Genomic DNA, 54,180 nt, shown 5'->3' with positions numbered 1-54,180 from the left:
CCGGACTTCTCCCCGGACGGGCGGCGGCTGGCCTTCGTCACCGACCGCACCGGCACCCTGAACATCTGGGTCCGTGACCTGGGCACGGGCACCGACCGGCAGCTGACCCACCTGACCGACTCCGCCGCCCTGTCGGTCCGGTGGTCGCCTGACGGGACGGAGATCGCCTACCTGGACCAGGACGGCGCTCTGTGGGTGCTGGACGTCGCCACCGGCGACCTGCAGAAAGTCTTCGACGCCACCTTCGAACCGGGCAGGCCGACGTGGTCACCCGACGGCAGGACGATCGCGCTGGCGGCGGTCGTGCCGTACTCGCGCCGTTACCGCGAGGGGCTGTCCAAGATCCTGCTCGTCGACCGCGCCACCGGCGCCGGCACGTACGTCGACCCCGCGCCGCACCGGTCCTTGCAGACCCGTGGTGACGACGGGCCTGTCTGGTCGCCGGACGGCACCATGCTCGCCTTCGCCATGGAGTCGCTCCTGTGGGTCCTGCCGGTGGACCGGGCCGGGCGGCCCACCGGGCGCGCCCGTCAGGTCACCAGGGAGGTGTCCGACGCCCCGGCCTGGGCGGGTGACTCCCTGGTCTATCTGAGCGGCGGGCGGCTGCGCAGCGTACGCGTCGGTGGCGGGTCCGCCCGCTCCATCCCGGTCCGGCTGACCTGGCGCAACGACACCGGCCCCGACCAGGTCGTGATCCACGCCGGGCACATGTGGGACGGCGTCTCCGCGACCGTCGCCCGTGACGTCGACATCATCGTACGAGGCCAGCGCATCGCCGCGGTCGAGCCGCACCGGGAAGGACGGCGCGGCACCCTGGTAGACGCCAGAGACAGGTTCGTCATGCCCGGCCTGATCGACATCCACCACCATCGGGAGATGCAGGGCTACGCCTACGGCTCGCGGCAGGGCCCACTGTGGCTCGCCCTCGGCGTCACCACGACCCGCTCGCCCGGCTCGCCCGCGTACCACATGGTCGAGGAACGCGAGTCGGTGCAGTCCGGCGCCCGGCTCGCGCCGCGTTACCTGGGCACCGGCGAGGCCATCGACGGGGCCCGCGTCTACTACAACTTCATGCGGCCGACGTTCTCCCACGACCAGCTGCGGCTGGAGCTCGAGCGGGCCGCCGGCCTCGACTACGACCTGATGAAGTGCTACGTACGGCTGCCGGTCGTCTGGCACAAGGAGGTCATCGACTGGGCCCACCGCCACGGCAAGCCGGTCAGCTCGCACTACCACTACCCGGCGATCGCCATGGGCGGCGACCAGACCGAGCACATCGGCGCCACCAGCCGGTTCGGGTATTCACGCACCGTCACGAACGTCGGCTCCGCCTATTCGGACGTCATCGCCATGTTCAACGCCTCGAAGATGGCCAGAACCCCGACCCTGTTCAACTCCACCGCCCTCTACCGGGACGACGCCTCGCTGGCCGGCGACGAACGGGTCCGCCGGCTCTACCCGAACTGGCGGATGGCGCAGCTGAGGGCAACGGTCGCCTCGGCGCAGAACGCCGACCCGGCGGTGATCAAGGTGACCCTCACGAACCTGGCCAACCAGGTCGCGCAGCTGGCGGCGATGATCCGCGGCGGCGGCGTCGTCACCGTCGGCACCGACGCACCCATCGATCACCTCGGGGTCAGCCTGCACATGAACCTGCGCGCCATGGTCAGGTACGGCCTGACCCCGCTGGAGGCGCTCACCGCCGCCACCAGCACGACCGGCACCCACCTCGGCCAGCCGCTGGGCAGGATCGCCAGGGGCATGTACGCCGACCTGGCCATCGTCGACGGCGATCCGCTGTCCCGCATCGAGGATGCCGCGAACGTCACCGCCGTCGTCGTCGGCGGGAGGCACCACACCGTCGAGCAGCTCCTCGCGCCCTACCCGTCCGCCACCACCACCGACCAGCCCGCCCCCGCCCCTTCCGGCAGGGTCAAGGCCCGTGTCCCCGTCCACCCGAGCACCGCGGGCCATTGGTGGAACAACCCGGACGAGCTGGGGAGAGCCCGTACGTCCTGCTGCCACGACCACTGAGGCGCGCCGCGGCGGGACCGGCGGGAGCCGGGCGACGCGGCGGCCCGGTGGGCCGCCGCGTCGCGGCGCAGGTGCATGCGGCGGGAGCGGCCTTTCCGGTCGTTCCGGTCTGTGCGGCGGGAGCGGCCTTCCCGTCTTTCCCGTCCTTCCGATCTATACTCCCAGTCGGACTCCGCCAGCTCGCCGGTCAGCTCCACCCTCGGCCCCTGCCCCTCCGGATCCGGCAGATCGACCTCCGATCCTAGGCAAACCATCCCCGACCGCCCGAATCGGCCGTCGCCCGGGTGGTCACGCCGACTTCGGGGTCCATCCGGGGTCGCGACCGGCGAGGCCGAGCGCGCGGTCGAACGGTGGTGCGTCCTCGGGCACCTCGACCACCGGTCCGAAGAGCCCTTCCCGCCCGGCCGCCTGCTCCGGTGCGGCGGCCGCCGTGGTGAACTCCAGGACGGCCGCGGTGTCGGCCGGGCTGCACGTGAACGGCTGGCCGGTCGCGCGGGCCAGGTCCCAGCCGTGCAGGACCAGCTCGTCCAGGGCGACCACGGCGATCTGCGCGGCGGGCATCGTCACGCCGCCGGCCTCGGTCATCCCCTCCCAGGCCTTCGGGTCGCGCCAGGACTCCACCAGCTCATCGAGCCGCTTCGGGAGCAGCGTGCGCCAGTCCGGGTCGAGCTGCGCGGCACCCGCCGCGCCCTGCCCCGACCCGGCTTCGGACGGGGTGGTCTTGCGGGCCGCCCACGTGAACGCCAGCGACAGGCCCATGATGTGGTCGAGCAGTGCGGCGACCGGGGTGCCGGCGCACGGCGTCGGATCGCCCAGCCGATCGTCGGTCACGCCGTCCAGCAGGCGCACCACCTCGCGGGCTGCGGACTCCAGATCGATCTTGGACATGGTGGTTCCTCTCCGTAGGGCATCGCTCCACCGTGGAGACTCCTCAGGATCGGAAAAGTAATCGACGGCTCCGACAATTTCCCCCGCGTGACGCCGCCTACGCTGGGTGCTGTGATCGACGATGACGGAAACCGGGCCGCCCGCGTCGAGGACGTGCACGAGCTGGCATCGGCCATGCCGCACGTGACCGTCGAGCACGGGACCGGCGACAATCCGATCTACCAGGTGGGCGGGAAGTCGTTCGTCTTCTTCCGCAACCCACGGCCGGACGCGGCCGACCCGGACACCGGTGAGCGCTATGCGGACGTGATCGTTTTCTGGGTCGAGTCCCAGGCGGACAAGCAGGCGCTGGTGCAGGACGAGACATCCCCGTTCTTCACCACCCCGCACTTCGACGGTCACCCGTCGGTGCTGCTGCGGGCGAGCCGGATCGGCGAGCTCACCCGCGACGAGCTGGCCGAGGTGGTCCAGGACGCGTGGCTGTCCCGCGCGTCGGCGCGCAGGGCGACAGCCTGGCTCCGCGCACATCCGCCGCGGTGACGTGGGCGCTGCCCGCCCCGGGCCGCGCCGTCGTCATGAGGGGCTGGTCACACGGTTCCGCCCTCGCCATGGGAGAGGCTGATCACACGGTTCCGCCCGTCGCCATGGGAGAGGCCGATCACACGGTTCCGCCGTTCGCGTACGCGGCGAGACCGTCGGCCATACGTTGCATGAAACGGGTCAGGTACCACCGCCAGAAGCCACCCGAGAGCGGCAGCTTGGGGTCGAAGGTGGCGGACCAGGAGATGTCGGTGCCCCCTCCGGGTGCCGGCGCGAGATCGATGGTCCCGCGGTAGGAGCGGAAGGGCCCTCCCAGGGTGTCGTAGACGAACCGCCGGTCGGTGACCAGTTCGACGATCCGCTCCCGGGCGACGTTGCGGCCGGTGCGGAAGATCCTGGTGTCGCCGACCTGCTGCCGGTCCCCGGGGTCGCCGTCCTCGACGTCGGCGGAGTCGATCGGCGACCACAACGGCCAGGTGGCCGCATGGGTGAGCGCCGCGAAGACGGCATCGGGAGCAGCCTGCGAGCGCGCGGTCACGTCATAGGAGTACGGCATGTGCCCCAACGTAGGCACCGCCGCCCACCAGGGACATGCGCGCGATTGCCGAGGATCGATCAGTTCTTGCGGTACGCCGAGGGCCGGACGCCGGTCTGCCGCAGGAATGCCGACGACAGCGCTCCCGGACTGCCGAACCCGCACCGCCCGGCGATCTGCTCGATGCTGAGGGAACTGGTGGACAGCAGCCGCCGCGCCCGCTCGATCCGCAACCGGGTGAGGTACCGGTGTGGTGTCTCGCCGGTGGCCTCCCGGAAGACGCGGACGAAGTGGTACACGCTCAGGTGGACCTCGGCGGCGACGGTGGCCAGCGTCAGAGGCTCCGCCAGGCGCTCCCGCATGATGGCGACGGCCGCCCGGACGGCGGCGTGCTCGGGACCGGGCAGGCGCTCGTTCCTGCCGCGGGTCAGCAGGTGCGTGGCGAGGAACGCCGCGGCGGACTCCGCGTACAGGTCGCTGAGGCCGCTGGTGCCCGGCAGCGAGCGCAGAAGCTGTTCGACCACCGGGTCTCCCGCCATCAGGGCGGCGGACAGCGCCTCGAAGTCGGGCTCGGGACCGCCCAGCGCTCCGGCGGCCTGCCGGACGGTCGGCGAGGGGATGTGCACCTGGACGGTGCTCAACCCGGACGCCGCCCGGTAGCTGAGCGCGGCGGCGCGGCCGGGGACCATGAGCTCCAGATGCCCCGGGACCCAGCGACGCCGGACGGGTTTGCCGCCGGCGCGCATCCGTATGTCCGCGTTCCCGGCGACACAGAGCACGAGATGCAGGTCGGACACCGCGGGGAGCGGAAGGTGCTCGGCCTCGGGCGCATGGGTGAAGCTCTGCACGAGCAGTGCTCGCCAATCCGACTCGTCCCAGCTGTTGTACGTGTGCCGCACGTACGCCGGTGTGTCGAACTCGGCATAGGGCGCCAGATCGAAGCCGGGCGAGTCGAACACCCTGCGAGTCTAGCCGGGGACTCTCAGGCGGTGGCGCCGCCGCGGATGTCATCGCCGAAGGCGGCGGCCAGCGCCTTCGCGATCAGGCCGGGCAGGTCGGTCCGCCCGTCGTCCTCGGCCCAGCGCATCAGCGCCGTGTGCAGGGCGGCCAGGCAGGCGCTGGCCGCCACCTGGACGCGGAACGCCGTGCCGGGGTCGGTGGCATCGCCCCCGAGGGCGTCGGCGATCGCCTGCTGAAGGGCGTACTGGTTGTCCAGGTGCCTGGCCCGCAAGGCCGGGGTCGAGATCATCAGCCGCAGGCGGGCGAGCAGGAACTGCTTACCCGCCGGGTCGTCCCCCTGGCCGTCACCGGTCAGCGTCGCGGCCGAGTCGATGAGCGCGCTGCCGATGCGGCGGACCAGGGGCTGCTCGGCGGACGAGGCGACGATCCGCTCGGCGACGAGCCGGGCGTGCTGGTCGACCAGCACCAGGTCCTCCTTCGTGGGGAAGTGCCGGTAGACGGTCATGGGGGACACGCCCGCGGCTTCGGCGACGTCGGTCATGGTCGTGGCGTCGTAACCGCGCTCGGTGAACAGCCGCACGGCGTGCAGCTGGATCGTGCGCTGCGTCTCGGTTCGCCGCTGCGCTCGCAACGTTGAGTGTTGATCGGGCATGTGGTAGACACTACCGCATTGATAGAGATTGCCAATTCGGTAGTGACTAACAGAATGGTGGTGGGCATGAGCGACCTGACCGGCAGGACGGCCCTGGTGACCGGAGCGTCGCGCGGCATCGGGCGGGCGATCGCGGTCCGGCTGGCGGCGAAGGGGGTGACGGTCATCGTGCACTTCGGCACGGACAAGGACGGCGCGACGGCCACGGTCGGCGAGATCGAACGTGCCGGTGGCGCCGCGTTCGCCGTCGGGGCGGAGCTGGGCGTGGACGGCGACGTCGAGACGCTGTTCACGGGAGTCGAGGCCGGCCTGGCCGGGCGGCCGCTCGACATCCTGGTCGACAACGCGGCGGCCCCGCCCGCCGGCCCGCTCGGAGCCACGACGCGGGCGGAGTTCGACCACCTCTTCGCGGTCAACGTACGGGCGCCGTACTTCATCGTCCAGCGAGCGTTGCCGCTGCTCCGCGACGGTGGGCGCATCGTCACGATCTCGTCCGTGGCCACCCGCATGGCCAACCCCGCCCAGACCTCGTTCGCCATGACGAAGGGCGCGGTCGAGACGATGAGCATGACCCTGGCCAACGAGCTCGGGGCCCGCGGAATCACGGTGAACGCGGTCGCTCCCGGCGCCACCCGGACCGCCACCAACGGACCGGCCTTCGAAGCGCCGGGCCTGGCCGAACTCATCGCCGGGTCGACGGCGCTCAACCGCCTGGGGGAGGCCGACGACGTGGCCGACGTCGTCGCGTTCCTCGCCTCCGACTCCGCCCGCTGGATCACCGGCCAGGTCATCGACGCCAGCGGCGGCCTGTTCCTCGGACCACGCGCCTGATCCCTTGACTTGACCTGGTCTTCTCTAGGCGCGTCGAGCACCGTCCTCCGCAGGAGTCGTATCCAACAGGAAGGTCTCGACCGCGTCCACGAATTGGCGTGGTCTGAACATGTGGATCACGTGGTTGGCGTGAATCTTCCTGTACTGGCTGTGCGGCACCAACTGCTTGATCCGGGTCGCGTCGTCGTCGTCCATCGCGCCGATGAGACCGTGCGCGGGCAGGCGGCGCCAGTCGGCGTGGAGCACCAACAGCGGGCAGGAGACGCGGGAGAGGGCGTCGGCGTGGTCGAGCCCGTCGTAGAAGCGGCCGTCGACGAAGGCCCGCGCGAAGTCCGGGTCGAACATGGACAGCGACTTGAACAGGAGGCGTAGGTTCCGGGGAAAGAAGCGGATGTCCACCGGCCGGCCGGGATGGCGGGTCTGGAAGGCCCGGATGCGTCTGGACAGGAACGATACGAACCAGTCCGGGACGCTTCGCTCGCGCGTCTCGGAAACCGGCAGGGTCAGGCCGCGAAGGTAGTCGGCCAGGTCGCGGTCGCGCAGGTTTCCGAGGGTTTCCACGAGGTGTCGCAGTCCCTGGTACACATAGCGATCGCGGTCGCGGAAGCGGGGCATCTCGGCCGAGAAGACCGGGGCATCCTCAAGGATCACGGCGGCGACCCGATCGGGGATGTTGGCCGCGCACCAGAGTGCGACCAGCCCGCCGGAGGAGTTGCCGGAGATGACGGCCGGGGCCCGTACGACCTCGGTCAGGAAGGCGGTCATGTCCGCGCCGAGGTGCCGCCACGAGTAGGCGCCGGGGGTCCAGGTCGACTTGCCGTGGCCACGTACGTCGACCGCGTAGACCCGCCACCGGCGGGACAGCGGCCGCAGGACCCGCTGGTAGCTTTCCCAGGTCCCGGTCTGCGCCGGCACCAGGACCAGCGGGGGACCCGTGTCCGGACCCTCGACGTAGTTGATCCGCAGAGTCCCGGTGTCGAACTGGCGCTCGTGGAAGCCGGCGTCCCGGACGGCTCGGATGCCGATCGTCCCGGACTGGTCCTCGTAGGGGTTGCGGTACTGCTGCGTGTTCATGGTCGCTCCTCGTCGGTACGGCCTGGAGTGGCGGTGGCTGCCGGGCTCTGCGGGGTCCCGGACGACATGAGCTCGATCAGTTCCAGCAGGGCAGTGGTCAGCGCGTCGCGTCCCCGCGGGCTCATCCGGCCCAGGATCGCGGCGAACCTGTCCGTCGACCTCCGGTCCACCGCGCTCAGCATCTGCTCGGCGTCGTCGGTGAGTTCCAACCGGACCCGCCGGCGATCCTCCTGGTCGGGCACGTGCCGCAGCAGCCCGGCGCGGACCAGCCGGTTCGCCAGGGCGGAGGCCGCCGCGAGTCGCTGTCCGAGGCTCTCGGCCAGCTCCGACACCGTGCAACCGGATCGCCGCCGGACGGCGAACAGGGCACGCAGTTGCGGCATCGTGAGGTCGAGTTCCAGCCAGGCGTCCTGCTGCTGCAGGACCAGGCCGCGCAACTGTCCCGCAAGCCGGGCGACATCAAGATCACGACCATCTTTACTCTCCATAGGGAAGATAGTCTACATTGCGTTGAGTATTCTGCTCCATGCCTCCACACCGCCGACAGTCGCGGCTGGACAGCAGGCGGGCAGGCACGCAGGCGGGCGACCGCGGCCCGCGGCCACTGCCAGGCGTGCGTGCCACGGGCGAGGCCGGCCAGGTGACGGGCCGGTCAGATCGGATGCCGGGTGGTCTGCCCGCGGGGAGCGCCGTGGGCGAGCAGCCGGTCGGCGGCCCACCGGCCGTTGAAGGCCGCCGAGTCGGTCCAGGGGAAGCCGAGGTAGTCGCCGGCCAGCAGCACCGCGTCCGCGGGGCTCACCCCGGCGCGGTACGCGGTCACCGCCCGCGTGTGTCCGACCGGCACCGAGGGCATGGCCTGGTCCCACCGGACGACGCGAGCGTCGGTGACCCGGCCGGCCAGCCCCGGCAACAGGGGTGCGAGGGCGTCGACCGCGGCGGCGCGGACCATGGGGTCGGCGGCGGCTCGCAAAGCTCTGGCGGCGGACGGGCGAAGCATCACCGTGAGCACGTCACCGCCGGAGGTGCTGGAGTCCGCCCGGGACGACACCGCGACCGAGGCAAGCGCGCTCGCCTCGCGCGGGTCGGCGAGGATGCCGTAGGCGCCGCCGAGTTCCTCGGGGGAGAGCGGTTCGCGCAGAGCCAGTCCGACCAGCAGCCCAGGGCTGTAGGGCACGGCCAGGACGGACCGTTCTCGTGGGGTTGGGCCGGCGAGGATCGCCGCGGTCGGGCGTGCCGGGGTGGCCAGGACGACGGCGGGGACGCGCAACCGTCCCCGGGAGGTGTCCAGGACGGCGCCGGCGCCGTCGTCGCGCGCCACCCGTTCCACCCGCACGCCGTACTCGACGTCCAGGCCGGACGCCAAGGCCGACGTCAGGCGGCCGAGGCCGCCGCGCACGGTCATGGCCCGGGCGCGGCGCGCGGTGAAGCCCGTCAGCGCAGCGGCGAGGGCGGCGCCGGTTCCGGCCAGGTCGAGGAAGTACAGGCCCAGTACGGTCGGGGCGAGCAGCCGGTCGGTCAGCCCCCTGCCGAAGTGGGCCACGGCCCACGCGTGACCGTCGAGGCCGTCGAGGTCGGCCCAGTGTCCCAGGTCCTCGAGGCGCCGGTCGGCCAGTCGCCGGGTCCGCATCGCACCGCGGACGGCCGGGGGGATGTCCCGGGCTCGCAGCACGCCGCCGCTGAGCAGCGACGCGGGGCGGTCGGTGGCGAAGCCCCGCAGCCGGCCGCCGGTGAGAATCGCCGTGCGCCCGGACACCGGCACCACCTGGCCGGCGAGGCCGGAGGCCGCCAGCAGTTCGGGGATGACGGCGTACCCGGTGGACAGGAACTGCGCGCCACACTCCATCGGCCCCGCGTCCAGGTCCAGCGTGGACATCCGGCCACCCGGCCGGCGTTCGGCTTCGAGCACGGTCACCTCGATCCCGGCGCCGGCGAGCCGGTGGGCGGCCGTCAGCCCGGCGATGCCGGCACCCACCACGACCACCCGTCCGGTATCGCCGGTCATCCGTGTGTGCCCTCGGCCCGTCCCGCTGGTCCGGCCGGCGGCGGGAGCCGGTTCACGAGATCGTCGTCCTCGACGCGCAGGGTGTCGATGGCGGCCCGGCTTCCTGCGGTGAGGTCCACTCCGAGCGCCTGCAGCATCACCACGAGCGCGCCGTCGGCGAGGTTGCGCGCCAGGCCGTCCGTCCCTGCGTCCGTCAGTCGTGCGGCTTCCGCCAGCACGCCGGAGATGACGGCGCGGCAGCGCGCTGCCACCGTCTCGTCCCTGCGGGCGGTGGCGCATGCCTGCAACCACAGGCCGGTGATGACTCCGTCGGTGAGCATCCTCCGGAAGCCGGTGCGCATCGCGGGCAGCGGATCGTCCGGGGAGGTCGCCGCGGCCTGCCGGAAGACCTCCCGTACCTGTCGTTCCAGCTCGTCGAGGCAGGCCAGGAAGAGTGCTTGCTTGCTGCCGAACAACCGGAAGACGTACGGCTGCGACACCCCGATCTCGTCGGCGACCTGTTGGATCGACGAGGTCGTCAGCCCGTGGTCGGCGAAGACCCGCATGCCGGCCGCGATGGCCTCCGCGCGTCGTTGGTTCGCGGTGCTGTGTCGCGCTTTCATAGCCACATCATCACACAGTAACCACTTACTAACAGCAGCGCCACCGGCCTTTCATTGAGGTCTATGTCACTCTGCAGAATGTTGTTAGTAAGTACTTAATAGCTTCATGATGCACCCATGGGAGCCATGCGGGTACACCACCTCAACTGCGGCACGATGCATCCCGCCGGCCGACGCCTGACCAACGGGACGGGCGGCCTGTTCGCGGCGGCGACCCTGGTCTGCCACTGCCTGCTCGTGGAGACCGACCAGGGGCTGGTCCTGATCGACACCGGATTCGGCACGAGCGATCTCCAAGACCCGGTCGGGTCACTGGGCACGCGGTTCCTCCGGTTCACCCGGCCCGCGTTCGACCCCCGCGAGACGGCGGTGCGCCAGGTGACCCGGCTCGGCTACCAACCGGCCGACGTGCGGCACATCGTGCTCACTCACCTCGACCCCGATCACACCGGCGGGATCAGCGACTTCCCGTGGGCCACGGTGCACCTGCACGCCCGCGAGCACGAGGCGGCCATGCTCCGCCCGACCAGCGGTGAGCGGCGCCGCTACCGGCCGAACCAGTGGGCGCACGGGCCGGCCTGGGAGACCTACGACGAGATCGGGGGCGAGGACTGGTTCGGCTTCACGGCGGTACGCCGGCTCACCGGCCTGCCTCCGGAGATCCTGCTGATCCCCCTCGCCGGGCACAGCCGCGGGCACTCCGGCGTCGCGGTCGACACGGGTGAGACCTGGCTGCTGCACGCCGGGGACGCCTACTTCTTCCGCGGCGAGATCGATTTCGTCCGCCCACGTTGCCCCGTGGGGCTGCGCCTGTTCGAAAATCTCGTGCAGGTCGACGGTCCGGCCCGGCGCGCCAACCAGATCCGGCTGCGCGAACTTCACGCCTCGCACCCGCCTCGGCTTGAGGTGTTCTGTGCCCACGACCCGGTCGAGCTGGCGCGCTACGACCAGAACCCCACGGAGGACCTGTCATGCCCATGATCGAGCTCACCACCGGCAAGGGCGCGCTGACCGAAGCGAACGCACGGAGATGAGCAGTTTGATCCGGATACTGACCTGGAACGTGTGGTGGCGATTCGGCCCCTGGCAAGCTCGGCGGCAGGCGATCGCGGCCACCCTGGAGAATGCCGGTTGCGACCTCATCGGCCTGCAAGAAGTCTGGGCGGACGCCGGCGAGAACCTGGCCGAATGGCTCGCCGACCGGCTTGGCATGCACTGGACCTGGGCGGCCTCGGACCGGCCCGGCCGCTGGCGGGAACGGCTCGGCGACGCGACGGCCGACGTCGGCGACGCCATCCTCAGCAGGTGGCCGATCACCGACCGCGCGACGCTTCGGCTGCCCACCGCGGGCGGCCGCGACGATGGCCACCAGGCCTTGTACGCCCTGGTGAACGCTCCCGTCCATCCGGTCGCCTTCTTCACCACCCACCTCAACTCCGCCCCGCACGAATCGGCGGTCCGGTGCGCCCAGGTCACCGCCTTGGCCCGGTTCGTCGCCGCCCAGCAGGGCCGCACGGTCTTTCCCGCCGTGGTCACCGGCGACTACAACGCCCTGCCGGACTCCGACGAGATGCGGCTGCTGGCCGGTTACAGAACCGCCCCCACCGTCCCCGGCCAGGTCCTGCTGGACGTGTGGGAGTACGCCGACCCCGCCGCGCCCGCGGTCACGTGGGACCCCATCAACCCCTACGCCAGGCGCACATGTGAACCGCCCGGGCGCATCGACTACATTCACGTCGGCCCGCCGGGCCCCGGCGGCCTCGGCCACGTCCGCTCCGTACGCCGTGCGGGTGATCTCCCCGTCGACGGCGTGTGGCCCTCCGACCATGCTGCCGTGCTCGCCGACCTGGCCACACGGCCGGGCGAAGGGTGATCTCGCCTACGGTGCTGATCACCGCGCGGATCCCAAGGTCAGTCAGGGTCCGGGGCGAACTCCTGCGGGAGGCGGTCGAACAGCAGGTCGGTGGCGCGGGCGAGGACCTGGGTCCGGGTGCGGTCGCCGTGGTCGGCGGCGAGGAAGTGCTCGCCGATCGCTACGCAGAAGGCGAGCAGGCTGCGGGCCTCGACCTCGTCGGCGTCGGAGCAGAAGGTGCCGATCATCTGGCGCAGCAGTGCCATGCGCCGGTTGTCCACTCGTCGCAGGCGCGCGGCGACCGCCTCGTCGCGCCGGGCCCAGTCCCGGATCGCGAGGTCGATCGGGAGCAGGCGGTCGCTGGAGAAGGTGAGCACGCCCGCGCGCTGGATCTTGGTCCGCGGATCGCCGCCCTCGCGCTCGACGCGGTCGATCACCTCGTCGATGCTCTCCCGCTCCCAGGCGTCCAGCATGGCCTCCAGCAGCGCGTCGCGGTCGGCGAAGGACCCGTAGAACCCGCCTTTCGTGACGCCGAGCCGCTTCGCCAGCACCTCCACGCGGACGGCATCGGGGCCGCCGGCGGCCAGCGCCCGTAGGCCCTCCTCGATCCACCTGTCACGCGGCGTGCGAGTCGCTCCCATGATGTGTCTCACCCCACCTCCCCTATATACGCCACCGTATAAATGGGCTAGCCTGGTTTTATACGGCATCGTATAGGTGAACGGAGGCAGTGGGATGTCCGTCGGCTCTGTCGTCAGTGCGGTGGGGACGCGCAACATCCCCGAACCCGTCCGCGCGCTCACCTCGTTGCCCGGCATCGACTACGCCGACCGATTCACCCTCTCCGCGGACGTGAACGCGACGCCGGAGGAGTGGGCTCGGGCGATGTTCGGCGACGTTCCCAGCGTCGCGGAAGTGCTGATCTGGCGCGGTCTCCTCGGCCTCCGGCTCAGCCGGGGACGGTCGCCGGCCACCGTGGGCGGATGGCGGATCGGCGAACGTGGCGAGGATTGGATCCGGCTCGAGGCCGCTTCCTGGTTCCTGGGCGGCAACTTCCTCGTGCAGACAGCCGATGGCCGGGTGTCGCTGGGGACCTTTCTGCACTACGACGGGCTCCTGGGCCATGGCTGGTGGCCCCCGTTGTCCGTCATCCACCGCCGGCTGATCCCCGGACTGCTCCGCGACGCCGCGGCGAGGATTAGAGCGTCCCGATGACGGTGGCCGCCGAACCGGTCACGGGGGCCGGTCCGGTGGTGGCCGTTTCGGCGGGCGGGGCACAGCCGGACGCGGCGGGCCGGTTGGCGCTGCCTGAGGTCCTGTCCCTCGAAGTCGGAGATGAGTGGTGAAGGTGTTGTCGACGCGGTTCACGAAGTTGTTCGGGGTACGGCATCCGATCGCGCTGGCGCCGATGGGCGGCTCGGCCGGCGGTGCGCTGGCGGCGGCCGTCTCGCGGGGCGGCGGGCTCGGGATGCTGGGTGCCGGGAACGGGGACCGGGCGTGGCTGGACCGGGAGGTGTCGATCGTCGCTTCGAGTACCGATCGACCGTGGGGTGTCGGTTTCCTGACATGGGCGATCGATGTCGATGCGGTGAAGCGCGCGCTGGAGTACGCCCCCCGGGCGGTCATGCTGTCCTTCGGCGACCCGAGCCCGTACGTGGAGCCCATCCGTCACGCGGGCGCCGCCTTGATCATTCAGGTCACCGACGTGGAGGAGGCGCGGCGGGCCGTGGACCTGGGCGCCGATGTCATCGTGGCGCAGGGCACCGAAGCGGGTGGCCATGGCGCCCGGTGCGGGCGGTCCACGTTGCCGTTCGTACCCGTCGTGGTGGATCTCGCGGATCCGGTGCCGGTGCTGGCGGCCGGCGGGATCGCCGATGGTCGCGGTCTGGCCGCGGCCCTGGCCTTGGGCGCGGCCGGAGCCCTGATCGGCAGCCGCTTCCAGGCCACCGTCGAGGCTCTGGTCGACCCCGCGATCGCCGAGGCGATCGTCGAAGGACGGGGAGAGGACACCGAGCGCAGCACCGTGCTGGACATCGCGCGCGGCTCCCGATGGCCGTCGCAGTACCCCGCCCGTACCCTCGGCCACCCCTACCTTGACCGATGGCGCGGCCGCGAGGCGGAGCTCGCCGACGATTCCCAGGCCAGACAGGAGTACCAGAACGACGTGGCGCGAGGCGCCATACCCCCGCTACCGGTCTGGGCCGGCGAGGCCATCGACCTCATCACCGACCTGCCTTCAGCACGGGGCCTCGTCACCGCCTTGGTCACGCAGGCCGAGGACGCCCTGGCCAGGGCCGGAAGGTGCTGACCGGCGATCACCCCGTGCTGCGATCGCTGACAGCGAGGGCAGGCCTGTCGGAGAACGCTTCCCTGGCGGAGGTCGTGGAGGCGGTGCGCTCGATGCCCTACGGGCGTCCCACGGAACGAAGCGCGCAAGGGGCGCTCGCCGAATGGCGAGGGACGTGCTCGACGAAGCATGCGCTGCTGGCAGCCCTCCTGGCGGAGCACTGGCCGCACACGGAACCGCGGCTGGTCCATCGCGTCTACCGGTGCACGCCCGCGGACGCCGCCCGCCGCTTCGGCCCGGCCGCAGCCGCCGCGGTGCCCGAGGAAGGCTTGTGGGACGTGCACCGATACCTGACCATCGACCTGAACGGGAACCGGGTCGTCATCGACGTCACCTTTCCGTCCGGCCCGGGCTGGGACGGAGCCGGCTCGATGCAGGTCGCGTGCGGGCGGGGCACCGACCACGCGGCCGGGTCCGACCCCGACGCGGACAAGCGAGCCTTGGAGGAGGCCCACTGCGATTCCCGCGTCCGCGAACCCTTCATCGCCGCCCTGGGGGGCTCATCCGGGCCAGGGCCGCGGTGACGATGACCATCTGGGGCTCGGCGCCGCAGTCGCGGCAGGGCGATCGGCGCCGCAGTCATGGCAGGGCGATCGGCACCGTGGCGGGTCTGACCCGCATAAACTGCGGCGATGACGGCGTATCGGATCCTGGCCGTGGACGACGATCCGGCCATCCTGCGCTCGCTCCGCCGTGGCCTGCGGCTAGAGGGTTTCGCCGTGGACACCGCGGAATCGGGGCGGCAGGCGCTGGAGCGGGCGGCCGGGCGGCCCGACGCGATCATCCTCGACGTATCCATGCCGGAAATGTCGGGCATCGAGGTGTGCAGCCGATTACGTGAGTCAGGGTCGCAGGTGCCGGTGCTGATGCTGTCGGCCATGGAGGAGGTGGCCGACCGCAGGGCCGGGCTGGCGGCGGGGGCCGACGACTACGTCGTCAAGCCCTTCGACCTGGGCGAACTGGTCCTGCGCCTGCGCGCCCTGTTGCGCCGCGCCGGACGCGCCCCGGGCACGGCGGTACGGGTCGGGCCGCTGGTCGTCGAGCCGGACGCGCGCCGGGTCACGTTGCGAGGCCGCGAGGTGGAGGTGACGAGGCGGGAGTTCGACCTGCTGGAGGTGCTGACCAGGAACGCCGGCGTCGTGCTGTCCCGGCCCGTGCTGCTGGAGCGCGTCTGGGGCTACGACTTCGAGGTGACCGACAACGCGGTGGACACGTTCGTCGGCTACCTGCGGCGCAAGCTGGAGGCGGGCGGCGAGCCGCGCATGCTGCACACAGTGCGCGGCGTGGGGTTCGTGCTGCGAGAGCCATGAAGCTGTCCACGCGTTTCGCGCTCTGCCTGGCGGTCGCCATCCCGCTGCTGGTCGCGCTGGCCGGGCTGGTCGTGCTGGGGCTGGTCGCGCGGGACCTGCGCGACCAGCGTGACGAACAGCTCACGTCGCAGCTCAAGGCGCTCAGCCCGATGGCGGGGTCGTTCGCGTGGCGGGCTCGCGTGCTGCCTGCCGTACCACCCGACTTCCTCCAGCAGCGGCTGGCCGCGGCTGCGGGCGCGGGAGGGGTGTGCATCGCGGTCGACGGGGAGAAACTCCTGGTCATCGGGGATGTGCCGGACAGGCTGCCGTCCGGTGCCGGTCCCGGCGACCACGCCGAAGGGGCGCGGCATTGGCGGTTCGCGGCCGTCGGACTGGGGCGGCAGGGGGACGCGCGACTGATCCTGTTCGAGCCGCACGAGCGCCTCAGCGACCAGATCGCGCTGCTGGCCTACCGGCTGGTGTCCGTCACGCTGGCCGCCGCCGTCGTGGGCGTGGTCGCGGGTCTGGTCCTCGGCAGATTCGCGGTACGGCCGCTGTCGCGGCTGGGCGGTCAGGCTCGGGCGATCGACACACCCGCCCGTACGGAGACACGCCTGGCGACCACGGCCGGCGTCGCCGAGATCGACGAGCTGGCCCGCCTCCTCAACGACCTCCTCGACCGGCGCGACGCGGCCGTGACCCGCACGGGCGAGGCCCTGGAGACCTCGCGCGCCTTCGCGGCCACCGCCGCGCACGAGCTGCGCACGCCGCTCACCAGCATGGGCACCGACCTCACCCTCCTGGACCACCCCGATCTCGGCCCCGCGGACCGCGCCGAGATCGTCGCTGACCTGGTCGCCGAACACGGGCGCATCCAGCGCCTGATCACGATGCTCAGCCGTCTCGCACGAGGCGAGCTGCTCGACGCCACCTCCTTCGCCGAGACCGACCTGGCGGCGATCGTCGAGGAGGCGGTCGAGGACGCCAGGCGCCGCCACCCCCACGCCACGATCAGCGCCCGCACGGCTGAGCGCGCCCGGGTACACGGCTGGGCGGAGGGGCTGCGCCTGATCGTCGACAACCTCCTCGACAACGCCGCGGTCCACGGCGCCGACGCCTCCGGCCGCGCCGCGATCACCGTGATCCTGGATGCGGGGGAGGAGATCACCCTCGCCGTCCAGGACACGGGCTCCGGCATCGCGCCGGAGCACCGCGACGCGATGTTCGCCCGCTTCCGCCGCCGCTCCGGCAGCCCAGGCTCCGGGCTCGGGCTCACGCTGGTCAGGCAGCAGGCGGCTCTCCACGGCGGCATCGCCACGCTGGGCGCCTGCCTCGAAGGGCCGGGGACACGCGCTGAGGTACGCCTGCCCATGACCGGCCGGAAACCCGCGCGACCCGCCGTACGGTCCTGGCTGGAGTAGCCCGCTTGCCAGAGAGATGCCAGAAAAGTGCGTCACCATCCGCCGGAGCGATCCTTCGGAGGAGACGACATGCGCATCATCCATTACGCGGCCGCCCTGGCGCTCATGCTGGCGGCGCCGGGTGCGAACGCGGCCTCGGCCAGGACCGCCGACGTGCTGAGACCGTCGGCACATCCGGTCGAGCTGCGTACCGCCCCCAGAGAAATCTCGGTGACCTACACCTACAAGGGCCAGGAACGAACCTTGGACGACTTCCTCGGCCGGACGAAGACCAACGGCTTCCTCGTGCTCGACGGCCAGGACATCGTCGTCGAACGCTACACCGGTGCCGGCCGGGCCACCCGGTTCCAGTCGTGGTCCGTGGCCAAGTCGTTCACCTCGGCCGCCGTCGGCATCGCGCTCGGCGAGGGGCGCATCCGCTCGATCGACGACCCCGTGGACAGATATCTGCCCGAGCTGGCCGGCTCAGGCTACGCCGGAGTGCCCATCCGCGCGTTGCTGCGCATGTCCTCGGGCATCGACTGGGACGAGGCACGCGACGCGCCGCGCCTCCAGGTCGCCGCCAACAAGGGTTACCCGATCAAGACGATGGCCGCCCGGCAGGAGCGCGGGTGGGACTGGGGCGAGAGGTTCGAGTACACGAGCATGAACTCCTTCGTCCTGGCCCGGCTCGTCACCAAGGCCACGGGGGTTCCGTACCACGACTACGTGGAACGGAAGCTCTGGCAGCCCGCCGGCATGGAGTCCACAGCGACCGTGGGCAACGACTCGCACGGCGACAGTCTCGGCTACTGCTGCTACTACGCCACCGGCCGCGACTTCGCCCGCTTCGGCCTGCTCTACCTGCGCGGCGGCAAGGCCAACGGCCGCCAGGTCGTGCCGGCCTCCTGGGTCAAGGCGTCCACCAGGCCGTCCCCTGCCAACCCCCGGTACGGCCTGCACTGGTGGCTCGGCGAAGGCGGGGACTTCACCGCCGCCGGGTTCGGCGGCCAGTACATCTACGTCTCTCCCCGACATGGCGTGGTCATCGTCAAATCGTCCACCGCCGCAGTTCGCCCCGACCAGGAAGAGGCCCTGACCGCCTTCCGCGCCGTGGCCGCCGAGGTGGCCAGAACCCGCTGACGCCCTGCTCTCCCGCCGTCACGCGGGCAGGGCCACCGCACTACCTTGATCGCCATCTGGATGCTCCACGGACGAGCCCGGCCGGCCGGCTCACCGGCCGGCCGCCCGGGATGATCAGCGTCGCGGTGCTGGCAACTCCTGCAAGCGGCCCCTCCGGATGCCGCCTCCGCTGTCACGCTGAGTGCGTACGGGCAGGCTGCCGCCGACCAACTGCCTGCGGACCTGCACCACGCGCTGCCCGCGCTGCCCGCGCTGCACGGGCACGCGCTGCACGACTCGAAGCCTGCTACGACGAACACCGGCCGCATCGGGCTCCGCACCAGCCGCCTCCACTCCGACCGCTTCCCGACCCCAACGCTGACCCAGCCCGGATGGTCGGCCGGCACCCCGTAGGGCTCAGGTTGTGGTGGAAACGACCACCCGGCGGTTCTTGGCGCGTCCTGCCGGATCGTCCGAGCCGTTCGGCTTGGTATTCGGCGCGACCGGCTTGGCCTCACCGTATCCTCGCGCCTTGAGCCGTGACCGCGCCAAGCCGCCCTCAGCGGCCAGCCACTCGACGACCGCCTGGGCTCGCCGTTCGGACAGCGGCTGATTGTAGGAGTCCTCGCCCTTGGTGTCGGTGTGTCCATCGACGGCGATCGGCGCGCCTGCCGCTGCCTTCTCCTCGATCTCCTGGGCGATGCGCCTGAGCTCGGCGGCGGCCGCCGGCTTGATGGTCGCCTTGTCGAAGTCGAACAGCACGTCGGCCTTGATGCTGAAGGCGATCGAGTCGTCCCCCTGCAGCACCTCGCTCTTGCCGACCTCGTACGACTTCAGTTCCGCGGCCGGAATCTCCACCGCGCCCACCTCCACCGCCGGCACTTCGACCGCGGGCACCTCGACGGCCGGGACGCATTCGTTGCGATCGTTGCAGGCACCCGGGCGGATGAGGAAGGGCCGGATGAGAAACGGTCTGATGATGAACGGGCGGATGATGAACGGCCTGATCACGTACGGCACGGTGCCCCCGGCCTTCGGTTTGACCTGGCACACCTCGGGCGTCGACACGCCTTCGGCGCGCTGCTCCTCGGCCCGTTTGCCGTCGGCCCGTACCGGGTCGAGCTTGATCCCACCCGCGTTGACGCCGGGTATCTCGACCGGCGGAATCTCCACGGCGGGAATCGACACCGGTGGGATCGACGCCGCGCCGAGGCAGCCCCCAGGGGCCGAGGCGATCTCGGTGCACTGGGCGGGAATGTGCAGGGCGGGGATGTCGACGCCGGGGATGGTGACGGCGGGAATGACCGTGCCGCCGACCTTCGCCTCCGGGATGACCACCGGGTCGGCATGCACCGCTGGGCTGTCCACCGCCGGGATGAGCTTCCCGTTCGGGCAGCTCGCCGGCTCGGCTCCGGTCGCCGTGGGCGCCGGCGCGGTCGGGCTCGTCGGCGGATCGGTCGTCGTGGTGGCACTTCGGGAGATCGCGTTCGCCGGCGTCTGACGCTCCTCCCCGCCCCCACCGGTCGTACCAACGCCACACGCGGCCATCACCAGTACCAGCAATGGTGTCAAGAGCCATGTTCTCGTCATGATGGACCTCTCCGATGCTGCCCACATGACCCTCGACGGTAGAACATCCACCTTCAGAATTTGCATAGCGCCTTAGAATCTGGCCTCGGACCAGGGCCGAAGTATTTTGCAGGTGCTGACGACGGTGTGCGGCGCGCCGGCGATGTCAAGAGCCGCCCTGTGATCAGTCGCCCGGAAATGCCCCAGAAGGCGATCTCGCTCGGCAGCGCCGTCGTTGAGGATCGTGCAGCAGTCGTGCCGTGCCAGCGCTTCGGTTCGTCAACGAATACGCCACGTCCCCCACGTCTACGCCAAGCTCGGTGTCGCCAACCGCACCGAACTCGCCGCGCTCGCTACGGCTCCGTCCGGCGGAGTGGCGGCACTCGCCGACGATCGGCCATCGAGAACGACGCACCGGAAAGGGGTCACGGGGCCGGGCGTTGATCGTTAGGGCGAATTGGCTGTCACGCCGGCCACCAGCGGACGGCGCCCGTCCAGGTGCCGACCAGCGGCGGGTTCGCACCGGTCGACGCCGGGAGTTCGGTCAGGGTGCCGGGGGGACGGGGGTCAGGCCGCGCAAGCGGCGCGCACCTTTCCTCTCCATTTTCACTGTATATCAGATTCGCGCGCCTCATGAGGCGCCAGAAAGTGCTTCATACTTGCCCGTTGCGAACCGACCCCAACGAACGATGGAGCAACGCAATTGGGCTACGTGCTGGGTTTCGAGCAGATCGACTCGACGAATGTCGCGGACGTCGGCGGGAAGGGAGCGCATCTGGGCGAGCTCTCCCGAATCGATGGCATCCGCGTGCCGGACGGCTTCTGCGTCACGACGGACGCCTTCCGGCGGGTCCTGGCCGAGGTGCCGTCGATCGACGCTCAGCTTGATCTGCTGTCGCGCGTGGAACCCGACGACCACGCGGCGATCCGCACCCTGAGCGCCGATGTCCGCCGCGCCGTCGAAGGAGTCGCGGTGCCCGACGATCTCGTCGCGGCGATCAGCGAATCGCTCGCCCGGCTCGGGGAGCAGGCCTCCTACGCGGTACGTTCCAGCGCGACGGCCGAGGACCTGCCGACCGCGTCCTTCGCCGGCCAGCAGGATTCATACCTGAACATCGTGGGCCTGGCGGCGATCCTCCGGCACGTCCGGCGGTGCTGGGCCTCGCTGTTCACCGAGCGGGCAGTGACCTACCGGCGCCGTAATGGCTTCGACCACCGGAAGGTACGGATGGCCGTGGTCGTACAGCGGATGGTGTTCCCGGACGCGGCCGGGATCCTGTTCACCGCGGATCCCGTGACCTCGAACCGGAAGATCGCCACCGTGGAAGCCGGTTGGGGGCTCGGTGAGGCGCTGGTCTCCGGTCTGGTCACCGGGGACGTCTACACGGTGCGCGACGATCGGGTCGTCACCGCAGCGGTCGCCACCAAGCAGCGGTTCGTCCAGGCGTCGCCGGGAGGCGGTACCCGGGACGTACCGGTCGAGCCGCAGCGGCAGGCGCGGCCGGCTCTGACGGATGCCCAGGTCGTACGTCTGGTGCGGCTGGGCCGGCGAATCGAGGCGCACTTCGGCCGGCCCCAGGACATCGAATGGTGCCTGGTCGGCGACGACTTCCACATCGTACAGAGCCGGCCGATCACCACCCTGTTCCCCGTCCCCACGACCGATGACCAGGAGAACCACGTCTACATCTCCGTCGGTCACCAGCAGATGATGACCGACGCGATGAAGCCGCTGGGGCTCTCCCTGTGGCAGCTGACGACTCCACGGCCGATGCACGAGGCGGGCGGACGGTTGTTCGTCGACGTGGCCCCCGCCCTGGCGACGCCCGCGGGTCGCGCGAACATCCTCGGGACCCTGGGGAAGTCCGACCCGCTGATCCTGGACGCGCTGCAGACCGTCCTCGACCGCGGCGACTTCATCCGCTCGCTTCCGGACGAAGATTCCGGCGCCGCTCCCGCCGGTGCCGCTCCCGCCGGTGCCGCACCTGCCGGTGCCGCTCCCGCCGGTGACTCACCCGCCCCGATCGAGACCGATCCGGCCGTCGTCACCGACCTGATCCGGCACAACCAGGCGTCCGTCGCCACCCTGCGGCGCGAGATCCAGGGCCTGTCCGGGCCGGCGCTGCTCGACTTCATCCTGGCCGACATCGCGGAGCTGCGGCGCATCCTGTTCGATCGGCGGAGCTTCCAGGCGATCATGGCGGGAATGGAGGCGACCTGGTGGCTCAATGAACACCTCGAGGCGTGGCTGGGCGAGAAGAACGCGGCCGACGCGCTCACGCAGTCCGTCCCGCACAACGTCACGTCGGAGATGGGACTGGCGCTCCTCGACGTCGCGGACACGATCCGACCGCACGCGGACGTCGTGGCATTCCTGCACCGCGTCGTGGACGAAGGCCGGGAGGGCGACGGCTTCCTGGACGAGCTGGCCGGGCTGGCGGGCGGACGGGAGGCACGTGACGCCATCCGGGGCTACCTCGACGAGTACGGCATGCGCTGCGCGGGCGAGATCGACATCACCAGGACGCGCTGGAGCGAGGATCCTGTCACGCTCGTGCCCACCATCCTCGGCAACGTCAAGAACTTCGAGCCGGGTGCCGGCAAGCGACACTTCGAACAAGGACTCCAGGAGTCACGGCGGAAAGAGCAGGAACTGCTGACGCGATTGCGCGCCCTGCCCGACGGGGAGCAGAAGGCCGAGGAGACCAAGCGGATGATCGACCGCGTCCGCACCTTCGCCGGATACCGGGAATACCCCAAGTACGGCATGGTCAGCCGCTATTTCGTCTACAAGCAGGCGTTGCTGGGGGAAGCCGATCGCCTCGTCCGGTCCGGCATCCTGCGCGAGAAGGAGGACATCTTCTTCCTCCGGTTCGAGGAGTTGCAGGAAGTCGTGCGCACCGACGACGTGGACGCCGAACTCGTTCGGGCGCGGCGGGAGGCGTTCCGGTCGTACGAGGCGCTCACACCGCCCCGGGTCCTCACGTCGGACGGCGAGGCCATCACCGGCCAGTATCGGCGCGAGGACGCCCCGCCCGGCGCGCTGGCCGGCCTCCCGGTCTCGGCCGGGACCGTCGAGGGCCGTGCCCGTGTCGTCACGGACATCGCCCGGGCGGACCTCGAGGCAGGCGACATCCTGGTCACCGCCTACACCGACCCCAGCTGGACCCCGCTGTTCGTCACCGTCGCCGGGCTGGTGACGGAGGTAGGCGGGCTCATGACGCACGGGGCGGTGATCGCGCGTGAGTACGGCTTGCCGGCCGTGGTGAGTGTGCCGCACGCCACCCGGCTGATCCGGGACGGGCAGCGGATCCGCGTGCACGGAACCGACGGCTACGTCCAGATCCTCGACTGAACCGTCCCATCGGACCCCGGGATTCCTCTGTCGGCGGCCTGCCGGCAGGACCGGGGGAACGGCGGGGCCGCCGACCGGACCCAGCCTGGCGAGGTGCCCACCGGCGGCGAGCCGGCCGTCTGGCCCGGCACCGCCGTCCCGATGGCATGAGGCAGATTCTCGGCTCCTCGCGAAAGCCCCGCTAGTCAAGCACGCGGGTGAATCGGATCGCCTCCTCCCGATAGCCCACGGCAGCGTAGAACCGTCGAGCGGTCGTGTTGCCTGCCGCCGTCTCCAGCGTCAGATGGCGCAGGCCCTTCTGGCGAGCCCAGTTCTCCGCCGCGCTCAGAAGCCGCCGGCCCACCCCCGTGCGGACGGCGCGCGGGGCGACGGCCAACTCGCCGATGTAGGCCTCGACCGGTCCGGTGAAGTGCTGGTGAGTATTGACGGAGACCATGCCGACGACCTCGCCTTCGGCCATGGCCACGAACACGGCTCCAGGCTGCTCTCGCGTGGGGGCGAAGAAGCCGGCCAGCCACTGCCGAGCCGCCTCCACAACGGCTCCGGGGTCGCGCCATTCCGCCACGCCTTCGGCGAGCTGAGAGGCGAGCTCCAGAACGGCGTGGCGGTCCTCTTCGCGAACGGGTCGAATCTGGACGCATGTGTGCTCGACGCTCATGGGCATCAGCATGTCATCCCGGCCGCGGACGCATCCTTCACGGCAGCGTCGGCATCGCAGCCGGACGTCGACGTAGCACCGAACCCGTCGTCGCGGCGATCGCGACACGCGCCGGGGTGCTGGAACGGGAACAACAGGCCACACTCGTTCGGTGGCGTGGCCGCTGCCGGGGTTCCTCGACCGCTACCCGCTGCCCGTCGTGATGGCAGGGCGTTTCGTGTGCCTTTGCTAATTGGTCGGGATCCGGTCGAGTTCCACCAGGCCGAAGCCGAGCTGGCTGTAAAGCTCGAGCTGGTCGTAGTACTCACGGTGCGAGTCGATCTTGCCGTCGGTGACATGGGCGCTGCAGCTGGCTCTGATGGCGATGCGGCGGCCCGTTCCCGCTATCGTGCGCCCGTCGGGCAGCAGGAGGGGGCCGGTGTGGGTGCCGGTGTAGGTCCATTCGGTGACGGCCGGGTTGTCGCAGTCGCCCAGCTCGAACCACGCCGCCATCTGAAAGTCCGGGAACCCCTGGAAGAGCTGCTGGTACAACCAGCCGATCTCCTCGTGCCCCTGCGCGACGCCCGCCGGCGTGACGAGGACGGCGTCCGGGCTGTAGCAGGCGAGCACGCCCTCCAGGTCGTGCGCGTTGACGGCGTCGCCAAATCGGTGTTTGAGCTCCCAGTAGGTCGACACGGGGCACCTCCAAGCGATTCGAGCGGGTGAGTCGGTCCGTACGCCCGGGCGAGCGTCATGGTCTGGGCGGGACGTACGGGAAGGTCGTGGCCAGGCTCGCCGGCGCCCACACCCCGACCCGGCGGTCCTGTCCGGCGGCCGGGAGCAGGTCGTCGAGTTCCAGCACGAAGGAGTGGACCGTGTGCCCGGCGAAGGCGTTCTTCGCCGCGGCCGGGTCCCAGCCGGTCAAATCGATCGTGGTGCCGTCCTGGACGGCCCCGCCGACCGCGTGCAGCACGTCGGGCTCGATCCAGAACGGGTCGTCCGCCTCACCGGCCCACACGCGGCCGCCGCCGGCGGTCTCGGCGGTCTCGCCGGTGCGGCCCTCGGCGGTCGGGGTCCCGGTCGCGCCCAGGCCGCGCGGGGAGCCCTCGCCGGCGGCGGAGTGGCTGCGGTCGCCGACCAGGACGGTGCCGCGTTCCTTGCGGAAGACGAACAGGTCGGTGATGTCCAGACGCGGGTCCTGGCGGGCGGTCGGAGAGTCGAGGTGATGGGACATGGTCGCGCTCGTTCCTCTGGGCTCGGGTGCGGGAGCCGGCACGCGGGCGTCGAGAGGCGTTCGGCCTCACGGGTGTCACCCGCGCGGCGGCGCGTCCTCGCCGGCGCTTGCGTCGCTCCTCTAAGTCTCGGCGCGAGGGGCTGGACGGCGCTGCCAAGCGCCCGTCAAAATCGCCTTCCCCGACGGCCCGGTACGCAATTGCGAAGTCATCATCCCGTCGGTCTCGTCAAGTTCCGGCATGGTCTGCCGCCATTTCTTTGGGTCGGCGTCGTTACCGACGGCGAACCGTGTTCCAACCGGAAGGGCTCTCCGTTGCCTGTTGTTGTTACGGATGTAACATAGGAGTGTGACGGACGAACCGGAAGCTTCGGGCTGGTTGCTGGTCAGCGTGTCCACCGCCGGGGCCGCTCCGACCCTGCGCGTGCAGGTGTGGCGCAAGCTGCGCTCGCTGGGCGCGCTGTATCTGCAGCAGTCGGTCTGCCTGCTGCCCGAGCGCGAGCAGACCGTGCGGCACATGCGCCGGCTGCTGGACCGGGTGCATCAGCAGGGCGGTTCCGGCCGGATGCTCCACGTGGCGCTCACGGATGTGGGCGAGGAGCGGCAGATCGTCGGCGAGTTCAACGCTGCCCGCGATGCCGAATACGCCGAGGTGCTGGAGCGGTTGCCTGCCTTCCGGCAGGAGCTGGCCGCGGAGCGGGCCCGGGGCCGGGCGACGTATGCCGAGGTCGAGGAGTCCGAGGCGGACCTGGAGCGCTTCCGCTCCTGGATGGCCAAGATCGCGGCCCGGGACTACTTCGCCGCCCCGGCCGGTGCCGTGGCGCGGGCCGCGGTCGAGGACGCGGCGGCCGATCTGGCGGCCTTCGAGCAGGCCGCGCTCACCGCCGAGAACCCCGCCGAGAACCCCGCCGAGAACCCCGCCGAGGACCCCGCCGAGGCGATCGAGAAGACCGGCGAGCAGGAAGGCGGCCGGCGGTGACCGGGGCGTGGGGATGGGATCTGCTGATCGGGATCGGCGTCGCGTTGCTGGTCGCGTGGCTGGCGCTGATCGCGATGCTGGCGATCGTCCGGCCGCGCGGCGGGCTGCTGCGCGAGGCGCTGCGGCTGCTGCCGGACGTGCTGCGCCTGGTGCGGCGCCTGGCCGCCGACCCCGACCTGCCCCGCGGTGTCCGCGTCCGGCTCGTCCTGCTGCTGGCCTATCTGGCCTTCCCGATCGACGTGGTGCCCGACTTCATCCCGGTCCTGGGCTATGCGGACGACGCCATCATCGTGGTCGCCGTGCTGCGCTCGGTGGTGCGCCGCGCCGGGCTGCAGGCCGTACGCCGGCACTGGCCCGGCACCGACGACGGCTTCACCGTCCTGACCCGGCTGGCCGGGCTGGGCAAGCCGACGCCAGATCCACCGGCCCCGTGACCGGCCCATCGGCGCCCGTGTCATGTCCCCGCGCCGTCTCCTGTGCCTGGACCGCACCACCTTCCTGTGGTGCGCGCTGGGCCTCGCCGGGGCGATCGGCCTGGCGGTCGGGGTACGGGCCACCGCGGGCACGGGCCACCGCGGGCACGGGCCGTCCGCTGGTCGGGGTGATGGCGGGGGTGAGCACCTTCTTCACGTACGGCCTCACCGCGGGCGTCACGGTCGCGGCGGCGCAGAGCAGGTACGGCGTCGCGAAACTGGAACGCACCTTGCTCGCCGCGCAGGGCCTGCTCCCGTGGAGGTTCATGCGGTTCCTCGACACGGCGTACGAGCAGGGCGTCCTGAGCCGCAACGGGCCCTCGTACCGCTTCCGCCATCCGCTGCTCGCCCGTCGCCTGGCGTCCCGCGGTTCCGGCCGGCGAGGCACGTGGAGCCCTGTGACCGTACCGGCGATCCTGAACGCACCTCGGGGTGCCGCCGTTCTGGAGTTGCGGCTGACGCGACGTCAGGTCATAGCGTCCCTGCTGTGACCGAACAGTGCTGGAAGATCGGCGAGCTCGCCACCGCGACCGGGCTGACAGTGCGGACCTTGCGCCATTTCCACCAGATCGGGCTGCTGCGCCCGGCCGGCCGCTCGTCGGCCGGCCATCGCCTCTACACCGGCGATGACGTGCGCCGCCTCTACCGGATCCTGGCGCTGCGCGAGCTGAACATGCCGCTGGGTGAGATCGCGAACCATGTGGACGGCGACGGCGCCGATCTGCCGGCGGCCATCGAGCGGCAGCTCGCCCAGGCCGAACGCCAGATCGAGCTGCACCGCAGGCTGCACCGGCAGCTCCAAGGTCTCGCCCGGGCTCTGCGCGCGGCCCGTGAGCCATCGATCGACCAGCTCATCCGAGCCATGGAGGCGATGATGCAGGCCAAGCACCTATCTCCCGAACACTTCGCCGGCCTCAGGCGGCGGCACCTGGAGGTCGGCGAGGCGGGGTTCGCCCGCTGGCGCGATCGCATGGCGGAGCTGGCCGCGCGGGCGGCCGAGCACGCCGAGCGCGGCACGGACCCGGCCGATCCGGAGGTTCAGGACCTGGCGGGGGAGTGGTTCGCGGCGGTCACCGAGATGACCGGGGACGACAGGAGCGTGCTGTCCGCGCTCTACTCCAAGATCGATCGACAGGGAGCCGAGGCCGCGACGAAGGGGCTGCTCACGACAGCGGCCTGGGAATATCTGAAGCGGGCCTTCAGCGTGGGCTTCGGAGGTTCCGGGTGATCACGGTGCGCGACGCCGTCACGTCGTACGCGGGTGACGTGCGAGCGTTGGGCGGAGTCGATCTCATGGCGGGGGCAGGGGAGTTCGTGGCGGTGGTGGGCCGCTCCGGCAGTGGCAGGAGCACGCTGCTCGGAGGGTTCGCGCCCTGCCCGCTCAATTCAGGTCGGACAGGTCGAGTACGAAGCGGTAGCGGACGTCGTTGCGACGGAGGCGGTCGAGGGCCTCGTTCACCTGGGCCGAGGGGAGCAGTTCGATGTCGGCGGTGATGCCCTTGGCGGCGCAGAACTCCAGCATGGCGGCGGTCGCAGGACGGCCCCCGCTGCCTGCGGAGCTGAGTTTCTTGCGGCCCAGGAGCAGGTCCATGGTCTCCACGGAGACAGGCCCGAGATATCCGAGGCTGCTGAGCGTGCCGTCCATGGCGACCAGGCGCAGATACGGGCCGAGGTCGTGCGGGGTGGCGATGGTGTCGATGACGACGTCGAACCCGTCTCGGGCCGCGGCCATCCGTTCCGGATCCGTGGACACGACGAACGAGTGGGCGCCGAGACGGCGGGCGTCGTCGGCCTTGTCGGGCGAACGGCTGATGACCGACGTGGTGGCGCCGAGGGCCACGGCCATCTTGACCGCGAGATGCCCCAGGCCACCCAGCCCCGCCACGGCGACGCGGCTGCCGGGACCCACCCCCAGAGCGTGCAGCGGTTCCCAGACGGTGACACCGGCGCAGAGCAGAGGAGCCGCGGCGGCCGGGTCCAGGCCAGGGGGAAGCGGGTAGGCGAACCGGTCGCGGACGACGTACTCGCGGGAGTACCCGCCCAGAGTGGTCGAGCCGTCCTGCTGGTCGGTGCCGCCGTAGGTCAGGGTCGGGAAGGCGTGGCAGAAGTTCTCCTGGCCGGCCCGGCACATGGAGCAATCGCCGCATGAGTCGACGATGTTGCCGACCGCGACCCGGTCGCCGACGGAGAAGCCGGTGACCGCGGGCCCGGTCTCGGTCACCACGCCCGTGAACTCGTGCCCCGGCACCAAGGGCCCCGCTGCGCCGTCGTGGCCCCGGAGCGCATGCACGTCGGTGTGGCAGACGCCGCAGTAGTCGATCTGGACCGCAAGATCGTCGGGGCGCAGGTCGCGGCGCTCCAGCAGCGTACGCCGCAGTGTCGCTGTCGGGGCGTCCACCTGCCAGCCGGTTGTCGTCCGCATGACATCACTCCTTAAACAGACTGTTCGGTCTATTGGATCGTACGCACACTCCCTCCGCGAAACAAACCAACTGTTCTGTCTGGTAGCGTCATGGGCATGGCGGACCAGCCTCTGACCTCGCGTGGAGCCGCGACCTACCAGCGCATTCTCGATGTGGCCACCCAGGAGTTCGCCCAGCACGGCATCGCCGGAGCGCGCATCGAGCGGATCGTGGCCGCCGCCCGCACCAACAAGGCCCAGCTCTACGCCTACTTCGGCAACAAGGAGAAGCTCTTCGACACGATCTTCTTCGGCTCGCTGGAGCGGATCGTGAACGTCGTCCCCATCGACGCCGCCGACCTCGCGGACTGGGCCGTACGCCTCTACGACGAATACCTCCGCCGCCCCGACCTCATCCGGCTGGCCACCTGGGCGCGCCTGGAGCGCCGGCCGACCGGTCACCTCGTGGCGGACCACGACCGCCTCGAGGATCACAAGCTGCGTGCCATCGCCGAGGCCCAAGCCGCCGGGCGAGTGCGCCAGGGAGACCCGTTCGACGTGATGGCCCTGGTCATCGCCATGTCCATGGCCTGGTCACCGGTCAGCAACGTCTACGCGGCCACTGCCGAGGAGCCCGCCGAGACGCACGAACAGCGCCGCACCCTGCTTCGCGAATGCGTCCGGCGCGCCGTCGCGGCCGACTGACCACCGGCAGCGTACGGCGTCACCCCTCACCGGTTCCGGCGGGCCGGGCCGGAAGCGCCGACGCCGAGATCCGCGGAGCCCATGCCGCCGAGGTCAGCGGTAGCCGGTGGTGTCCGCCGGTCGGCCCGCGTCCTGGACCTCCACCAGGTAGCGCCAGCAGTCCGGTTGTGAGCCGTCCACGTCCGTGAAGCCGTACTCGCGGGCCAGCCGGCCGCTGGACAGCGACTGGCCGGTCCAGCGCATGGCGTCCGGGTCGCCCGCCAGCGCGGCCACGGCGCGGCCGACGTACCGGGGTGACTCGGAGATGGCGAAGTGCGGCTCGCGGGCGGTGGCGTCGCGCCAGTTGTCCTCCCTGACCTGGAAGTGGTCCAGCATGAGCTCCGACCTGAGCCACCCGGGCGTCAGCGTCACGGCCGCGCACCTGTACGGACGCAGCTCGTGCGCCTGCGCGAAGCCGAGCCTGATCACAGCGCTCTTCGCGTGGTCGTAGAAGAACGAGACGCGGTAGTTGTGGTCGTTGTAGTCCTTGGTGCCGTCGGTCATCTCCACCACCAGGCCGCCCGGCCGCTTGATCAGCAGGGGGAGGGCGTAGTGGCTGGTGATGATGTGGGTGTCCACGGCCAGCCGGAGGAGACGGAGGCCGCCGTTCAGGTCGTGCTCCCACAGGGGCGTGTCCCATTGGGCCAGGAGCTCGCCGCCCCAGATGTCGTTCACGAGGACGTCGAGGCGCCCGTGGTCACATTCGATGCGCTCGACGAGGGACTTCACCTGGTCGTGCTCCAGGTGGTCGACCTGGACGGCGATGCCCTCGCCGCCCGCCCGGTTCACCAGGTCCGCGGTCTCCTCGATGGTCTCCGGCCGGTCGTACTCGGATCGGCTCCGGCGGGTGGTGCGGCCGGTCACGTAGACGGTGGCGCCGGCCGCACCCAGCTCGACGGCGATGCCGCGGCCGGCGCCCCGGGTGGCGCCGGCCACGAGGGCGACCTTGCCCCGCAGATCCGGGATGGTGGTGTTCATGGTGCGAAGCTAACGAGAAAACCCGACAACGAGTGTCATGTTCTGAGCGTGGCGGACTCCTGACATCGAGTCATCGACCCAGGCCGGAGCGGCGGCGGCCGTCACCGCTGCCGCGGCCCCTCGGAATTGACGTGTCACAACGGGCGCAGGTGCTCGACGGTGACGTGGTGCCGCTCGGTCAGCCGCTGGGCGATCAACGAGCGATGGCAGGCCTCGGGGTCACGCTCGACACAGAGCAGCGCTGCGATCCCGCCGCTCGGCAGCTCCGGCACGATCGGCGTGAGGTCGGCGCGGTCGAGGATCTCGGTGGTGTAGCGGCGGGTGTACTCGGCGGCGAGTTCGCGGCGCGAGCGCTTGCCGACCCCTTGGCGGTCGTCCTCGGCGTACTGGAGCCGGCGCAACTCGGTGGTCGGGGCGAGCTCGGGGTGGTGCTCGTAGGCGATCCGAGCCTGGGCCAGGGCCGCCTGCAGCCGGAGTGAGTTCGCCCAGGCGTACTCGGGCCCGCGGACACCGCGGCGCCGGCGTACGTCGAGCAGCAGGCGAACGTCCGCGTGCCGCAGCCGTTCCAGGAAGGACTCGCCGCCGAAGCCATAGACGCCGATCGTCACCATTCTGAGCACCGGAGATCACCCACCCGTCTTCCGCTCGTGCCGCCTCCGGCAGCCCTGCCGGAGGCGGCGAGGCCGCATCACGCGACGGCGGTCCCCTCAAGCTCGACCATCAGATCGGGGATCGCCAGCCGTGCCACCCCGAGCATCGTGGTGGACGGTGCCACCCCGGCGGCACCCAACCGCGACGCCAGCAGGCCGTAGTGCTCGAAGAGCCGATCGACGTCGGTGGTGTAGACGTTGAGCCGGACGAGGTTCGCGAGGGACATGCCGGCCTCGCCGAGCACGGCCTCCAGGTTGTCGAGGCTCAGCGCCAGCTGCGCCGCCATGTCACCGGGGTGCCGGGGCCCGCCGTCGCCGCTCATCGCGGTCTGCCCGGCGCAGTAGAGGGTCCGGCTGTGCCCGGAGACGATCTCACCCTGGTTGTACCCCATCCCCACCGACCACGCCCACGGGTTGACCGCCGTTCGCTCCATCGCCACATCAGCTCCATTCGGTTCGTCGACATTGCGTACGCCCATCGGCGCGCCGGCGCTCCTGGTCGTGGTGATGAGCCTCCCAACAAATCACGACATCCTGTGTCGTATATTCCGGTAACGTTCTCGCGTGCGCGCCGACCGGTTGGTCTCGCTGGTGCTGCTGCTGCGGCAGCACGGCCGGCTGTCCGCGGCCGCGCTGGCCCGCGAGCTGGAGGTGTCCACCCGCACCGTGCTGCGCGACATCGAGGCGCTGTCCGCGGCCGGGGTCCCGGTCTACGCCGAACGCGGCCGGCACGGCGGGTTCGCGTTGTTGCCCGGCTTCCGGACCGAGCTCACCGGACTGAATCACGACGAGGCCCTCGCGCTCCTGGTCGCCGGATCGCGGCGCGGCGCGCAGGCCTTCGGCCTCGGCTCGGCGCTGGCCTCGGCGATGCTCAAGGTGGTTGACGCGCTGCCCGAGAGCTATCGGGACACCGCGGCCGGCGCGTCCGAGCGATTGCTCATCGACCCGGAGACCGACCTGCTCTCGCGCCGGCTGGTGGATGAGGAGGTGCCGGACGCCGTCGTGGCCGAGGTCCTGCGCGCCGTGTTCGCCGGGCACAAGCTGCGCATCCACTACGCGGCCGTGGACCAGGCCCCGAAGTGGCGCACGGTGGACCCGATCGGCCTGGTCACCGTGCGCGACCGGGGTTACCTGCTGGCCACGAGGTCGGGCGCGGACCGCACGTACCGGCTGTCCCGGATCCTGGCCGCCGAGGAACTCGCCGAGCCCGCACAGCGGCCGGACCGGGTCGATCTGGACCGGGCCTGGCAGGAACGCAGCACGCGGTTCCGGACCGGCGGCGACCAAGTCACCGTGCTGGTACGGGTGCACCCGGCGCGGCGGGAGGACCTGGTGGGCACCGCGCTGGCCGTCCGCACCGAGGAAGCCGACGCGGACGGCTGGCTGCGGCTGGAGGTGACCTTCCAGGATCCGAGACACGCCGAATGGGCGCTGTGGCAGCTCACCACGAACGCGGAAGCCCTGGCCCCGCAGTGGTTGCGCACCTCCCTGCGCGACCGCGCCGCCGCGATCGCCACCCGCTACGGAGAGTCATCCTGAGGGTGGCCGCCTTCGGCGCGTTTCGGAACCCCGTCAACGCGGCGCGTAGGCCTTCGGCAGCCGCATGCCGCGCTCGGCCATGAGCTCCCGGACGCGGTTCGGGTAGTCGGTGATGATGCCGTCGATCCCCATGTCCATGAGAGCCGCGATGGTGGCGGGGTCGTCGCAGGTCCACGGGATGACCTTCAGGCCACGCGCGTGCGCGCTCGACACCATCGCGGAATCGACGTAGAAGCGGAAGCCCGGGTCGCCGATCTTCCCGTTCTGCGGGAAGCCGTAGACCGGAGAGAGCGCCGTGACACCCGGGACGGCGGCGGCCGCCCTGACGAAGTCGCCGCCGAAGTCGTCGGCGTCGATCCCGCCGAGCCACGGGGAGGCGCCCGGCTTGCCGACCTGGAGGAAGTCGTAGTTGGTCAGCGCGACCAGCGGCCAGCTCGGCGCGAGCCGGTGCATCTCCTGCAGGGCGCCCCAGTCGAAGGACTGGATGGTGACCTGCTTCTCGATGCCCGAGGAACGGATCTCCTCGAACACGCGGCGGACGAACAGCGCGCGCGGCGCGGTCTGCTCCGGCGCCCCCGCTTCGACCTTGGTCTCGATGTTCAGCTTGACCTGCTTGGCCTTGTAGCTCTTGACGAGATCGAACACGTCCTTGAGCTCGACCATCCGGAAGCCGCGGACCACCTCCTGCTCGGGGAAGCCGGGCAGCTGCTGGTATCCGCAGTCCATGGTCTTGAGCTGGGCCAGGGTCAGGTCCTTGATGTACTTGCCGACGTACGGGTACATCGGGTCGCCGGGCGTGACAGGCGCCGTGTCACGACATTTCTGGCTGCTGATCTGCCGATCGTGGTTGACGACGACCTTCTCGTCCTTGGTGACGTGGGTGTCCAGCTCCAGGGTGCTGACCCCGAGACGCAGCGCCTTGGCGAAACCCTCGAGCGACTCCTCGGTCGTCATACCGAGGCCACCACGGTGGGCCTGCAGGTCGAAATGGGTCTTCTGGGGCAGCACACCGGGGTCGGTGGTCGCCGACGCGTGAGCGACTGACGGCACGGCGAGCGCGGGCACGATGGCCAAGCCTGCCAGGACATGGCGGAGGTTCAACGGAAAATCCACTCAGTGAGGTAGAAAACGACCTTCCGGAGCGTAGATTTCCGGCCGACCCGCAACGCGGCGAAGCCGTGATCAAACTGTGAACGTTCAAGGAACGTCAGGTCATGGCGCCGAGTTGCGTGCGTACCTTGGCGAGGAGGTCGTGGGGGAGCGGGGCGTAGCCGTACAGGGCGAGGTAGGACTGGCCGGCGTCGCTCGCGGTGTAGTTCAGGAAGCTGAAGACCAGCGGGTCGGAGTTGTTCGCGCAGACGATCTCGTACGTGACCAGGATGAGCGGGTAGGAACCGGCGGCCTTGCTCAGATGGTCCAGCCGCACGATGAGATCCTCCTTGCTCCCCACGCTCCGGGCGCCTTCCAACGCCTTGCTGGCGCTCTCCTGCGAGAGCGCGACGAACTGTCCGGCGGCGTTGCGGATCTTCGCGACCTTCAGCCGGGCATTGCTCGCGGAGCCGTACTCCACATAGCCGATCGCACCCCGGGTGTGCTGGACCGCCTGCGTGATGCCGCTGGTGCCCACCACGCCCTGCCCGGAGCCGGTCCACGTCATGGACGGCTGGTGCGGCCATCGGCCCGCCGCCTTCAGGAAGGAGAGGAAGTTGTGGGTGGTGCCGGAGTCGTCGGAGCGGTGGAAGACATGGATGCCGGTGCGGGGCAGGCGGCTGCCACGGTTGTCCGCGGCGATCTGCGGCGCGTCCCACCTGGTGATGCGCCCGCTGAAGATGCCGGTCACCGTGGTCGGTGAGAGCTTCAGATCCGGTACGGACGGCAGGTTGTAGGCCAGCGCGATGGGGGCCACGACCATGGGCAGGTGCATGGCGCGGCCGCGGCAGCGCCGGTCGGCCCGCACCTGCTCCTGGGGGCTCATCGGTACGTCGGAGCCGGCGAACGCGCTGCGGCCGGCGATGAAGTCGCGGATGCCGGCCCCCGAGCCGTTGGCCTCGTAGGCCACCCGCAGTCCGGGATGGACGCGCTGGAACTCGGCACGCCAGGCGTCCATCGCGCCCATCTGCGTCGTCGATCCGGAGCCGCGGATCGAGGCGACGACCGGCACGCTGCTCCGCTTCTTGTCGGTGTCGAGCAACAAGGCCACGCTCGCCATGGCGACCGCGCCCGCGATGACGATGGCGGCGGCCACGACGGCCCCGGCGATCCAGGTCGACCTTGCCATTTTTCTTAGGTTAGGGACAGAGCGACGTGCAGCGCGTCTGTCCCGTCTCAAGTTTCGGGTCCGAACGGTTTTATCGTCGTCAAGTGCTGTTCAGCGATCCCCGTCCGATCCGCCGCGTCCACGGCTGCGGCGGATGTACGTCGCGGTCTCGGCGACGTCCGTGTCGGCCAGAGCGAGGACGCGGGCCCGGGGGTGCGCCGCACGCGCCATGCGGGCGAGGACGTGCCCCGGGGGCGCCTGGACGAACAGGGTGGTGCCGAGTTCGCCGAGCAGGGCGATGACGTCGCGCCATCGCAGGGTGCCCGCGATGCTGCGGGCCAGGTCGTCGAGGACGGCGTCGGCGTCGTGGAGGAGCCGGCCGGTGGAGCCGCTGAGGTACGGCACGGCGAGGCGGCGCCGGGGCACGGCCCCGAGGTGGGCGGCCAGGGCGTCGGCGACGCCGGCGAGCAGCGGGCAGTGCGACGGCACGCCAATGTCGAGGCGCTGCACGCGCCGGGCGCCGGCCCGCTCGGACGCGGACGTGAGGCGCTCCAGCGCGCGCAGGCTGCCGGAGACCACGACTTGCTGATCGGTGTCGACGACGGCGACGTAGGCGGGATCGTCCACAGTAGTGATCATTTCGACCACGCGCCTGACCTGCGGGACGCCCAGCCCCAGGACGGCGGCCATGCCGTACCCGGAGGGGTGGGCCTTGAGCATCAGCTCACCGCGCAGCCGCACGGCCTCGAGGGCCTCGCCGAACGTCAGCGCCCCGGCGGCGACCGCCGCGGGGAACGCCCCGACGGAGTGTCCCGCCACGGCGTCAGGAGTGCCGCCCTCGTCGGCGAGCGCCCTGGTCGCGGCGACCCCCGCGATGCAGAGGGCGGTCTGCGTGGTGACCGTCGACCGCAGGGCCCGCGCGCCGTCCTGCCGGGAGGAGCCGGGCAGGAGGTGCTCGGCCTCGGCGAGGGTCGCGGTGACGGCGGGGCGAGCGGGGAGGTCGTGCAGCATCCCGGGGCGCTGGGTGCCCTGGCCCGGGTAGAGGAAGGCGACCTTCAGGCCGGTGTCCACGGATCGTCCACCAGCTCGGGGCCGTGCCAGGTGCGGGCCATGACGGGGCCGCCGGTGCGGGCCCACTCGGCGAGGCTGACCCCGCCGCGCGGCGTCTCCAGCTGGCAGTCGACCGGACGGGGAAGGGTGCCGAACGCGGCCAGGAGCCGGGCGGCCAGGTCGGGCGGCATTCGGTGCGGCGTCCGGATCAGCAGGTCCACATCGCTGTCGCGGTGGGTGACCGGGTGCCCGGTGGCGAGCTCGAAGCCGACGCCGCCGATCGGTCCCCAGGTGACCCCGTCGCCCACCTCCGCGGACAGGCGCAGCTCGACGGCGGACAGCGTGGCGGCGAGAGCGTCGGACAGCCAGGGCCGGCCCCGCCGGTCCAGCTGCTCGGGCGGCACGCGGCGGAGCACCGCCGCGTCGGGGACCAGCGCGGCGTGGCGCTGGCGACGCCGGGGCCCGCGCACGCCGACCGGGATCAGGCCGGGCGGATGCGGCGCCCGCCGTACGACCGCCCAGGGACAGGCGGCGAGCGACGCGGAGGCCCAGCCGGGGAGCGCGGCGTCGGGCACCGCGCCCGCCCTGAGCCGCAGCAGATCATGCGGGCGCGGGGTCAGTCCCATTGGGCGGCCAGCGCTTCGCGGATGCGGCGCGAAGCCGTCCTGGTCTGCTGGGCGCCGGGCGAGGTGAGCCGGTTGCTCAGGTCGCGGGGACCGCCGCGGGCCCGCTGGACCGCCGCGGTGAGGGCGTCCTTCGCCCGCCGGACGTCCCTCTCGGTCGGATCGTCGGCGTCGTCCACCTCCAGCAGGTCGTCGCACAGGCCGAGCTTCGCCCAGTCGGCCACGTCGTACGACAACGGGGGGACCCGCTTGGCCAGCTCGTCCAGCTCCGCCACGGACCGCAGGGTCACCTTGGCCGCGGCCTGCTTGTGCATCGCGTGGATCACCACGCCCGGGTCGTCGAGCGCAAGGATCTGGCTGGCCTGCAGGCCGTGCGCGAGCAGGCCGCCGGAGAGCGCGGTTCCGACGACGAGAGTGATCACGGGGTGGCCGGCGGTGCGGGCGCGGGCGTAGGCGTCCACGGCGGCGGCCAGCGCGTGGTGGAGGCCGGCCAGCTCCTCGACGCGCCCGTACGCCTGGCTGGGCAGGTCGACCACGGCGACGACGGGGCGGCGGCGCTCGTCGGGCAGCCCCGAGTCCTCGGCGACGACCGCGGTCACCGCCTCGGCGAGGGCGAGTCCTTCACGCAGGCCGACCTCGCCCTTTCTGGCGCGGTGGTAGGGGCTGCCGGGGTCGGGGACGACGGTGACCAGGCGGGCGGTGTCGTCACCCAGCCTGCTGTCCGCCGTGATCACGGACGGTACGGCGGCGTCCACGGGCCCGTCGGCCAGCGCGCGCGTCCAGTTCAGGCCGCGGCTCATCGTACGGCTCCCTTCCGCGGCGTGGCCCCGGCCCAGGCGTCCGCGAGATCGGCGGGCTCGGGCGGGCGGGCCGGGTCGAGCGCTTCGAGGCGGGCACGCAGCTCGGCGATCCGCTGCGAGCGGTGCTCGGCGGGGACGCCCTGCCGCACGGCCTCGATCACGGCGGTCCGCAGCGCGGTGACGTCGTCGAGGACGAGCGCGTCCGCCAGGCCGGTCCTGACGCGCTGCCTGCCGCCGTCGATCGACCAGATGAGCGAGTGGTCGGCAGCGTCGAACTCGGCGACGCCGGCCTCCGACTCGATCACTTCGGGGCCGTCGAGCCCGAGCCGCCCCTCCTCGGTCATGATGAGCCTGGTGCACAGCCCGGCGGCGATGCTCATGCCGCCGAAACAGCCCAGCGCTCCGGCGATGACGCCGACGACGGGCTGGAGGGCGCGCAGTTCCAGCACCGCCGAGCACACCTCGGCCACCGTGGCCAGGCCCAGGTTGGCCTCCTGCAGCCGTACGCCTCCGGTCTCCAGCAGCAGCACCGCGGGAGTCGGGGTGCCGTCGCGGCTGTCGCGGGCGGCCAGGGACAGCGCCGCCGCCATCTTCACGCCGGAGACCTCGCCGATGCCGCCGCCCTGGAAGGCCTGTTCGATGGCGATCACGACCGCGGGCCGTCCGTCGAGCCGGCCCTTGACGACGACGACGCCGTCGTCGCACTGCGGGACGACACCCTGGGGCTCCAGCCACGGTGACTCGATACGGTCAAAGGGGCCGCACAGTTCGCGGGCGGTGCCGTCGTCGAGCAGCGCCCTGGCCCGCTCCCTGGCGCCCAGTTCGATGAAGCTCGTACGACCGAGCATCGCCGGCCAGTCGGTCAGCGTCATACGTTGCCCTCCTCGATGGCCTGCCGCAGGCGCAGATGGACGACACCGGGCGTGGCTCCGGAATCGTTGAGCTCGAAGCTCGCGGCGACGGGGTGGCGGGCGAAGAAGCGCTCCAGCACGGTTCGCCACACCGTGTCGAACCCGTCCACGCTGGTGCGCACGCTCACCCGCACGCGGGCACCGTCGGTGGGCGTCATGAGGATCTCCAGGTCTCCCGAGCCCACGACGCCGACGTGCGTCCGCCGGGCGGCCGGGAGATGCGCGGGAAACTCGTACGTCAGCGTCTGCATGCGAGCACCTCCTGCCCGGCGCCGGCCGGGCGGTCCGGCCACCGGATCATGTCGAGAAACAGCGCGGCGGCCAGCAGGTCGCCGCTCCCGCCCGGGGACAGCCGCCGCCTGCGCAGCAGCCCGTCCAGCGTCAAGAGCGCCGCGCGGCCGTGCTCGGTGCCGGCGCCTCCCTCGGCCAGCACCCGCTCGGCCCCCGCCTGGACGAGCCGGAGACCGTCGCGGCCACCACGGTGCAGGACACATGTGTCGTCCAGGAGGCTCATCACTTCCAGCAACGCGTTCAGCCGGGCCACCTCCTCGGGGAACCCACCGGCCCTGGAGCGGCGCAACCGCGGCAGCGCCACGTCGATGACGTGCGGAAATGCTGCCCGTGCCTCGCCCACGGCGCCGGGCGAGCCGTAGCGCCGCCGGACCCGCTCTCCGTGGGAGGGCGCCTGCGCCGGCGCCCGGCGGTCGGGCGTCGCGGCCAGCCGGCCCGCGGCGCGGGCGGCGGCCGGCGCGTCGCGCGCCCCGCCGGCGACGGCGGCGACCAGCAGCCCCAGCGCCCACAGCGCGCCCCGATGGGTGTTGACGCCGCCGGTGGCCCGCGACATCGCCCGCTCCGCCGCGCGGCCGAGCAGGCCCAGCTCCTCCCGGAGGCCCACGCCGGGGGCCGTGCGCCCGGCCACGTAGGCGATCTCCGCGAACGCCGGGCGCAGCGCCTCCGCGGAGGCCAGCAGGAGCGGCAGGTCCATGTCGTCGTGCGCACCGCCTCCGCGGCGGTCGACCAGGCCGGGTTTGGGGCTCAGCCGAGCCTCGGCGCGCAGCGCCCGCACCGCCGTGTCGGCGAGGACGGCGGGCGCGGGCGCGCGCACCTGGAACCGGTCCGCGGTCACCACGCGCTCACCAGGTCCGGAACTGGGCGGGCGGATCGTACAGCCCCCCTGACCAGGCCACGAGATCTTCGATGCTGCGGGCGGCCAGCAAGGAGCGCTTCGCCCTGCGGACGTCGACCTTGAGGTCTTCCGGCAGCGCGACGAGACCGTCCCGGCGCAGCGCTTCGACGCGGTGCTCGTCGATGGAACGCCCGATCGGCGTGGCGCCGGCGATCGCCGCCACCGCCTCGCGCCGCTCGGCAAGGCCCGAGGCCTTGTAGAGGTAGGCGACCCCCTCCTCGGTCACCACGTGGGTGACGTCGTCGCCATAGATCATGATCGGCGGGATGGGCATGCCGGCGTCCTTGCCCACGGGGACCGCGTCCAGGGTCTCCACGAACGCCGGAGCGCCGCCGGAGCGGAAGGTCTGGGTGATCTGCGCGACGAGCTTGCGCCCGCGCAGCGCCGGCGCCTCGCCGGTGAGCAGGCCCAGCCACGCCGGGGAGGCGTGCCTGCGGCCATGGGGGTCGTGCCCCATGTTGGGCGCCCCGCCGAAGCCGCTCAGCCGGCCCTCGGTGACCGTCGAGGAGTTCGCGTCGGCGTCGATCTGCAGCGACGATCCGATGAACAGGTCCACGGCGTACTGGCCCGCGAGCTGGCACAGCACGCGGTTCGACCGGAGCGAGCCGTCCCGGCCGGTGAAGAACACGTCCGGCCGGGCGGCGACGTAGCGCTCCGTGCCGGGTTCGCCGCCGAAGCAGTGCACCGACTCGACCCAGCCGCTCTCGATGGCGGGGATGAGCGTCGGGTGCGGGTTGAGCGCCCAGTGCCGGCAGATCTTCCCGCGCAGGCCGAGCTCCTCGCCGTACGTGGGCAGGAGGAGCTCGATCGCCGCGGTGTCGTAGCCGATTCCGTGATTGAGCGTGGTCACCGTGTGCCGCTCGTAGATCCCGCGCAGGGCCAGCATGGCCATCAGGATCTCCACCTGGCCGATGCGGCGAGGGTCGCGGGTGAACAGAGGCTCCAGGATGAACGGCCGCGGGCTCCGCACGATCAGGTCCACCCAGTCGCCGGGGATGTCCACCCTGGGCAGCTTGTCGACGATCTCGTTCACCTGGACCAGGGTGATGCCGTCGGAGAAGGCCGTGGCCTCGGCGATGGTCGGTGTGTCCTCGGTGTCCGCCCCGGTGTACAGGTTGCCGTCGTGATCGGCCTGCTCCGCGCAGAGCAGCGCGACGTCGGGGATGAGGTCGACGAACATCCTGGCGTACAGCTCGACGTAGGTGTGGATCGCCCCGACCTCCACCTTGCCGTCGGCGAGCAACTGCGCCATGCGGACGCTCTGCGGCCCGGCGTAGGCGAAGTCGAGCCGGCGGGCCACGCCCCGCTCGAACACGTCGAGGTGCTCTCGGAGGCTGATCGAGGAGATCAGCAGGTGCAGGTCGTGCACGGCGGCAGGATCGCACCCGGCCAGCGCTTCGGCCAGGAAGTCGGCCTGTTTCTGGTTGTCGCCCTCCAGCGCCACCCGGTCCCCGGGACGCAGCAGCGCCTGCAGGGCCTCGCGCATGCTCCCGGCTTCGACCACCCGGCCGGAGACGAACGGCCGGACCGCCTCCAGCCGCTCTCGCTTGGCGGACCGCCGCTGGGTCCAGCTCCTGCGGGTCGGGTTTCCGGCGGAAACGTTCGTGACAGCCATCGCAAGCCCCCATTCGTGCGCTGGCTACCGTCATGTGCCTCGAAAGGCGTAGAGCTAACGCAAAGCCACCTAAAAACGGCGAGCGGCACCGCGGATGGTGTGCGCTACGGGGTGGGCCTCAGGTACGCCCGGTAGGGTGCCGATCATGGCTTGTCGAATTTCCGAGCTGGTGATCGATTGCCGGGATCCGCAACGGCTGGCGGCGTTCTGGTGCGAGGTGCTGGGCTTCGTCGTGCTCGACACCGAGGACGACGGCGCGGTGGAGATCGGGCCACGGGAAGGGTTCGGCGGACTGCGGCCGACTCTGGTCTTCAGCCCTACCACCGAGCCCAAGGCGGGCAAGCTGCGGCTGCACTTCGACGTCAACGCCACCGACCGCGATCAGGACGCCGAACTCGAACGCCTCCTGAAGCTCGGGGCGCGCCCGGCCGACGTCGGACAGACCGGCGAGGAGTCCTGGCACGTCCTGGCCGACCCCGAGGGCAACGAATTCTGCCTCCTGCGAACCCGCCTGAGCTGAGCTCCGTCCGAACCGCGCCCTCGGAGCGCGCTCAACGGGGTGCGACCTCCGCTGGGACCGGTCGTCGGAGGATTCCGGCGCCGACCTGTCACGCGCCGGAACGCTGCCTTGTCTTACCTGGCAAAGCGGCCTCATGGAGCGACAGGAGCGAGACCTTGCCACCAGCCAGCATCCGGATCCGGATCCGGATGAGCGCGCGTCCCATCGATGAGCCGAACCGCGCTGCCAGCCAACTGGAGCTGCTGTTCGACCTCACCTTCGTGGTCGCGGTCGCGGCCGTCACCGCCCAGCTGGCCCACGAGATCGCCGCAGGGCATGCTCTGGCCGCCATCATCCCGTTCTTGCAGGTCTTCTTCGCGATCTGGTGGGCGTGGATGAACTTCACCTGGTTCGCGTCGTCCTACGACACCGACGACGTCGTCTACCGGGTGCTGACCATGGTGCAGATGGCCGGTGTGCTGGTCCTGGCCGCCGGTGTGCCGGCTGCGATCGAGCGCGCCGACTACAGCGTCGTCACGCTGGGCTACGTCATCATGCGGATCGGACTCGTCCTCCTGTGGTTGCGGGCCGGTCTGGAGGATCCGGCGCGCCGCCGTACCGCGCTGCGCTACGCCGTCGGCATCTCCGTCATCACGGTGGGCTGGATGTACCACTCGATGGCGGCGCCCGTGACCGCCGAGCTGCCGCTCTTCGTCATCCTGGCGGTCCTCGAGCTGGCCGTGCCCCTGTGGGCGGAGCGGGCCGAACCCACCACCTGGCACCCGCACCACATCGCCGAGCGTTACGGCCTGTTCACGATCATCCTGCTCGGCGAGAGCGTGCTCGCCGCGTCCAGGGGCGTCACGGGAGCGCTCAAGACGAGCGAGATCAGCAGCCCCTTCGTCATGATCGCCGTTTCGGGTCTCGTGGTGCTGTTCGCTCTGTGGTGGTTGTACTTCCTGGTGGAGGCCGGTGAAGGGCTCCGCGACCGCCGGGATCGTTCATATGTGTGGGGGTACGGCCACTACGGCCTCTTCGCGGCCCTGGCCGCCCTCGGTGCCGGCCTCGAAGTCGCGGTCGAGCAGAGTGGGCACGCCATCACGGCCGCACCGCTCACCGTCGGCTACGCCGTCGCGATCCCGGTCGGCGTGTTCCTCGTGCTGCTCTGGCTGGTGCACGCGCGGATCGTGGCGGAGTCCGTGCTTCATGCCGTCCTGCTGTCGGTCTGCGCCGTCGTCGTCCTGGCGCTGCCGCTCGCGACACCCTGGATCGGCGTGCACGGTGTGGTCGCGGCGATCGCGGCGAGCTGCGTCCTGTTGATCACCGTCACGATCGCGGTGAACAAGGCCCGCGTGCCGGCGCCGGATTCCGGGACCCGCCGTGGCCCGGGGCGGCTCAGGGCCGCCGCTCAGGAGACCTCGCAGTGATCCTGCGCCGGCCCGCCCGCCGCGCAGCCGGCAGGCGAGGCGTTCGTGGAGAGCGGCCACGCCAAGGACTACAGGGGCGAGCGGGCCGCCCCCGGTGACGCCTGCTGCCGGCCGCTCCCGCTCAGCACGGCACACACGCCGGGCTCGACGGCGGCGCGGAAGGCGGCGTCGAGCTCGGCGGGCGTGGCCGACGTCTCTCCGTCCAGCCACGCCCGTAGCAACCCCATGAACGCGCCCACCACGCACACCACCAGCAGGTCGAGCGCGGCCGACGGCCGGGCGCCCGCGCCCAGCAACTCGTCCCTGACGACGGCGGCGAGCAACTGCTCCCCACGCGCATACACCGGTCCGCCGCCGCGCCGCCCCAGCAGCGCCCGCACCAGCCGCTCCTGCTCGCGCACATGCTCGAACATCGGCAGGCTGAACGCCAGCAGCCGGGCCGGCCGGCCGTCGGCCGGCGGGCGGTGCAGGGCGGTGAGCGCGTCGAGGTTGCTGAGCAGCACGTCCTGCTTGTCGGTGAAGTGTGAGTAGAACGTGGAGCGCCCCACGTCCGCGCGGTCGATGATGTCGGTGACGGTCACCGCGTCATAGCCCTTGTCCAGGATCAGCGCCACCAGCGCCTCCTGGATCAGCCTCCGCGTACGCCGCACCCGCCGGTCTCCGGACACTTTCCCGCCCCCTGTTCAGTACGGCACAGCGTGGCCGATCTGCTCGTTGACCCCGTCCCAAGTATGAACGCATCATTCGTAACTGAACACCCTGTTCGACAACGGAGGTAGCGTCATGAGCTTGGGAAAACTCCTGCACCGCCACGCCGAGCACGGCGAGGCCGGTGGCACCATCGACCGGCCGCGAGCCTACGAAGTCTTCGGCTCGATCGCCTTTCTGGGCGCCCGCCGTGCCGCCTTCCTGCGCGTGGCCACCGCGGCCCGGCCGCGCGCCGGGGACCGGGTCCTGGACGTCGGCTGCGGCACCGGCTACCTGAGCCGCATCCTGGCCCCGGTGGTCACGTCCAGCGGCCACGTCACCGGCCTCGATCCCGCGCCGGAGATGGTCGACTACGCCACCCGGCGCGCTCCGGACAACTGCACCTACGTCCGGGGCGAGGGGCAGCACCTGCCCTTCCCGGACGGCTCGTTCGACCTGGTGGTCTCCAGCCTCGCGGTGCACCACATGCCCGTCGACGCGCGCCCGGAGGCCCTTCGGCAGATGCTGCGCGTGCTGCGACCGGGCGGACGGCTGCTCATCGCCGAGTTCCGCCCGCCGGCCAACCACCTGGCCAGGCACGTCATCGGCGTACTGTCCGGCCCGGCCATGCGTCATGACCCCCGCGATCTGCTCGGCACCATGATCCCGGACGCCGGTTTCACGGTTGAGGCCGAGGGGGACCTGCCGTACCTGCTGTACTACGTCCGTGCCAGGAGGCCATGACGCCACCCCTCACGGGCTGGGCGGGGTGCTCACCACCGCCAGGGCGGGCGCGACGCCGACCGGGCTGGGGGACGGCCACCCCAGCACCCTTGGTAGAACGTCAGGAGAGCAGGGAGTGGCAGTGGTGCACCAGGAACGCCGCCACGCCCGGCGCCAGGGCCAAGGCGGCGGGACCGGCCAGTAGCCCCGTCACCGCGAGCCGCCCGGCGATGCGCTCTCGGCGCCCGAGCGGGGCCTGCGGGTGCAGCATCCGGCGGACGCGGGTCAGCGCCGTCTCGCCGCCCGCGCCCAGCGCGAAGGCCGGAACCTGGCCCGTCGCCAGGCCGACCAGCGCGGCTGCGATGTGGATGCGCTGGTGGCGGCGTGCCGCCACATCGTCGGCCAGCAGCTCGACCAGGCGGGCGACCTCGACGCGGGCCTGCTCGAACAGGGGAACGCGGGGGAACGCCCGGGCCAGGGCCTCGGCGCCGGCGAGCACCAGGTGGTGACGCCCGCGCAGATGCGCCCGCTCGTGGGCGAGCACGGCGGCCACCTGCTCGGGGGCGAGCGAGCGCAGCGCGCCGGTGGTGATGACCGCGTGCCCGTTCCGGCCGGGCAGGCAGTATGCCAGGCGCTCGTCGTAGTCGACCACGAGCGCGTCGAGGTCGTGGTCGTGCCGGCCCAGGAGGGCGAGGGCCTCGGCGTGCCGGCGGCGTTCGCGGCGGGTGCGCAGCACGACCGCCGACCCCGTGTACGCGACGCGGGCGAGGACGAGTCCGCCGACGACGAGGCCGGCCCAGGTGGTGGCCGAGCTCATGGTGACCACGTCGTGGAACAGAGCGGCGCAGGCCTCGAACAGCTCGGCCAGCCCGTGTCCCACCACGGAGGCCGGCACGGCGACCGCGAACGCCGACAGCAGCGCGGAAATGACCACCGATGCCCCGGCCGCCTGCCACATGGCGATGGCCAGCCGGGGCGCGCGGTCGGCCCATGGCGCTCGCCTGAGCAGGCCCGGCAGCACCAGGGCCGCGAAGACGCCGTACAGAACGAGGAGGATCGCCACGATCACGAGTCGCGTCCCCCTGGCGGGTAGACCTGGAGGGCCGCCTCGAGGGCGCTGGCCTCCTCGGGGGTCAGCCGCTCGAGGAAGTGGACCAGGGTCGCCGCCCGGTTGCCGCTGCCGGCCAGGGACTCGCGCATCATGTCGGCGGTGTAGGCCTCCTTCGACGACACCGCCTCGTAGATGTAGGCCCGGCCGACCGGCTCCCGCTTGAGCAGCCCCTTGGTGTGGAGCTTGTCCATCACGGTCATGACCGTGGTGTAGGCGAGAGTGCGTTCCTTGCGCAGGTGCTCCAGGACATCCCGCACCGAGGCCGGTTGCTTGATGGCCCACATGCGATCCATGATCGTGGACTCGAGCTCTCCAAGGCCACGCGCCATTGACTCCCCCTCCGCCTGCGGTCGGCTCAACGCTACCGGCGATCGTAGCCACGCGGGATTCGGATCCGGGCGACGTGCGCCCGCGTGAAGCGGCATTCGCGAGAGATTCTACGAGCCTTGTTAGTAGACTGCAAAGGCTGTGACGTGCACGGAGGCGAGGAAGGCGGTGCGACCTATGCGGAGGATTCGTGCAGTTCGGGTCGCGCGCGCCGTCCTGCTCGTGGCCCTCGCCCTGGGCGTGTGCGGCATGCACACGCTGGGACATCTCGACGGCCGGCATGGTGGTCCGTTCGCCGGCGCGCACGCCATGGAGGTCTTCACCCCGACGCCCCATCAGGCGGAACTTCCGGCGTTCGGTCCCGATCACGGGATGCCCGGGTTCGACCCGACCGACGTATGCCTGGCCGTCCTGATGTCGATCATCGTCCTGCTGCTGAGCGCTGCCCGGATCAGAGCGGTCCGAGGGGCCGGTGCCGGAGGTGGGGCACTCTCATCCGTCCGGCTGGTCGCCCGGCCGCCACCGAAACTGACGTCCCGGCGCCTGGCGATCCTCTCGATGTTGCGCATATAGGCCGACGGCTCATGCGGGCCGGGCTTCGAGCCCGTCCGCGAACAGGCCGACGGTTCCCACACGATCGAGAGAACAGACAGCAATGCGTATCAACCGCAAGACGTCCATCGCCGTGACCGCAGGAGCCCTCGCTCTGGTCGCCGCATGTGGTGGAAACGGTGACTCCATGGCCACGCACGGGGCCATGGGCAGCAGCGGCGCGCCCACCGCCACCAGCGCCACCGCCCAGCCGTCGAGCGTGGTCAACGACGCGGACGTCATGTTCGCGCAGATGATGATCCCGCACCACGAGCAGGCGGTCGAGATGGCCGACCTCGCGCCGGCCCGCGCGGCGGACCCGGAGATCAAGGAGCTCGCCGCGAAGATCAAGGCGGCGCAGGCCCCGGAGATCCAGACCATGAAGGGCTGGCTGACCGCGTGGGGCAGGCCCGCGCCCGAGGCCGGCATGGGGCACGACATGCCCGGCGTCATGTCCGAGGAGGTCATGGCGAAGCTCAAGGCGGCCAAGGGCGCGGAGTTCGACAAGCTCTTCGCGCAGCAGATGATCGCCCATCACGAAGGCGCGATCGAGATGGCCCGCACCGAACAGGCCGACGGAGCGAACCCGCAGGCCAAGGAGCTCGCCAAGGCCATCGAGACCACCCAGCGGGCCGAGGTGGAGCAGCTGCGGAAGCTCCTCGACCGGCTCTGAGCCGATGACCCGTCCGAGCGCGGCCGGCGCGCTCGGGCGGGTCACCGCTTCGGCCGCGCGATCACACCTCCGGACGAACAGCCCGCCCGGTGCGATGGGCACGGGTGCGTACGCGCTGGCGTGGTGGACCGCGGCGGCGATCACCGCCACCACACCTGCGCGTTCACCGGCGCGCCGCGTCTCAACTATATTCCGTAGTAGATGTGCGGGCGCTTGCCGGGAAGGCGGCCAGAACGGGGCCGTTGCCGATATACGGGTAGGGGGTATACGTTTGGTGTGTCGAAATGACTTATTGGGATAAGGGTGACAATGTCCGATTCGATGCACCACAGCGAACACGACCATGGGTCGCACGCTTCCGGCCCCGACGCGCACGGCGGCCACGCGCAGGCCCACGGCGCGGACCACGGTCACCATGAGCCGATGAAGGCGACGTGGGGCGTGGCGGCATCGGCGACGCTGCACTGCCTCACCGGGTGCGCCATCGGCGAGGTGCTCGGCATGGTGATCGCCACCGCGCTGGGCTGGCACGACCTGCCCAGCATCCTGCTGGCCGTCGTCCTGGCGTTCATCTTCGGCTACGCGCTCACGTTGCGCGGCCTGTTCCGCGCGGGCCTCGACTGGCGTACGGCGCTGCGGCTCGCGCTGGCCGCCGACACCCTGTCGATCCTGGTCATGGAGATCGTGGACAACGGCATCATGCTGATCATCCCGGGGGCCATGGACGCCGGCCTGGCCTCGGTCCTCTTCTGGGGTGCGCTGGCGTTCGCGCTGCTGGTCGCGTTCCTGGTGACCTGGCCGATCAACAAGTGGATCATCGGCCGCGGCAAGGGCCACGCGGTGGTCCACGCCTACCACCACTGACCAGCCGCCCGTCCGATGCGCGCGGCGGGCAGCCGGAGCAGCACGAGCCGGCGTGCGGGAAGGGCCGCCCGTCCGCGGTGCGCGTGCGTGCCGGGGATGTGGGTACGCGTGGGCGAAGGACGAACAGCGATGAAGGGCGGCTTCCGTGACGAGCCGGTTCGCACAGTGGACCCTGGACGTGCACGACACCCGGAAGATGGCGGCGTTCTGGTCGGCGGCACTCGGTTACGAGGTCGAGCACGACGGCGAGGCGCCGCACCTGTGGCCGCCGCCGGACGCGCCGCGCGACTCCCTGACGGTCTGGCTCCAGCCGACCGACGCGCCCAAGCGGGCCAAGAACCGCAACCACCCTGACCTGTACGTTCCCGACGGCGCCGATGTCGAGGCCGAGGTCGAGCGGCTGGTAGGGCTGGGCGCGACCCGCGTGGACGTCGGCCAGCGGGGTGACGAGGGGTTCGTCGTGCTGGCCGACCCCGAGGGCAACGAGTTCTGCCTGCTCCATCACCGGCATCCGCAGGGAGCCTGAACCCCCGGCGATCGTCCGGGTCAGGCGCTCTGGCTCTGGATCGCGGCCAGATGCCGGGTGCGCCGGGCCGAGTGGTGGAGCTGGTCCAGCAGGATGCCCTCGCGCAGCGCCCAGGGGCAGATGCGCACGCGCGGCAGGTCGAGAGCGGCCAGGGTGGCGTCGGCGACGATGGCCCCGGCGAGGATCTGCCGGGCGCGGGGGGCCGAGACGCCGGGAAGCTGCGCGCGTTGCTCGGGCGTCCGGCCGGCGAGGAGTTCGATGGCTTCGCGCAGGTCGTCGCGGCGGAGCTCGCGGGTGGCTTGGGGCCCGGCCTTGGCCTTCGGCGCCCCGCACAGGCGGGCGAGCTGGTAGAACGTCCTGGACGTGGCGACCGCGGTGGCCTGGCCGATGCGGTGCCTGGCGGACATGTCGCCCACGCTCCTGGCGAGCACGGACTCCACGTGCTCGCGCAGCCGCCGGCGGTGCTTCTTCTTCACCCGGTCGGGGTCCGGCAGGCGGTGGCGGGTCAGCCGTCCGGCTCCCAGGGGGAGGGACAGCGCCAGTTCGGGCGTTTCGCCGGTGCCGTAGGCGAGCTCCATGGATCCGCCGCCGATGTCGGCCAGCAGGATCGGGCCGGCGGACCAGCCGTACCAGTGCCGTACGGCCAGGAACGTCAGCCGGGCCTCCTGCACCGCGTCCAGGTAGCCGACGCGGACACCGGTGGCGGCTTGGATCTCCGCCAGGATCGGTTCGCGGTTGGCGGCGTCGCGGACCGCGGAGGTGGCGAACGGCAGCAGCCGGTGCACCCGATGATGCGCCGCGACCGCGACGGCCTCGCCGACGGCCTCGGTCAGCCGGTCGATCGCCGCCCGCCCGATGACGCCCTCCCGGCTGATCTCCTCGGCCAGCCGGATCTGGCGCTTCAGCGTCGCCACCGGCAGTGGCGGGTGGCCCGCCGTGACATCGGTGATGCGCAGATGAGCGGCGTTGGAACCGATGTCGAGCACGCCTAATCGCATGACCAGGTCGCTACCCGTCACGGGCGAGATCAATCTCCGGGATCGTGCCCGTACGGTGGCCGCTGCCGGTTCCCCGCCAGGCCGGCCGCGATCAGCATCTTGGCCGGCGTGGGCGTCACCCGCATCGGTCGTCCGCCCCGCGACCGCCGACGGCGACCGCGGCCCTCGGGGACGTCACGTTGCGCCGTACGTTTCTCGCGGGCTTCCAGCCGAGCGTGAGGGCCACGGCGAGCAGGAGCTCGGCCAGGTCGCCGCCGTAGTACATGATCTCGGCCGCGCCGCGCCGCTGCTCCTCCGGCACGGGCAGGTCCACTCCGATCCCGGCGTACATCAGCTGGGACAGCCCGGCGTGCACGGCGATCGCCACGCCGAGCACCACCAGCCGGGCCGGCACCGGCGGGCGGCGGGGCGCGGGGTCGGGCCCGGCGATCACCCAGGCGAACAGGTAACCGGACAGCAGGAAGTGCGCGTGGACGGCCAGGTGCAGCCAGCCGTTCGCGGTGGTGTGCCGGTAGAGCGGGGTGCCGTACAGGACCACCATGCCGCCTGCGCTCAGCACCAGCGCCGTGACCGGGTTGGCCACGGCGTGCACGGCACGGCGGCGCAGCAGCGCGCCCAGGCGGCGGGCGCGGGCGGCGGGCAGGGCGCGCAGCAGCAGGGTCATCGGCGCGCCGAGCACCAGGCACAGGGGTGCCAGCATGCCGATGAGCAGGTGCTGCAGCATGTGGCCGCGGAAGTCGGTCGCGGCCAGCGCGGCGATCGGCCCCGTCGTGGCGGCGGCCAGCAGCGCCAGGCCGGTCAGGAACGCCGCCGCGCGCCACCGCCCGGGCTTCCCGTACGCCGCCAGCGTCAGGTAGCCGGCCGCCACCACGGCGATCACCAGCAAGGCCGGTGCCGTGCCGCCGTGGTGCGTCATGCGGCCGGCTCCTCGTCCCGGCACAGGTCGAGCCGTCCGCCGGTACGCTGCAACGCCCAGCCGCCGATGACGAGAATCGCGCCGAGGAGCAGGAAACCGAGGTCCCACCACAGCTGGTACGGCCCGGTGCGGACGTGGTGGATGCCCAGCAGGTGGTGGTCGATCACGCCCTCCACCAGGTTGAACAGCCCCCACCCGACGAGGATCCAGCCCCACAACGTCCGGGAGCGCCACACCCGCCCGCGTGAGGTGGTGACGCGGGAGTAGAGCAGCCCGAGCCCGACCAGCACCGCCAGCCAGGTGAAGGTGTGGAACAGCCCGTCCCACAGCGTGTTCATGCGCAGCCCGGGCACGGTGTCGGCCGGGTAGTAGCGCACGCCGATGTTGTCGGTGTCGGTGCTGCTCAGCATGTGGTGCCACTGCAGGAGCTGGTGCAGCAGGATGCCGTCGACGAAGCCGCCCAGCCCGACCCCCAGGATCGTGCCGGGCAGCCCAATTCCGCGGGTGGTCATGGTCAGGGGTTCTTGCCCATGGCCTGGCGGATGGCGTCGCGGACCCGGTCCATCATGGCGATGGGTGTGCCGGCCAGGAGGTTCTTGGTGGCGGTTTCGGTGCCGGGGTGGGGGTGGGTGGGTGCCATGGCTTCGGCGGCTTTGACGCCGGCGGCCATGGTGCGGCGTTCGGCTTGGCTGGTGTGGCCGCGGAGTTGGGTGAATTCGTAGCGTTCTTCGCTGCGGGCGTGTGCTTCTACGGCGGTGCGCAGCATGGCGAGGTTGGCGGCGAAGTCGGGGGCGTCGGGGCCGGCCTGGTCCATTTGGGAGAGGAGTTGCTTGGCCTGGTTCTCTTCGGTGAGCCGGTCGTCGACGACTCCGTCGCCGCCGTCGATGGTGCGGCGGGCGTAGGGGTGGACGATTTCCTCTTCGGCGGTTTCGTGGACGGCCAGGAGGCGGACGAGTCGGGTGAATGCTTCGGCGCGTTGGTCGGTGGGTGCTTGTTCGACTTCGTCGAACAGGTCTCTGATCATGGCGTGCTGGGCCAGGAGCAGGTCGATGACGTCGGTTTCGCCCATGGTCTCCGGGGCTGTTCTGGTCATGGATGCCCTCCTTCGGGTACGGGCGTGGCCTACCCGGCGGGGCGACCGGCACGCGCGCGTGGGTGAAGGGCAGCCGGGATCCTTACGGAATCCGGAATTTCCCGGGGAGAGCGTGCGCGGGTCGAGCCGCCGGGCCGGACTCGACGGCCTCCACCAGGTCACGATCGGAGCGATGCGCACCGCATCTCGGCCGCGACCTGCCCTGTGCCCTCCCTGCTTCAGGAGCAGTCGGCCGCCAGACTGCTGAAGGGTGAGGAATTCAACCGGGCGCCGGCAGAGGCGCGCAAGGACCCGAGGACTACGGCAACGACGACCTTGACGAGATCATCGGGATGGCCTTCAAGAACGTCGATCCGTACGACAGGACAGCTTGGGGGTGAACCTCCTCATCCAGGGCCCTTGCCGGACGTGCGGAAGGCCGGCTGCCCATGCCGGTCTCGCGGATCACTTCAGGGCGGTCGCGACGCGGTCGAGGATCTCCGCGAGGTTGGCCGGGCTGGTGGCGAAGTTGAGCCGGGCGAACGCCGCGGTGTCCACCTCCGTGTGCTGCGAGAACTCGGCTCCTTCGCTGAGTTTGACCCTCGCCAACCGTTCCAGGTGGCCGGCGGGCGACCCGCCCCCGATCGGGCTCCGGCTGAAGTCGAGCCAGCTCAGGTACGTCCCCTGCGGCGAGTGGTAACCCAGGTCCCATGGCAGCGCCGCCGCCCATTCCTCGATCAGGCGCCGGTTGCGCACGAGAGCGTCCGACAGGTCCGCCAGCCAGGCGTCGGACCGGTGCCAGGCGGCCACGGTGGCGACCCGGCTGAGGATGCTCGGCGTACCGAAGAAGTCGAGCGGAGCCTGGTCGAGCGCGTCGTGCAGCCGGTCCGGGCCGATGTGCGCGACGGCGCAGCGGAGCCCGGCCAGGTTGAACGCCTTCGTCGCCGAGGTCGCCGTGACCGTGCGTGCGGCGGCCATGGCGATCGAGGCGAACGGCACGTGCCGGTGCGGGGCGAACACGAGATCGGCGTGGATCTCGTCGGCCAGCACCGGCAGGTCCAGCTCCTCGGCCGCCGTGGCGAGGGGGAGCAGCTCCGCGGGCGTGAGCACGCGGCCGGTCGGGTTGTGCGGGTTGACGACCACGAGCAGGCGGCAGCGCTGAGCTCGCAGGTGCTCAGTGAGCCCGTCGGCCGGGACCTGCCATCCTGTCTCGTCGCGGGTCACGGGCAGCGGTACGATCCGGCGCCCCGCCCGGACGATGCTGGCCAGGAACGGCGGGTACGCGGGGACGTGGACGGCGACACCGTCACCCGGCTCGGTGGCGTACTCGATGACGACCTGGAGGATCTGCAGCAGGTCGCTGAACACCCGGGTCCGCTCGCGCCGCGGACGCCATCCGTGACGGGCGAGCATGCGCTCCTCGAACGCCTCGACCACCGGGTCCTCTCCCCGCCAGTACGGGTAGCCGAAGTCCGCCTGCCGCGTGGTGCGCAGGATGCTCTCCTGCACGGCGGGCGGGATGCCGAAGTCCATGTCGGCGACCCAGGCCCCGATGGTGTCCCGAGGCAGGGAACCCCATTTGACGCCGTGTCCCGAGCGCAGCCGTTCGACGTCGATGGTCTCGAACGGGCCGGCGGGCGGGCGGTTCACGGGCGCTGCCCTGCGGGCCGGCCGGCGAGGATGGCGTCGCGCAGGATCTCCATCTGGCCGTGGTGCTGCGCGAGCTCCTCGTAGACGTGCAGCAGCGCCGATCCCTGGGTCAGCTCGCGGTCGGGTCCGAGGAAGGCCGCGGGCGGCGCATCGCGCAGCCGGGCTCCGGGTACGGCCGCGCGTACGTCGTCGGCCAGCCGGCCCCGTACCGTCGCGACCTCGTCCAGCAGCGGGCCGACCGGGCCGGCGCCGGCGAACTCGGCGTCGCGGTCGCGGGTGACCTCGCGTCCGGCCACGAGCTGCCCAGCCCAGTACGACACCACTCCCAGGCAGTGCGCGAGCAGCGCGTACGGCGAGTTGGCGCCGGGAAAGGGCGGCCTGGCGTTGGCGAGCTGGTCGCCGAGGCCGGCGACGATGCCGGCCATCCCGTTGAGGGCGCGGTCGACGTAGTAGAGGTAGTCGTCTTCGGTGATCACACATGGCTCCCGATGTAACCGGCTGAGCAGGTGTACAGAAGATTGCAGCAGCCGTATGTAACCTGTCAAGATGGTGTCGTGAGTTTCGTCTTCGTCAGCGGCAACCTCGCCCTCGACTTCGCGGGCACGCTCAAGTGGCGGCGCACCCGTCCGGAGGAGCTCCTGGCCACCCCCGCGGACCTCGGCCGATGGGCCGTGGCGGCCGGGGTGACGAGCGCGGAGCCGGCCGTCGGCGCCGCCGACCTGCGGTGGCTGTGCATGCTGCGGGAGGCCGTCTACCGGCTGGTGACGTGCGCCATGGACGGCCGGCCCTGGCCGGAGGGCGATCTGCGCGCCGTCAACGAGGCCGCGGCGGAGGCGCCGCCGCGGGTGCGGCTGACCCCTGGCGGGCTCGTACGCTCCGGAGGCGCGGGCGCGATCGCGTCCAGCGTGGCCCGATCCGCGGCCGAGCTGCTCGGAGAGCTCACCGAGCAGCCCGGCGGGCTGCGCATCCGTGAATGCGCGCTGGAGGAAT

62 protein-coding genes (2 of these 62 cut by a window edge) are annotated in these 54,180 nt (G+C 71.4%); 27 read left to right on the top strand and 35 right to left on the bottom strand.

Going from position 1 to position 54,180, the window contains the following annotated elements; translation table 11 throughout:
• Window positions 1-2,034 carry the 3' portion of an amidohydrolase family protein gene (locus ACBJ59_RS53135; RefSeq protein WP_375117616.1) on the top strand. The gene continues 1,116 nt to the left of window position 1, outside the view, so 2,034 of the gene's 3,150 nt are visible here — the last part of the coding sequence; the start codon falls outside the window, past its left edge; it ends in the stop codon at window positions 2,032-2,034.
• Between the two features lie 288 nt (window positions 2,035-2,322).
• Here ACBJ59_RS53135 and ACBJ59_RS53130 read toward each other — a convergent pair whose 3' ends face one another.
• On the bottom strand, window positions 2,323-2,922 hold the full coding sequence (locus ACBJ59_RS53130) for a TIGR03086 family metal-binding protein (RefSeq protein ID WP_375117615.1): 600 nt from the start codon (window positions 2,920-2,922) through the stop codon (window positions 2,323-2,325).
• A gap of 111 nt (window positions 2,923-3,033) precedes the next feature.
• Here ACBJ59_RS53130 and ACBJ59_RS53125 point away from each other — a divergent pair, with 111 nt between their 5' ends.
• Window positions 3,034-3,462 carry an MmcQ/YjbR family DNA-binding protein gene (locus tag ACBJ59_RS53125; protein WP_375117614.1) on the top strand — a complete coding sequence of 143 codons (429 nt, stop codon included), beginning with the start codon at window positions 3,034-3,036 and terminating at the stop codon, window positions 3,460-3,462.
• 118 nt (window positions 3,463-3,580) lie between these two features.
• Here the strand turns inward: ACBJ59_RS53125 and ACBJ59_RS53120 are convergent, their stop codons facing one another.
• From ACBJ59_RS53120 to ACBJ59_RS53110, 3 genes are read right to left on the bottom strand one after another with little or no spacing between them, the layout of a single operon-like run.
• Window positions 3,581-4,018 (bottom strand): SRPBCC family protein, encoded by a 438-nt coding sequence (locus ACBJ59_RS53120; protein ID WP_375117613.1) that lies wholly within the window; start codon window positions 4,016-4,018, stop codon window positions 3,581-3,583.
• 59 nt (window positions 4,019-4,077) lie between these two features.
• Entirely contained in the window at window positions 4,078-4,956 is an 879-nt protein-coding gene (locus ACBJ59_RS53115) for a helix-turn-helix domain-containing protein (RefSeq protein ID WP_375117612.1), read from the bottom strand.
• A gap of 23 nt (window positions 4,957-4,979) precedes the next feature.
• Window positions 4,980-5,609: a TetR/AcrR family transcriptional regulator gene (locus tag ACBJ59_RS53110; RefSeq protein ID WP_375117611.1), complete on the bottom strand. Its 630-nt coding sequence runs from the start codon at window positions 5,607-5,609 to the stop codon at window positions 4,980-4,982.
• A gap of 66 nt (window positions 5,610-5,675) precedes the next feature.
• Between ACBJ59_RS53110 and ACBJ59_RS53105 the strand changes: the two genes are divergently transcribed.
• Window positions 5,676-6,440 (top strand): SDR family oxidoreductase, encoded by a 765-nt coding sequence (locus ACBJ59_RS53105; protein WP_375117610.1) that lies wholly within the window; start codon window positions 5,676-5,678, stop codon window positions 6,438-6,440.
• Between the two features lie 24 nt (window positions 6,441-6,464).
• Here the strand turns inward: ACBJ59_RS53105 and ACBJ59_RS53100 are convergent, their stop codons facing one another.
• The 4 genes from ACBJ59_RS53100 to ACBJ59_RS53085 form a co-directional block, all read right to left on the bottom strand.
• Window positions 6,465-7,514, bottom strand: a complete 1,050-nt coding sequence (locus ACBJ59_RS53100; protein WP_375117609.1) for an alpha/beta fold hydrolase — start codon at window positions 7,512-7,514, stop codon at window positions 6,465-6,467.
• Entirely contained in the window at window positions 7,511-8,002 is a 492-nt protein-coding gene (locus ACBJ59_RS53095) for a MarR family winged helix-turn-helix transcriptional regulator (protein WP_375117608.1), read from the bottom strand. The genes ACBJ59_RS53100 and ACBJ59_RS53095 overlap by 4 nt, the downstream gene beginning before the upstream one ends.
• A gap of 164 nt (window positions 8,003-8,166) precedes the next feature.
• Complete coding sequence (locus ACBJ59_RS53090; protein ID WP_375117607.1) at window positions 8,167-9,516, bottom strand: protoporphyrinogen/coproporphyrinogen oxidase; 1,350 nt, start codon at window positions 9,514-9,516, stop codon at window positions 8,167-8,169.
• The gene (locus tag ACBJ59_RS53085) at window positions 9,513-10,118 is read right to left on the bottom strand and encodes a TetR/AcrR family transcriptional regulator (protein ID WP_375117606.1); all 606 of its coding nucleotides are present in this window, start codon (window positions 10,116-10,118) and stop codon (window positions 9,513-9,515) included. Before ACBJ59_RS53085 ends, ACBJ59_RS53090 begins: the two co-directional genes overlap by 4 nt.
• Window positions 10,119-10,235: 117 nt before the next feature.
• On the opposite strand from ACBJ59_RS53085, the gene ACBJ59_RS53080 reads away from it, so the two are divergent.
• Both ACBJ59_RS53080 and ACBJ59_RS53075 read left to right on the top strand, forming a co-directional pair.
• Window positions 10,236-11,099 (top strand): MBL fold metallo-hydrolase, encoded by an 864-nt coding sequence (locus tag ACBJ59_RS53080; protein WP_375117605.1) that lies wholly within the window; start codon window positions 10,236-10,238, stop codon window positions 11,097-11,099.
• 49 nt (window positions 11,100-11,148) lie between these two features.
• The gene (locus tag ACBJ59_RS53075; RefSeq protein ID WP_375117604.1) at window positions 11,149-11,991 is read left to right on the top strand and encodes an endonuclease/exonuclease/phosphatase family protein; all 843 of its coding nucleotides are present in this window, start codon (window positions 11,149-11,151) and stop codon (window positions 11,989-11,991) included.
• A gap of 38 nt (window positions 11,992-12,029) precedes the next feature.
• On the opposite strand, the gene ACBJ59_RS53070 is transcribed toward ACBJ59_RS53075, so the two are convergent.
• Window positions 12,030-12,611, bottom strand: a complete 582-nt coding sequence (locus tag ACBJ59_RS53070; protein ID WP_375117603.1) for a TetR/AcrR family transcriptional regulator — start codon at window positions 12,609-12,611, stop codon at window positions 12,030-12,032.
• 94 nt (window positions 12,612-12,705) lie between these two features.
• On the opposite strand from ACBJ59_RS53070, the gene ACBJ59_RS53065 reads away from it, so the two are divergent.
• The 6 genes from ACBJ59_RS53065 (at window position 12,706) to ACBJ59_RS53040 (ending at window position 18,149) form a co-directional block, all read left to right on the top strand.
• Window positions 12,706-13,185, top strand: coding sequence for a hypothetical protein (locus tag ACBJ59_RS53065; RefSeq protein WP_375117602.1), 480 nt, complete (start codon window positions 12,706-12,708; stop codon window positions 13,183-13,185).
• Window positions 13,186-13,312: 127 nt separating this feature from the next.
• A complete protein-coding gene (locus tag ACBJ59_RS53060) occupies window positions 13,313-14,278 on the top strand; it encodes an NAD(P)H-dependent flavin oxidoreductase (RefSeq protein ID WP_375117601.1) in 966 nt (321 codons plus the stop codon).
• 14 nt (window positions 14,279-14,292) lie between these two features.
• Window positions 14,293-14,841: a hypothetical protein gene (locus tag ACBJ59_RS53055; RefSeq protein ID WP_375117600.1), complete on the top strand. Its 549-nt coding sequence runs from the start codon at window positions 14,293-14,295 to the stop codon at window positions 14,839-14,841.
• A 108-nt stretch (window positions 14,842-14,949) separates the two neighbouring features.
• The gene (locus tag ACBJ59_RS53050) at window positions 14,950-15,627 is read left to right on the top strand and encodes a response regulator transcription factor (protein WP_375117599.1); all 678 of its coding nucleotides are present in this window, start codon (window positions 14,950-14,952) and stop codon (window positions 15,625-15,627) included.
• Entirely contained in the window at window positions 15,624-17,027 is a 1,404-nt protein-coding gene (locus tag ACBJ59_RS53045) for a sensor histidine kinase (RefSeq protein WP_375117598.1), read from the top strand. The genes ACBJ59_RS53050 and ACBJ59_RS53045 overlap by 4 nt, the downstream gene beginning before the upstream one ends.
• Before the next feature lie 69 nt (window positions 17,028-17,096).
• Window positions 17,097-18,149 carry a serine hydrolase domain-containing protein gene (locus ACBJ59_RS53040; RefSeq protein WP_375117597.1) on the top strand — a complete coding sequence of 351 codons (1,053 nt, stop codon included), beginning with the start codon at window positions 17,097-17,099 and terminating at the stop codon, window positions 18,147-18,149.
• Window positions 18,150-18,545: 396 nt separating this feature from the next.
• Here the strand turns inward: ACBJ59_RS53040 and ACBJ59_RS53035 are convergent, their stop codons facing one another.
• Window positions 18,546-19,496, bottom strand: coding sequence for an OmpA family protein (locus ACBJ59_RS53035; RefSeq protein WP_375117596.1), 951 nt, complete (start codon window positions 19,494-19,496; stop codon window positions 18,546-18,548).
• A gap of 7 nt (window positions 19,497-19,503) precedes the next feature.
• Here ACBJ59_RS53035 and ACBJ59_RS53030 point away from each other — a divergent pair, with 7 nt between their 5' ends.
• Window positions 19,504-19,629, top strand: coding sequence for a hypothetical protein (locus ACBJ59_RS53030; RefSeq protein ID WP_375117595.1), 126 nt, complete (start codon window positions 19,504-19,506; stop codon window positions 19,627-19,629).
• A gap of 780 nt (window positions 19,630-20,409) precedes the next feature.
• On the top strand, window positions 20,410-23,052 hold the full coding sequence (gene rph, locus ACBJ59_RS53025) for a rifamycin-inactivating phosphotransferase (protein ID WP_375117647.1): 2,643 nt from the start codon (window positions 20,410-20,412) through the stop codon (window positions 23,050-23,052).
• Window positions 23,053-23,233: 181 nt separating this feature from the next.
• Here the strand turns inward: rph and ACBJ59_RS53020 are convergent, their stop codons facing one another.
• From ACBJ59_RS53020 to ACBJ59_RS53010, 3 genes are all read right to left on the bottom strand, one after another.
• Window positions 23,234-23,710, bottom strand: coding sequence for a GNAT family N-acetyltransferase (locus ACBJ59_RS53020; protein ID WP_375117594.1), 477 nt, complete (start codon window positions 23,708-23,710; stop codon window positions 23,234-23,236).
• A gap of 228 nt (window positions 23,711-23,938) precedes the next feature.
• A complete protein-coding gene (locus tag ACBJ59_RS53015) occupies window positions 23,939-24,385 on the bottom strand; it encodes an ester cyclase (protein WP_375117593.1) in 447 nt (148 codons plus the stop codon).
• Between the two features lie 55 nt (window positions 24,386-24,440).
• Window positions 24,441-24,923, bottom strand: coding sequence for a DUF4331 family protein (locus ACBJ59_RS53010; protein WP_375117592.1), 483 nt, complete (start codon window positions 24,921-24,923; stop codon window positions 24,441-24,443).
• A 346-nt stretch (window positions 24,924-25,269) separates the two neighbouring features.
• Here ACBJ59_RS53010 and ACBJ59_RS53005 point away from each other — a divergent pair, with 346 nt between their 5' ends.
• From ACBJ59_RS53005 to ACBJ59_RS52990, 4 genes are all read left to right on the top strand, one after another.
• The gene (locus ACBJ59_RS53005; RefSeq protein ID WP_375117591.1) at window positions 25,270-25,899 is read left to right on the top strand and encodes a Chromate resistance protein ChrB; all 630 of its coding nucleotides are present in this window, start codon (window positions 25,270-25,272) and stop codon (window positions 25,897-25,899) included.
• A complete protein-coding gene (locus tag ACBJ59_RS53000) occupies window positions 25,896-26,333 on the top strand; it encodes a YkvA family protein (RefSeq protein ID WP_375117590.1) in 438 nt (145 codons plus the stop codon). The genes ACBJ59_RS53005 and ACBJ59_RS53000 overlap by 4 nt, the downstream gene beginning before the upstream one ends.
• Before the next feature lie 179 nt (window positions 26,334-26,512).
• Complete coding sequence (locus tag ACBJ59_RS52995; protein WP_375117589.1) at window positions 26,513-26,863, top strand: hypothetical protein; 351 nt, start codon at window positions 26,513-26,515, stop codon at window positions 26,861-26,863.
• Window positions 26,860-27,600: a MerR family transcriptional regulator gene (locus ACBJ59_RS52990; RefSeq protein ID WP_375117588.1), complete on the top strand. Its 741-nt coding sequence runs from the start codon at window positions 26,860-26,862 to the stop codon at window positions 27,598-27,600. The genes ACBJ59_RS52995 and ACBJ59_RS52990 overlap by 4 nt, the downstream gene beginning before the upstream one ends.
• Window positions 27,601-27,753: 153 nt before the next feature.
• On the opposite strand, the gene ACBJ59_RS52985 is transcribed toward ACBJ59_RS52990, so the two are convergent.
• Entirely contained in the window at window positions 27,754-28,794 is a 1,041-nt protein-coding gene (locus ACBJ59_RS52985) for an NAD(P)-dependent alcohol dehydrogenase (protein WP_375117587.1), read from the bottom strand.
• A 96-nt stretch (window positions 28,795-28,890) separates the two neighbouring features.
• On the opposite strand from ACBJ59_RS52985, the gene ACBJ59_RS52980 reads away from it, so the two are divergent.
• On the top strand, window positions 28,891-29,478 hold the full coding sequence (locus ACBJ59_RS52980; protein ID WP_375117586.1) for a TetR family transcriptional regulator: 588 nt from the start codon (window positions 28,891-28,893) through the stop codon (window positions 29,476-29,478).
• A 93-nt stretch (window positions 29,479-29,571) separates the two neighbouring features.
• Here ACBJ59_RS52980 and ACBJ59_RS52975 read toward each other — a convergent pair whose 3' ends face one another.
• The 3 genes from ACBJ59_RS52975 to ACBJ59_RS52965 form a co-directional block, all read right to left on the bottom strand.
• The gene (locus ACBJ59_RS52975; RefSeq protein ID WP_375117585.1) at window positions 29,572-30,495 is read right to left on the bottom strand and encodes an SDR family oxidoreductase; all 924 of its coding nucleotides are present in this window, start codon (window positions 30,493-30,495) and stop codon (window positions 29,572-29,574) included.
• Between the two features lie 134 nt (window positions 30,496-30,629).
• On the bottom strand, window positions 30,630-31,106 hold the full coding sequence (locus ACBJ59_RS52970) for a DUF488 family protein (RefSeq protein WP_375117646.1): 477 nt from the start codon (window positions 31,104-31,106) through the stop codon (window positions 30,630-30,632).
• Between the two features lie 77 nt (window positions 31,107-31,183).
• Window positions 31,184-31,579 carry a RidA family protein gene (locus tag ACBJ59_RS52965; protein WP_375117645.1) on the bottom strand — a complete coding sequence of 132 codons (396 nt, stop codon included), beginning with the start codon at window positions 31,577-31,579 and terminating at the stop codon, window positions 31,184-31,186.
• Between the two features lie 130 nt (window positions 31,580-31,709).
• On the opposite strand from ACBJ59_RS52965, the gene ACBJ59_RS52960 reads away from it, so the two are divergent.
• A complete protein-coding gene (locus ACBJ59_RS52960; protein ID WP_375117584.1) occupies window positions 31,710-32,684 on the top strand; it encodes a helix-turn-helix transcriptional regulator in 975 nt (324 codons plus the stop codon).
• Window positions 32,685-32,717: 33 nt separating this feature from the next.
• Here the strand turns inward: ACBJ59_RS52960 and ACBJ59_RS52955 are convergent, their stop codons facing one another.
• From ACBJ59_RS52955 to mdcA, 9 genes are all read right to left on the bottom strand, one after another.
• Window positions 32,718-33,749 (bottom strand): glycerophosphodiester phosphodiesterase family protein, encoded by a 1,032-nt coding sequence (locus ACBJ59_RS52955; protein WP_375117644.1) that lies wholly within the window; start codon window positions 33,747-33,749, stop codon window positions 32,718-32,720.
• Between the two features lie 142 nt (window positions 33,750-33,891).
• Window positions 33,892-34,962: a phosphate ABC transporter substrate-binding protein PstS gene (gene pstS / locus ACBJ59_RS52950; protein ID WP_375117583.1), complete on the bottom strand. Its 1,071-nt coding sequence runs from the start codon at window positions 34,960-34,962 to the stop codon at window positions 33,892-33,894.
• Between the two features lie 90 nt (window positions 34,963-35,052).
• Window positions 35,053-36,012 (bottom strand): acyltransferase domain-containing protein, encoded by a 960-nt coding sequence (locus ACBJ59_RS52945; RefSeq protein ID WP_375117582.1) that lies wholly within the window; start codon window positions 36,010-36,012, stop codon window positions 35,053-35,055.
• Window positions 35,997-36,617 (bottom strand): malonate decarboxylase holo-ACP synthase, encoded by a 621-nt coding sequence (locus ACBJ59_RS52940; protein WP_375117581.1) that lies wholly within the window; start codon window positions 36,615-36,617, stop codon window positions 35,997-35,999. The genes ACBJ59_RS52945 and ACBJ59_RS52940 overlap by 16 nt, the downstream gene beginning before the upstream one ends.
• Window positions 36,608-37,414: a biotin-independent malonate decarboxylase subunit gamma gene (gene mdcE, locus ACBJ59_RS52935; protein ID WP_375117580.1), complete on the bottom strand. Its 807-nt coding sequence runs from the start codon at window positions 37,412-37,414 to the stop codon at window positions 36,608-36,610. The genes ACBJ59_RS52940 and mdcE overlap by 10 nt, the downstream gene beginning before the upstream one ends.
• Window positions 37,411-38,286, bottom strand: a complete 876-nt coding sequence (locus tag ACBJ59_RS52930) for a biotin-independent malonate decarboxylase subunit beta (protein ID WP_375117579.1) — start codon at window positions 38,284-38,286, stop codon at window positions 37,411-37,413. The genes mdcE and ACBJ59_RS52930 overlap by 4 nt, the downstream gene beginning before the upstream one ends.
• A complete protein-coding gene (locus tag ACBJ59_RS52925; RefSeq protein ID WP_364132529.1) occupies window positions 38,283-38,576 on the bottom strand; it encodes a malonate decarboxylase subunit delta in 294 nt (97 codons plus the stop codon). The genes ACBJ59_RS52930 and ACBJ59_RS52925 overlap by 4 nt, the downstream gene beginning before the upstream one ends.
• Complete coding sequence (locus tag ACBJ59_RS52920; RefSeq protein ID WP_375117578.1) at window positions 38,564-39,454, bottom strand: triphosphoribosyl-dephospho-CoA synthase; 891 nt, start codon at window positions 39,452-39,454, stop codon at window positions 38,564-38,566. Before ACBJ59_RS52920 ends, ACBJ59_RS52925 begins: the two co-directional genes overlap by 13 nt.
• 4 nt (window positions 39,455-39,458) lie before the next feature.
• Window positions 39,459-41,126, bottom strand: coding sequence for a malonate decarboxylase subunit alpha (gene mdcA, locus ACBJ59_RS52915; RefSeq protein ID WP_375117577.1), 1,668 nt, complete (start codon window positions 41,124-41,126; stop codon window positions 39,459-39,461).
• Between the two features lie 145 nt (window positions 41,127-41,271).
• On the opposite strand from mdcA, the gene ACBJ59_RS52910 reads away from it, so the two are divergent.
• Window positions 41,272-41,646 (top strand): VOC family protein, encoded by a 375-nt coding sequence (locus tag ACBJ59_RS52910; protein WP_375117576.1) that lies wholly within the window; start codon window positions 41,272-41,274, stop codon window positions 41,644-41,646.
• A 188-nt stretch (window positions 41,647-41,834) separates the two neighbouring features.
• Window positions 41,835-43,052 (top strand): low temperature requirement protein A, encoded by a 1,218-nt coding sequence (locus tag ACBJ59_RS52905; protein ID WP_375117575.1) that lies wholly within the window; start codon window positions 41,835-41,837, stop codon window positions 43,050-43,052.
• Window positions 43,053-43,120: 68 nt separating this feature from the next.
• Here ACBJ59_RS52905 and ACBJ59_RS52900 read toward each other — a convergent pair whose 3' ends face one another.
• Window positions 43,121-43,720: a TetR/AcrR family transcriptional regulator gene (locus tag ACBJ59_RS52900; RefSeq protein ID WP_375117574.1), complete on the bottom strand. Its 600-nt coding sequence runs from the start codon at window positions 43,718-43,720 to the stop codon at window positions 43,121-43,123.
• Between the two features lie 115 nt (window positions 43,721-43,835).
• Between ACBJ59_RS52900 and ACBJ59_RS52895 the strand changes: the two genes are divergently transcribed.
• A complete protein-coding gene (locus ACBJ59_RS52895) occupies window positions 43,836-44,483 on the top strand; it encodes a class I SAM-dependent methyltransferase (protein WP_375117573.1) in 648 nt (215 codons plus the stop codon).
• 100 nt (window positions 44,484-44,583) lie between these two features.
• On the opposite strand, the gene ACBJ59_RS52890 is transcribed toward ACBJ59_RS52895, so the two are convergent.
• Window positions 44,584-45,531, bottom strand: coding sequence for a M56 family metallopeptidase (locus ACBJ59_RS52890; protein ID WP_375117572.1), 948 nt, complete (start codon window positions 45,529-45,531; stop codon window positions 44,584-44,586).
• Window positions 45,528-45,902 carry a BlaI/MecI/CopY family transcriptional regulator gene (locus ACBJ59_RS52885; protein ID WP_375117571.1) on the bottom strand — a complete coding sequence of 125 codons (375 nt, stop codon included), beginning with the start codon at window positions 45,900-45,902 and terminating at the stop codon, window positions 45,528-45,530. The genes ACBJ59_RS52890 and ACBJ59_RS52885 overlap by 4 nt, the downstream gene beginning before the upstream one ends.
• A 175-nt stretch (window positions 45,903-46,077) precedes the next feature.
• Here ACBJ59_RS52885 and ACBJ59_RS52880 point away from each other — a divergent pair, with 175 nt between their 5' ends.
• The 4 genes from ACBJ59_RS52880 to ACBJ59_RS52865 all read left to right on the top strand — a co-directional run bounded on the left by ACBJ59_RS52880 (window position 46,078) and on the right by ACBJ59_RS52865 (window position 48,554).
• Window positions 46,078-46,473 (top strand): hypothetical protein, encoded by a 396-nt coding sequence (locus ACBJ59_RS52880; protein ID WP_375117570.1) that lies wholly within the window; start codon window positions 46,078-46,080, stop codon window positions 46,471-46,473.
• 166 nt (window positions 46,474-46,639) lie between these two features.
• Window positions 46,640-47,164, top strand: coding sequence for a DUF305 domain-containing protein (locus ACBJ59_RS52875; protein WP_375117569.1), 525 nt, complete (start codon window positions 46,640-46,642; stop codon window positions 47,162-47,164).
• 423 nt (window positions 47,165-47,587) lie between these two features.
• Entirely contained in the window at window positions 47,588-48,028 is a 441-nt protein-coding gene (locus ACBJ59_RS52870; RefSeq protein WP_375117568.1) for a DUF4396 domain-containing protein, read from the top strand.
• Between the two features lie 145 nt (window positions 48,029-48,173).
• The gene (locus ACBJ59_RS52865; protein ID WP_375117567.1) at window positions 48,174-48,554 is read left to right on the top strand and encodes a VOC family protein; all 381 of its coding nucleotides are present in this window, start codon (window positions 48,174-48,176) and stop codon (window positions 48,552-48,554) included.
• Between the two features lie 20 nt (window positions 48,555-48,574).
• On the opposite strand, the gene ACBJ59_RS52860 is transcribed toward ACBJ59_RS52865, so the two are convergent.
• The 6 genes from ACBJ59_RS52860 to ACBJ59_RS52835 all read right to left on the bottom strand — a co-directional run bounded on the left by ACBJ59_RS52860 (window position 48,575) and on the right by ACBJ59_RS52835 (window position 53,666).
• Entirely contained in the window at window positions 48,575-49,573 is a 999-nt protein-coding gene (locus ACBJ59_RS52860) for a Ppx/GppA phosphatase family protein (protein WP_375117566.1), read from the bottom strand.
• A 94-nt stretch (window positions 49,574-49,667) separates the two neighbouring features.
• Window positions 49,668-50,468, bottom strand: coding sequence for a cytochrome c oxidase assembly protein (locus ACBJ59_RS52855; RefSeq protein ID WP_375117565.1), 801 nt, complete (start codon window positions 50,466-50,468; stop codon window positions 49,668-49,670).
• Window positions 50,465-50,980, bottom strand: coding sequence for a DUF2243 domain-containing protein (locus tag ACBJ59_RS52850; RefSeq protein WP_375117564.1), 516 nt, complete (start codon window positions 50,978-50,980; stop codon window positions 50,465-50,467). Before ACBJ59_RS52850 ends, ACBJ59_RS52855 begins: the two co-directional genes overlap by 4 nt.
• Before the next feature lie 2 nt (window positions 50,981-50,982).
• Window positions 50,983-51,537, bottom strand: a complete 555-nt coding sequence (locus ACBJ59_RS52845) for a hemerythrin domain-containing protein (RefSeq protein WP_375117563.1) — start codon at window positions 51,535-51,537, stop codon at window positions 50,983-50,985.
• 468 nt (window positions 51,538-52,005) lie between these two features.
• Window positions 52,006-53,190, bottom strand: a complete 1,185-nt coding sequence (locus tag ACBJ59_RS52840; protein WP_375117562.1) for a MalY/PatB family protein — start codon at window positions 53,188-53,190, stop codon at window positions 52,006-52,008.
• Window positions 53,187-53,666, bottom strand: coding sequence for a DUF664 domain-containing protein (locus tag ACBJ59_RS52835; RefSeq protein ID WP_375117561.1), 480 nt, complete (start codon window positions 53,664-53,666; stop codon window positions 53,187-53,189). Before ACBJ59_RS52835 ends, ACBJ59_RS52840 begins: the two co-directional genes overlap by 4 nt.
• Window positions 53,667-53,744: 78 nt before the next feature.
• Here ACBJ59_RS52835 and ACBJ59_RS52830 point away from each other — a divergent pair, with 78 nt between their 5' ends.
• On the top strand, window positions 53,745-54,180 hold the 5' portion of the coding sequence (locus ACBJ59_RS52830) for a CGNR zinc finger domain-containing protein (protein ID WP_375117560.1). It continues 125 nt past the right edge of the window; 436 of the gene's 561 nt are visible here — the first part of the coding sequence; it begins with the start codon at window positions 53,745-53,747; the stop codon falls past the right edge of the window.

It is taken from the genome of Nonomuraea sp. MTCD27 (assembly GCF_041950495.1).
In the GTDB taxonomy this organism is placed as follows: domain Bacteria; phylum Actinomycetota; class Actinomycetes; order Streptosporangiales; family Streptosporangiaceae; genus Nonomuraea.
The sequence above is the reverse complement of the archived record's forward strand: the minus strand, read 5'-3'. Positions and strand labels throughout refer to the sequence as shown.

Coding starts and splice junctions, on each gene's coding strand:
- mdcE (WP_375117580.1), bottom strand. CDS start 37,414: ATGAGCCGCGGCCTGAACTGGACGCGCGCGCTGGCCGACGGGCCCGTG.
- ACBJ59_RS52930 (WP_375117579.1), bottom strand. CDS start 38,286: ATGACGCTGACCGACTGGCCGGCGATGCTCGGTCGTACGAGCTTCATC.
- ACBJ59_RS52980 (WP_375117586.1), top strand. CDS start 28,891: ATGGCGGACCAGCCTCTGACCTCGCGTGGAGCCGCGACCTACCAGCGC.
- ACBJ59_RS53130 (WP_375117615.1), bottom strand. CDS start 2,922: ATGTCCAAGATCGATCTGGAGTCCGCAGCCCGCGAGGTGGTGCGCCTG.
- ACBJ59_RS53040 (WP_375117597.1), top strand. CDS start 17,097: ATGCGCATCATCCATTACGCGGCCGCCCTGGCGCTCATGCTGGCGGCG.
- ACBJ59_RS53020 (WP_375117594.1), bottom strand. CDS start 23,710: ATGAGCGTCGAGCACACATGCGTCCAGATTCGACCCGTTCGCGAAGAG.
- ACBJ59_RS53110 (WP_375117611.1), bottom strand. CDS start 5,609: ATGCCCGATCAACACTCAACGTTGCGAGCGCAGCGGCGAACCGAGACG.
- ACBJ59_RS52905 (WP_375117575.1), top strand. CDS start 41,835: ATGAGCGCGCGTCCCATCGATGAGCCGAACCGCGCTGCCAGCCAACTG.
- ACBJ59_RS52845 (WP_375117563.1), bottom strand. CDS start 51,537: ATGGGCGAAACCGACGTCATCGACCTGCTCCTGGCCCAGCACGCCATG.
- ACBJ59_RS53095 (WP_375117608.1), bottom strand. CDS start 8,002: ATGGAGAGTAAAGATGGTCGTGATCTTGATGTCGCCCGGCTTGCGGGA.
- ACBJ59_RS52940 (WP_375117581.1), bottom strand. CDS start 36,617: ATGGGACTGACCCCGCGCCCGCATGATCTGCTGCGGCTCAGGGCGGGC.
- ACBJ59_RS52885 (WP_375117571.1), bottom strand. CDS start 45,902: ATGGCGCGTGGCCTTGGAGAGCTCGAGTCCACGATCATGGATCGCATG.
- ACBJ59_RS53080 (WP_375117605.1), top strand. CDS start 10,236: ATGGGAGCCATGCGGGTACACCACCTCAACTGCGGCACGATGCATCCC.
- ACBJ59_RS52985 (WP_375117587.1), bottom strand. CDS start 28,794: ATGCGGACGACAACCGGCTGGCAGGTGGACGCCCCGACAGCGACACTG.
- ACBJ59_RS52965 (WP_375117645.1), bottom strand. CDS start 31,579: ATGGAGCGAACGGCGGTCAACCCGTGGGCGTGGTCGGTGGGGATGGGG.
- ACBJ59_RS52895 (WP_375117573.1), top strand. CDS start 43,836: ATGAGCTTGGGAAAACTCCTGCACCGCCACGCCGAGCACGGCGAGGCC.
- ACBJ59_RS53050 (WP_375117599.1), top strand. CDS start 14,950: ATGACGGCGTATCGGATCCTGGCCGTGGACGACGATCCGGCCATCCTG.
- ACBJ59_RS53075 (WP_375117604.1), top strand. CDS start 11,149: ATGAGCAGTTTGATCCGGATACTGACCTGGAACGTGTGGTGGCGATTC.
- ACBJ59_RS52910 (WP_375117576.1), top strand. CDS start 41,272: ATGGCTTGTCGAATTTCCGAGCTGGTGATCGATTGCCGGGATCCGCAA.
- ACBJ59_RS53010 (WP_375117592.1), bottom strand. CDS start 24,923: ATGTCCCATCACCTCGACTCTCCGACCGCCCGCCAGGACCCGCGTCTG.
- ACBJ59_RS53105 (WP_375117610.1), top strand. CDS start 5,676: ATGAGCGACCTGACCGGCAGGACGGCCCTGGTGACCGGAGCGTCGCGC.
- mdcA (WP_375117577.1), bottom strand. CDS start 41,126: ATGGCTGTCACGAACGTTTCCGCCGGAAACCCGACCCGCAGGAGCTGG.
- ACBJ59_RS52925 (WP_364132529.1), bottom strand. CDS start 38,576: ATGCAGACGCTGACGTACGAGTTTCCCGCGCATCTCCCGGCCGCCCGG.
- ACBJ59_RS53085 (WP_375117606.1), bottom strand. CDS start 10,118: ATGAAAGCGCGACACAGCACCGCGAACCAACGACGCGCGGAGGCCATC.
- ACBJ59_RS53090 (WP_375117607.1), bottom strand. CDS start 9,516: ATGACCGGCGATACCGGACGGGTGGTCGTGGTGGGTGCCGGCATCGCC.
- ACBJ59_RS52855 (WP_375117565.1), bottom strand. CDS start 50,468: ATGACGCACCACGGCGGCACGGCACCGGCCTTGCTGGTGATCGCCGTG.
- ACBJ59_RS52875 (WP_375117569.1), top strand. CDS start 46,640: ATGGCCACGCACGGGGCCATGGGCAGCAGCGGCGCGCCCACCGCCACC.
- ACBJ59_RS53070 (WP_375117603.1), bottom strand. CDS start 12,611: ATGGGAGCGACTCGCACGCCGCGTGACAGGTGGATCGAGGAGGGCCTA.
- ACBJ59_RS52850 (WP_375117564.1), bottom strand. CDS start 50,980: ATGACCACCCGCGGAATTGGGCTGCCCGGCACGATCCTGGGGGTCGGG.
- ACBJ59_RS52975 (WP_375117585.1), bottom strand. CDS start 30,495: ATGAACACCACCATCCCGGATCTGCGGGGCAAGGTCGCCCTCGTGGCC.
- ACBJ59_RS53030 (WP_375117595.1), top strand. CDS start 19,504: ATGAGCTTCCCGTTCGGGCAGCTCGCCGGCTCGGCTCCGGTCGCCGTG.
- ACBJ59_RS53100 (WP_375117609.1), bottom strand. CDS start 7,514: ATGAACACGCAGCAGTACCGCAACCCCTACGAGGACCAGTCCGGGACG.
- ACBJ59_RS52870 (WP_375117568.1), top strand. CDS start 47,588: ATGAAGGCGACGTGGGGCGTGGCGGCATCGGCGACGCTGCACTGCCTC.
- pstS (WP_375117583.1), bottom strand. CDS start 34,962: ATGGCAAGGTCGACCTGGATCGCCGGGGCCGTCGTGGCCGCCGCCATC.
- ACBJ59_RS53120 (WP_375117613.1), bottom strand. CDS start 4,018: ATGCCGTACTCCTATGACGTGACCGCGCGCTCGCAGGCTGCTCCCGAT.
- ACBJ59_RS53045 (WP_375117598.1), top strand. CDS start 15,624: ATGAAGCTGTCCACGCGTTTCGCGCTCTGCCTGGCGGTCGCCATCCCG.
- ACBJ59_RS53065 (WP_375117602.1), top strand. CDS start 12,706: ATGTCCGTCGGCTCTGTCGTCAGTGCGGTGGGGACGCGCAACATCCCC.
- ACBJ59_RS52880 (WP_375117570.1), top strand. CDS start 46,078: ATGCGGAGGATTCGTGCAGTTCGGGTCGCGCGCGCCGTCCTGCTCGTG.
- ACBJ59_RS52970 (WP_375117646.1), bottom strand. CDS start 31,106: ATGGTGACGATCGGCGTCTATGGCTTCGGCGGCGAGTCCTTCCTGGAA.